This window comes from Xenorhabdus innexi, assembly GCF_002632485.1.
Lineage (GTDB): Bacteria > Pseudomonadota > Gammaproteobacteria > Enterobacterales > Enterobacteriaceae > Xenorhabdus > Xenorhabdus innexi.
The window spans coordinates 57,672-115,342 of the sequence record NZ_NIBU01000004.1; the positions used below are offsets into that span (position 1 = coordinate 57,672).

A 57,671-nucleotide genomic window follows, 5' to 3' on the forward strand; every position below is an offset into this window, starting at 1 on the left:
AATGAACTGAAATAGAAAATAATTCACAGGAATCGCCCTGAAGGAAGGCCAACAACAGGGAAGTTGACCAAAAAGAATGGTTTTTTACTATGGGCTACTCTTCACAAAATAAAAATGCTTTTAATTCAGGTAAATTACCGTTTTCTCGGAACTTAGCTGGCGTTGTATTAAAGTGCCTTTTAAAAATTCGGGTAAATGTAGCCTGAGAACTGAACCCATATTGCAGGGCAATATCGAGAATGGGTAAATCATCCTCACGTAAAGACTTGGCTGCTTCATGAAGGCGGCGTCGACGTACATACTGACCTAATGTGCAACCTTTCAGCTCCTTAAAAATACGCTGTAAATGCCATTTTGAATAACCACTTTTATGGGCAATGGCATCAATTTTAATGCCTTCAGTCAGTTGAAGCTGGTTTTCTAACCACTTAACAATATCGTTGATAACACTTTCTAACATATATACCTCCCACGACTGTGGGCTTGTGCTGAAAAAGAGTGATATACAAATGATAATCAATATTATTGGAATGGCTCATTTTAATAATATATTTTATGGCGTATACGCAAAATGTGCGATCTGAAATTAATAAATATTAACTATTTTTAATTTCTGGTTACATTTCTGTTAGTTATTTCTTCAATTTTATACAGCCCGATTTTTATGTAGTACTAAGTAGATGAACGTGTTTTATCAGACATGAATGAAAGTAAATTAAAGGCATGGAAAGTATAAAATATATTACCGAACCAGATAAAATCAGCTTCTGTGCCCATCACTGAGGGCTTTTTATTTTGGATTTGTTGTTTTTCTTGGTGGATATTTAGCATGTTTCTCTTTTTAGCCAGAAAATTGGTTTTTTTTATTTTATATGCATTGATGATAGCAGGAACAACCGGCTTGTTATTTTTAGATGTCAATTATCTGCATAACAGCGTACAGGAAGAGTCACTCACTGAAATTTTTCAGGAAATTTCACTATTTATAATCGCAATACTGTTATTTTATGAAGCAAAGCGAAACTTGAAATTACGGGCATCGCTTATTCTGATGGCTGGTTTTTTTAGCTGTCTGTTAATCAGAGAACTGGATGTATATTTTGATGTCATTTTCCACGGAGCGTGGTCATGGTTTGCAATTCCTTTGGCTCTGCTTTGTATCAGTTACGCTTGCATGCAGGGATCGAAAACGCTTGTTGGGCTGGTACATTTCACCCGTCACCAAAGTTATTCAATGATGGTTTGCGGGCTGCTATGTGTATTAGTATTTTCCCGCCTGTTTGGTATGGGGGTACTTTGGCAGGGATTGATGGATGAACATTTTAATCGCGCAGTCAAAAACATGGTAGAAGAGGGCTGTGAAATGTTTGGCTATGCTTTATGTCTGATTGCTACATTCTGGTATCTGCCGTCGGCACGGCGGCAACGATGAGATAGCTCTACGTTATTCTGATAACGCCGACTTAATTGGCTCAATTATAGAGGCAACTTTTGCGGATATTTGCAAAAGTTGCCTTTAATCTCTTGGGCTTAATCAGGAAACCGACTACTGCCGGAGATAAATTTGTGGCTGGTGAGTTTCAGGGTGTTGCATAACACCTAAGTCAGCCCGATACCATCGTTTGAGAATATCATCACGCAGAACGTCCTGTGGTGTACCAGAGGCGACTAATTCCCCTTTGTGTAACAGTAGGATCTTATCTGCGTAGAGTGCAGCCAGATTCAGGTCATGTAATACACAACAGACAGCCAGAGGACGCTGACGGGTGAGATTATGAACAAGCCGTAATGTGTGTTGCTGGTGGTAAAGATCCAGTGCTGATGTTGGTTCATCCAAAAACAGGCAAGAGCCTGTTGGCTCCGGGTGCCAGAGTTGAGCCAGTGTTCTGGCTAACTGAACCCGTTGCTGTTCTCCGCCGGATAGTTGCTGGTAATTACGATGTTTCAGCTCTTCACACTCTGTTAATGCAATCGCTTCCTCGATAGCCGTTTTCTTATGTGTGTTTTCATGGGGGACACGCCCCATCGCGATGATTTCCTCCACACTAAAAGGAAAGGAAAGCGAACTATATTGCCGCATGACAGCGCGAATACGAGCGAGTTTCTGCGGTTCCCAGTCAGAAAGGGAGGTGCCCTGTAACAGGCATTCACCGCTGGCAGGAGCAACATAACCGGTCAACAGTCGTAATAATGTGGATTTACCTGCACCATTAGGCCCGATAATTGCGATAACTTCTCCCTGATTGAGAGAAAGAGACACATCCTTGATAATCTGGCGTTGCCCGATGAAATAGTTCAGGTTTTTAGCTTCGAGCAAACTTTTTTGCATTATCGGCTCCATTACAAACGGCCTCCTGATGGTTTAAGAATCAACCATAAAAAGTAAGGAGCACCGATTAAGCCGGTGATAAGACCGACAGGCATTTCAGCGGGAGCAACCAGCGTTCGGGCTAATGTATCCGCAGTTAACAGCATGCAGGCTCCACCTAATGCAGATATTGGCAGTAGCCAGGTATGATCACCACCGAATCTTAATCTGACAAGATGAGGAATAATAAGGCCGATAAAGCCGATAACACCGCTCAATGCTACCGCACAGCCAATCAACAAGGCACTTAACAGTAATAACTGAAATTTGGTTCGTTCGACATTTATGCCCAGATAGTGTGCTTCTTCATCACCTAATTGCAGAAGGTTCAGTTTCCGTGACTGACTGAGAGTCAGCAGGCACACAGGAATAATAATAGAAGCTGTGATAATCAGCGTCGGCCATTCGATCTGGCTTAGTGAACCCATCATCCAAATGGAAAACTGACGCAATTGTTGATCATTACTGATATAGCTCAGTGCGCCGATAAATGAGGCACAAAGAGTATTAATAGCAATACCCGCAAGCAACAGTTTTGACATATTGCCGTGGCTATATTTATTTAACGAAAATATCAGGAATGAAACCAATAAACTGCCGACAAAAGCAGCAATAATATGACCGTATAACGCAATACTGTCAGGCAGAGAAAATGGAAGAATGAAGGGCACAACAATAGTCAGTGCCACTGCCAGCGCTGCTCCGCTGCTGATCCCCAATAGCCCTGAATCAGCGAGAGGGTTACGGAATAAACCCTGCATGACAGCACCTGAAATAGCCAGCGCGCTTCCAACCAGAATAGCTAATAAAATGCGTGGTAAGCGGATATTTAACCAGATTTGCCAATGTGGATCCTCCAAAGAGGAATCCCACAGAGTTTTAAAAGAAAGAGGCAATGCCCCCATATTGGCTGAACTGACTGCCAGAATAAATAGCAAGACGCCCAGTAATATCAGACCAAGGCTGGGGGATTGAGAACGACTCATCGTACTTTCTCCGCAGCCTCACGGACTTTTTTCATGACAGCAGGAGTCTGGATGCCAAATCCGAGCAGACCCATTTCATCGACAACGATAACCTGTTTTTTCTTGCCCGCGGGGGTAAAGTTCAGCCCCGGCAGTTGCCACAGTTTATCCATTCCACCCAGTGTTTCCAGCCCGTCGGTGCTGATCAGCAGCAAGTCTGGCTGGCTGGCGATAACGCCTTCCTGAGAGAGAGGACGGTATCCGTTGAACCCCTGCATGGCATTCTGGGCACCAACAGCGTGAATAATCTGATCCGCCGCAGTTTTCTGACCGGCAGCCATTGGCATAATCCCGCCGTGGCTCATGATAAACATAATTTTCGTCGGGATCTCTGACGTGGTGATTGCAGCCAACTGTTGCTGATATTGAGTGATTAGCTCTTCACCACGTTTTTCCTGTTTGACCGCCTTGGCGACGGTCTTAATTTTTTCAGGAACGGCTTCTAACGAGGCTTGACTGGTCACTTTAATGACTTTTACACCGGAATCTTCGATTTGCTTGAGTGCCAGAGAAGGTTGAGCCAGTTCGCTTGCGATCACCAGTGATGGTCGCATGGACAGAACCCCTTCTGAATTCAGCATTCGCATATATCCCACATCAGGAATTGCAAGTATTTCCTGAGGATTTTTACTGGTACTGTCTCTGGCAACGACATGCTGCCCTTCACCCAGTGCAAAAACAATTTCAGACACATCACCACCAATTGTGACAATACGTTCGGCAGAGAACGCACTGGCAGAGATGGTAAGCATAAATGTTAGAAGCCACTTTTTCATGCTACACGCGTTTCCTTTTCTGATTGCAGTTTAGGCAGAGCGGCAACCTGTTCACGCCACTGTGCCTGCTCAGCTGTACCTTCGGAACGCTGACCATACAGTTGGGCAATCTGGTTACCTTCAGCATCAAACAGCTCAAGGCTGGTAACAAAGCCATCGGTTGTTGGCTTACGGGTGATCCAGCTTTCAGCAATGGCACTTTCAATCAGATGCAATGTGAAATGACGATTAAAAATGTTTGCCCATTTCTGGGAAGAGTTTTCTTCCTGATAAGGCATCAGGCGCTCCAGTTTACCAGTAAAAATCTGGATACAGCCGCGGTTACCAACGAAGATCATAATTTCATTTTGATCTTTGTGCGCAACTTCAAGGATCTGACTCAGGGCAGAGTTATCTACACGGTAAGCCAAATCATCTTTTACTGCATTAAAGATTTGCTGACGGTTCAGGTTATGACGTTTCATCATAATGAAGAATTGATGAACATCAGTCATTGCACGCCATTCTTCATCCAACTGTACTTTAAGCTGTTCAGTCATTTCTGCATGTTGAGCAACTTCTGCTGATTGTATTTCCAGCGCAGGGTTTTCTTCTGTCTGGTATTTCTCAATCAGGGCTTCCCATGCTGCCATATCAGTATTTGCGGTTGTGTATACTTTGTGTAATGCATCACCCTGACGATCAAAGAACTGAATACTGTGGCGCATACCGTTTTTCGCAGGTTCTACCAGAGAGAAAACACTGCTCCAGTGTTCGAAAAATACACGCAAATCAAGTTCACGCGGATTGAGGATTAAGCCAACATGTTCACTGAACTGTGTATTCTCGTAACGACCAATATGCTCATGAACTGCGAAGTCATTACGGGTAATGGCTTTGGTCTCACCAACAATGGCCAGTTCTTTCAGTAGTGTTGGAGCATCAACGTTCAGACGTTTTGCGTCGATACCGACACGACTGTGCAGTAACTCTCCTTCGCTGACATTAAGATAAGCCGCCAGATCGCGTGCATATTTGGCTTTATTATCTGCTTTTGCCTGTTGGTAACGTTCATAAAGTGACTGATTCACAGTTGCTGACTCCTTAAAAAAATGCATTGTAGTTTAAAAATAGTACTTTTTTTGTTTACCATTGGTAGCTGACAAACAGCTTGGCATTACGGCCACTCTGCGGAGCACCCAATGACGAGTAATATTGCTTATCGAAAGCGTTGCCGAGTACGACAGATGTTGTGACACCTTTCAGCTGGTTTTCACCGTGATAGCTGATATAGAAATCATTGACGCCGTAACCTGCCTGTTGGGAAGCATTTTTCTTTCCATTTTCATCTTTAAAATTTGTCTGGCTGGAAAATTTACTTACCCAGCCAAGAGATAATCCGGTATCAGAGAGCGGAATGTCTAACGTACTGGTGAGGGTATCAGGGCTGAGAGCTACAATAGACTTGTCGGTTTGCTCATCTTTACCTGTAGTGCGGTTGTAAGCTAAATCCCACGCGAACCAGTCAGTGTTGTAATTCATGGAAACATCCCAACCCCAGATTTTGGCTCTTGGAATATTGATTGATTCGGTAAAACTTCCTTTCACAGCACGGGAAATATAATCTTTCGCGTTAGTATCAAAATAGCCGGCCTTAAATTTCAGTCCATCGCTACTGATCAATAGATCATCGAAGCGTAACCCAAAGCCATATTCTTGAGTTTCATTACTTTCTGGACGCAGGTTAGGGTTGGGTTTCCAATTATTTCCGGGAAAGTGTTGAGCATCATCATACATTTCTCCGATTGTCGGAGAACGGAATGCCTGAGAATAGGAAGCAAACAGCATTGACCAGTCTGTAGGGCTAATACTGATAGCGCCTTTTGATGACCATTTATTGGCATTGATATCTTTATATTTATCGTTTGAGGCTTTGTAGTTGTCGTAACGTGTACCAACGATAACTGAAACCGGCAAATCACGAATGGTTATTTCATCCTGTAGCCAGCCGGAAGCAAAACGAATATCGGCTTTTGGGAACCCATTAAGAGTATCACGGCTTGGCTTTTGTTTTTGTTTATATATTTCAGTTCCATAGGTAAATTGATGAGCCGCAAAAGGGATTGCACTCAAATGGGTGCGGTTTTCCAATTTTATGCCGTAAGTTTCCTGTTTACGGCCTTCAAAACCCTCTTGTTGCGTTTTGGTATTGATGGCAATATCGGAGTAATAAATATCATTTCTCAGATCCAGCCAGTTATATTCCGATGGATTAAGCTTATAAGTCAGCTGTGCATCACGCTGTGCTGTTGTACGATCCGCCCAGACGTTTCCGCTATGATCATTAATAGACTGTGGATTTTTGGGTTCCTGAGCTTTATTACGGTAATAGCGTAGTTCACCACCAATTGACTGGCTATCATCAATTTTCCATGTTCCTTTTGCCATCGTATTGCCGATGCTTTCATCGTTTCGGCCTTGTATACCACCGCCGTAGCGAATATTGCCAACATCGCGGGTACTGAAAGTAAACAGGCCATCAAGATTATCTGTTTTACCAAATGCAGTTCCACCAACAGCCAAGCTGTGATCTCCCGTTCCTGCCCGGCTGAAAACCCGAAAGCCGCTATTTTGCCCGGCCTGCAAGAGATCGGCGGCATCAACGGTCTGATAGGCAATGACACCACCTAATGCACCACTGCCATAGAGCAGAGCCGATGGGCCGCGAACAATTTCAACTTGTTTAATCAGTGCCGGATCGAGAAAAACACCATTGATATGCCCGGTATCAGTTCCCTGACGTACACCGTCAACCAGCATTAAAACACCTTTTTGAGTGTAACCACGCAGACTGATGTCTTGCCCGTTAGCGCGACCGTAATCAGCGGCATTAATTCCGGGAATATTACGCAGTAAATCATTAGCATTGCCTGCGACTTTGCTGCTGGCTGAATTCCCTTCAACAACCGTTACCATCATAGGTGCTTCAAAACTATCACGCTGATTTCCTGTGGCATAAACCGTTATTGTGTCTTTATGTTTACTTTTTTCTGCTGAAACTGTTTTTTCAGTTGAAGCAGTTGCTGCATGAGCGGAAGACAAGCCTGCTAAAATAACGATACTTAATGCAGACAATTTCAGGTTTGGTGGCTGAATCTGGGACATACAAGTCATCTCCATGATTTAACGGTGTTTTGAAACGTGCGAGTGGTTTTTATCTCATCATATGAACATGGTGTATTCTCAGGCTCACGATTAGGCAAAAGTAAGACTTTTGCTCAGGCGTGAATCACGATGTAACGCCAAAAGGATCTGCTGTTGCAAAGGGATAATATGGGGGTACGGGTAGTCAGTTAGTTTTTCCATAGATAATATGAACAATAATTATTCTAATATTGAGAATAATTATCGTTTCTATGGTAATTAACTTCAAGCTCTTTTTTTAATAGAGAGATGAATGAGTAAATTAAATGTTTTTAACAAAATATGGCTTCCATGATGCACAGAAGCCAAAAATAGAGACTAAAGAGAGAGGAAGGAGTCAGCAACGTTTTTCAATTGATTCAGCCAGAATATGGAGAAACTCTTCTGTATCCTGCCAGCTAAGGCATGGGTCAGTGATAGATTGTCCATAGGTCAGAGGCTCTCCCTGCATGATTTTCTGGGTGCCTTCCACTAAAAAACTTTCTGCCATAACGCCCGCAATAGCTTTCGAGCCTGACTGAATCTGCTGGCTGATATTTCTGGCTATATCCAGTTGTCGCCGATGAATTTTCTGGCAATTACCGTGGCTGCAATCAATGATCAATCTTTCCGGTAAATGGAATTCACGCAGTTTCTGACAGGTGGCTGTAATATCTTCGGCGCTGTAATTCGGTTTCTTTCCGCCGCGCATAATCATATGCCCATAGGGGTTGCCACTGGTTTGATAAATTGTCATCTGCCCATCTTTATCCGGCGACAGGAACATATGCCCGGCACTTGCTGCGCGTATCGCATCAATAGCAATATGAATATTACCGTCAGTGCCATTTTTAAACCCGACAGGACACGAAAGGGCGGAAGCCATTTCCCGGTGGATCTGGCTTTCGGTTGTTCTTGCTCCGATAGCGCCCCAGCTAATTAAATCAGCAATATACTGCCCGGTGACCATATCCAGAAATTCTGTTGCCGTAGGCATTCCCAGCTCATTAATATCAATTAATAATTTACGTGCCAGTGAGATCCCTTTATTAACCTGACAGGAGCCATCCAGCATGGGATCTGAAATCAATCCTTTCCAGCCGACCACAGTCCGAGGTTTCTCGAAATAGGTTCTCATGACAATTTCCAGACTGTGCTGGTATTTGTCACGCAATATTTGCAGGCGCGAGGCATAATCGAAGGCAGCATCGATATCGTGAATTGAACAAGGGCCGATAATGACCAGCAAACGCTGATCATCGCCAGTGAGAATTGCTTCAATCCTCTTGCGTGACATTGTCACATTTTGCCGTATTTTTTCTGATATCGGATACTGTTCAGAAAGGGTTTTAGGTGTTACCAGCTTATCAATAGGGCGGGTTCGTAGCTCATCTGTTTTGTACATATACTTTCTCGAATTCTACTTCATTTTGAGACGCAGTCTGGCGTGATTGAAGTTACAATAACTCAGCCTCCGATAAATTCAACAAAACAATAATGTCAATTTAAGCGAAATGCTTATGTGTGAAATTGTCATGATGCCTGAACTATGCCGATTTCTTTGCTCAGAACATCCGCCGTTTCAGTCCCATACTGTCAATAATTTTGGCTGAAATCTCTTCGACAGAATAATTGGTAGTATTTAAGTAATTAATTTTATTTTTACGAAATAGAGCTTCGACTTCAGCAAGTTCTATTCGGCATTGTCGTAATGAGGCATAACGGCTATTTTCTCTCCGTTCTGCACGGATAGCAGCCAGCCTTTCAGGGTTTATCGTCAGGCCGAATAATTTGTGCTGAAACGGTTTGAGGCCAGCGGGCAATTGAATGTTATCCATATCATCAGCAGTGAACGGATAGTTTGCCGCCTGAATACCGAACTGCATGGCAAGGTAAAGACTGGTTGGTGTTTTCCCACAGCGTGAAACGCCCAGAATAATCACTTGTGCCTGCTCAAGATTACGCAGTGAAATGCCATCATCGTGAGCAAGGGCATAATCAATGGCTGCAATGCGGGCATCGTACTGACTCAGATTTTTTTTAGATAAACCGTGTGTGCGGTGTAACTCCGGTTTTGGTTCCAGCCCGATTTCCTGCTGCAATGGTGCAACGAGAGTCTGGACAATATCCAGACAAAAACCGTCACTGCTGGTAATAATATTTTTAACTTCGCTGGAAATAATGGAATAAAAAACCAGTGGCCTGATATTTGTTGCCAGATAAAGGCTATTTATCTGGTTCCTGATTTCTTCGGCTCTTATTTTGCTGGTTACGAAAGGTAAAGTATAAGACGTCATAGTAATAGGAAATTGAGATAATACAGCATGGCCGAGAACTTCTGCTGTAATTGCTGTGCCATCGGAGATGAAAAAGACACAGCGTTCCAGTGGTTCATTTTGCTGATTTTGAAGGGATGGGAGTTCTATCATTGTATCTTCTTTTATTATTCGGTAGGTGGAATGGTATTTAAATATTAGCTGAATCGTTTTTATTACAAATCACAACTATTAGGTAGCATTCTGGATTATACTCGCAAAAAAATAATATTGTTGGGTTGATCGATTCACCTTTCTATATATGGTAATACATTGTGCTAGGCTATTTCCTGCTGTAAAGAACAGCATTAATTTTCCGATTTGTACCTCCGAATGTAAAAAGGATAGTTTCAATGTCCAATAATGACCTCACCCCATGTAATGTACTTTGGTATAACCAACTAGGCATGAATGATGTTAATCGGGTCGGTGGTAAAAACGCCTCGCTTGGTGAGATGATCACCAATCTGGCCGACCTTGGTGTATCTGTTCCTAATGGTTTTGCTACAACAGCACAGGCATTTAATGATTTTTTGGAACAAAGTGGCGTCAATCAGCGCATTTATCAATTATTGGATGAAATAGATGTTGATGATGTTAATCAATTAGCTAAGGCAGGAGCACAGATCCGTCAGTGGGTGATTGATACGCCATTTACGGTACAACTGGAAAAAGATATCCGCGAGGCTTATCTCCAATTATCTGAAGGTGAGCCTGATGCTTCTTTTGCCGTCCGTTCCTCCGCAACAGCCGAAGATATGCCCGATGCCTCCTTTGCAGGGCAACAGGAAACTTTCCTGAATGTACAGGGGATTGATGCGGTGATGGTTGCCATTAAACATGTCTTCGCATCTCTCTTTAATGATCGTGCTATTTCCTACCGTGTCCATCAGGGCTATGACCATCGTGGCGTTGCATTGTCAGCGGGTGTACAGCGGATGGTACGCTCTGATTTAGCCTCATCCGGTGTCATGTTCACAATTGATACGGAATCAGGGTTTGATCAGGTTGTGTTTATCACATCTGCCTATGGTTTAGGTGAGATGGTTGTGCAGGGAGCAGTAAACCCTGATGAATTTTATGTCCATAAACCTACATTAAAAAATAACCGCCCAGCCATAGTCCGGCGTAATCTGGGTTCCAAAAAAATACGTATGGTCTATGCGGACAGCAAAGAACACGGTCAGCAGGTTCGGACAGAAGATGTCTCTGAGGAATTATGTAACCGCTTTTCTCTTTCTGATCATGAAGTTGAGGAACTTGCAAAGCAGGCATTATTGATTGAAAAACATTATGGTCGCCCGATGGATATCGAATGGGCGAAAGACGGGTATAATGATAGGTTGTATATTGTACAGGCACGCCCTGAAACAGTTCGTTCTAATCAGCAGGTGATGGAACGTTATCAGCTGAATGAACAGGGTAATGTGCTGGTGGAAGGCCGTGCAATCGGGCACAAAATCGGTATTGGTACAGTTAAGATTATCCACAATCTCAGTGAAATGGATCGCATTCAGGTCGGCGATGTGCTGGTGACAGACATGACCGACCCGGATTGGGAGCCGATAATGAAAAAAGCCGCTGCGATTGTCACTAATCGTGGTGGTCGTACCTGCCATGCTGCCATTATTGCACGTGAGCTGGGCATTCCTGCTGTTGTAGGTTGCGGTGATGCGACAGATCGCCTGAAAGAAGGGGAGCTGGTTACGGTTTCCTGCGCTGAGGGGGACACTGGTTTTGTTTACCGGAACAAACTGGATTTCAGCATTCAAAGTTCACAGGTTGATGAACTGCCGGAATTGGATGTTAAGATCATGATGAATGTTGGTAATCCGGATCGGGCGTTTGATTTTGCCTGTCTGCCGAATGAAGGGGTCGGGCTGGCGCGTCTGGAATTCATCATAAACCGCATGATTGGCGTTCATCCCCGCGCATTGCTTGAGTTTTCTGAGCAATCTCCTGAGTTACAGGCCCAGATTAAATCATTAATGACAGGTTATGATGATCCGGTTGAGTTTTATGTCGGGCGCCTGACTGAAGGTATTGCAACACTGGCTGCTGCATTCTGGCCTAAACGCGTCATTGTACGTTTGTCTGATTTCAAATCGAATGAGTATGCAAATCTGGTTGGTGGAGATTTATACGAACCGCACGAAGAAAACCCGATGCTGGGTTTCCGTGGTGCAGGTCGTTATGTTTCTGACAGTTTCCGCCAGTGCTTTGCTCTGGAATGTGAAGCTGTCAAACGGGTACGTAATGTTATGGGATTAACAAATATAGAAGTGATGATCCCATTTGTACGCACAGTGGCACAGGCTGAAGCCGTTGTTTCCGAGCTGGCATCACAGGGGCTGAAACGTGGTGAAAATGGGCTGAAAGTTATTATGATGTGTGAAATTCCATCAAATGCGTTATTGGCAGAACAATTTCTGGCCTATTTTGATGGTTTCTCCATTGGCTCAAATGATATGACTCAATTGGCATTAGGGTTGGATCGTGATTCAGGGGTTGTCTCAGAATTATTCGATGAACGTAATGATGCAGTGAAACAATTACTTTCTATGGCAATTCAGGCAGCTAAGCGTCAGGGAAAATATGTTGGTATTTGCGGTCAGGGGCCGTCAGATCACGAGGATTTTGCTGCGTGGTTAATGAAAGAAGGCATTGACAGTTTATCATTAAACCCTGATACGGTGGTGAAAACCTGGGTTTCTTTAGCAGAAAATAATTAAGGGAATAATTAATAGCCATCTAATTCAGTCATGAATTAAAAAGCCTGTTAAAAATATTTTCAGGCTTTTTATTCTTTATAACGTGATATTTTTTGATGGGAGAAACACATTATAGACTTCCAACCAGAACCAGATTTTTTCCAAAAAAAAAGCCTATCATGGGCTGACAGGCAAAGACTACACACAGCAATATATATTACTTCACACATCTCAGTTTGTGGTATTTACAAACTAAGAGCGCTATTCATGGGAAACATAGTTTCGATGAAATGAATACTAATTTAATAAATAGGTTTATTCATTAAGAATTCTCTTAATAACTCAGAATTGGAAAAATAAATTAAGGAATCAACTTTTTATTAACAATTTTTTTGGGATTATTTACCAATGGAATTGATTTGTTCTTTTTATAGGCGGGAAATAATGAATTCATTTTAATTATAGTTGCGCGGAAAAATAATCTTCCGCGCTTTTGTTTTCTTATTGTACGTGAGCTGTTTTGAAATACAGCTTAGTACCATTATTTAATTTCAGGTTTAGCAACTTCATCCATCCATGCCAGTAATAGGCTGTAAGAAACAGCTAGTACAACCGGCCCGATAAATAAGCCAATCACGCCCAGAGAAAGTATGCCGCCAATTACGCCTGTGAGAATTAAAACCATAGGCAAATCGGCACCCAGACGAATAAGGAAAGGTCGCAGAACGCCGTCCATAGTGACCAGAATTAAACTCCAGACGACTAAAATTGTTCCCAGGGTTGTTTCGCCTGTCCAGTAAAGCCAGATAATCGACGGGATAAGAACCAGTAAAGGCCCTAATTGGGCAACGCAGAGTACAAACATCAGAACGGTCAGAACCATAGCGTAAGGAATACCAGCAATGGCTAACCCAATTCCGCCTGCGATAGCTTGTACAAGGGCAGTAACAACGACGCCAAGGGCAACAGCGCGAATAGAACGGGCAGCCAGCACAACAACCGCATCGCCCCGTTTACCTGCCAGTCGGATGGCGAAATGACGAATCCCCTGCATAACGTGTTCACCTTTCCAGTAAAGCAGAATACTGAACAGAACCATTAAGGTCAGATGGAATAAGAACCGCCCTGCGTTGGCAGCCTGAGCAAAAAACCATGTGGCAGCTTTTCCGATATAAGGCGGAATTTTGGCCATGAGCATATTACTGCCTTCAGAGATGATATTTTGCCATTTAATATATAAATCCTGACCGATGACCGGAATTTTATTTAGCCACTCCAATTGTGGCAGGTGCATATTGGCCGGAGATTTTGCCCATGCAATAAGTGGCGCGCTGTTTTCCAGCAGATTGCTGACCAATAATGCAATGGGAATAACAAATAATAAAACTAACAGTAATGTCATGATGGAAACAGCTATCCAGCGTTTTCCCCATAAGCGTTGCTGTATTTTCTCCATCAGCGGCCAAGTTGCGATAACCACCATCCCTGACCAGATGAACCCTAAAATAAATGGACTTAAAACCCAAAAGCTGGTCGCAATGAGCAGTAAAATGAAGAACAGTACAAATAGTAGCTTGGGTAGATCCTGATGTGGTTGCGATTTTTCCATGAAATGATTTCTCTCGGCGATTAAAAATACTGTCGGAATCCACGATGGTAAATAAATATAACGTTATTTACCATGTTGCTCAAAACTGGCAAATATTGTGATATTGTTAAAAGCCTGCCTGTTCAGACCCCTGTCTGAACTCGACAATGAAGGTAGTATATAACTTATATAACTATAGCAATGTGGACACTTATCAGAAAAAGGGGCAATGAGCCAATGATCCCACGTATACCACAAGCCCCCCGAGTCAGTGAACTGGTAAAGGAATATTTGGCTGTACTGAAGGCAGCCGGTTTTACTGGTGATACTGCCAGCAATTACGCTGATAGACTAACTATGGCAACAGATAATAGTATTTATCAGTTGCTACCACAAGCGGTTATCTTTCCCCGTTCAACGGCTGATGTTGCACTGTTGGCGAGGGTTGCGGGAGAGGTGCGTTTTCATTCTCTGACATTTACCCCCCGGGGAGGTGGAACGGGGACGAATGGGCAGGCACTCAACAATGGCATTGTTGTGGATATGTCCCGATACATGAAAAGAATTCTGGAAATTAACCCAGAACAAGGATGGGTTAAAGTTGAAGCCGGGGTTATCAAAGATCAACTCAATCAATATCTAAAACCTTTCGGCTATTTCTTTTCTCCTGAACTTTCAACCAGTAACCGTGCCACATTGGGAGGGATGATTAATACTGATGCATCCGGTCAGGGTTCGCTGGTCTATGGAAAAACGTCAGATCATGTACTTGGTGTCCGGGCGGTTTTACTCGGAGGGGAAATGTTTGATACCCGTCCAATGAATACAGCATTGGCGGAATCGATTGCGGCAGAAAATTCAACGGTTGGGCATATCTATAAAACCGTGCTCGAACGCTGTCGTGAGCAACGTGAATTAATCATTGAGAAATTTCCAAAGCTTAATCGTTTTTTGACGGGTTACGATTTACGCCATGTCTATAGCGATGATCTGCAATCCTTTGACCTGACCCGTATTTTAACGGGTTCAGAAGGGACTCTGGCTTTTATTACTGAAGCAACGCTGGATATTACACCATTGCCAAAAGTCCGGCGGCTTGTAAATGTAAAATATGAATCTTTTGATTCAGCCCTGCGTAACGCTCCATTTATGGTTGACGCTAAAGCACTTTCTGTTGAAACCGTAGACTCAAAAGTTCTCAATCTTGCGCGGGAAGATATTATCTGGCACTCAGTAAAAGAGCTGATTACCGACGTGCCTGACAAGGATATGCAAGGTCTGAATATCGTTGAATTCAGTGGTGATGATGAACAGCAAATCGATCAGCAGGTCAATACGCTCTGCCAGCGTCTGAATGAGCTAATGGAGAATAATCAGGCCGGAGTTATCGGTTATCAGGTTTGTCACCATTTGGACGATATTGAACGCATTTATGCTATGCGGAAAAAATCCGTTGGTTTGCTTGGTAACAGCAAAGGCGCCGCCAAACCGATTCCGTTTGTGGAAGATACTTGTGTTCCTCCTCAGCATCTTGCTGATTATATTGCTGAGTTTCGTGATCTTCTGGATAGTCACCAGCTTAATTACGGTATGTTCGGCCATGTGGATGCCGGAGTTTTACATGTGCGGCCTGCTTTGGATATGTGCGACCCTCAACAGGAAATGCTCATGAAGCAGATTTCTGATGAAATAGTTCACCTGACAGCCAAATATGGTGGGTTGTTATGGGGAGAGCACGGAAAGGGGTTCCGGGCAGAGTATAGCCCTGCGTTTTTTGGGGAAGTCTTATACGATGAATTGCGCCGAATTAAAGCCGCATTTGATCCACTCAACAGGCTGAATCCGGGGAAAATCTGCTCCCCAATGGGAATTGATGCCCCTATGATGAAGGTTGATGCAGCCAAACGTGGCACGTTTGACCGCACGATCCCCGTGAATGTCAGAAGTACATTCCGTGGTGCAATGGAGTGTAATGGCAATGGGCTGTGCTTCAATTTTGATGTTAAAAGTCCGATGTGCCCTTCAATGAAAATCAGTCAGCATCGGGTTCATTCACCTAAAGGCAGAGCGACTCTGGTCAGAGAATGGCTGCGGCTTTTGGCGGAGCAGGGTGTTAAACCTGAATTACTGGAGCGTGGGCTTGAGCAGTCTCGCCCCAGTCTGCGTGGCCTGATTGAAAAAACACGTTATAGCTGGAAAGCATGGCGGGGCGAATATGATTTTTCACATGAAGTGAAAGAAGCGATGTCAGGTTGTCTGGCCTGTAAGGCGTGTTCGACACAATGCCCGATTAAAATTGATGTGCCATCATTTCGTTCCCGGTTTCTGGCTTTGTACCATAGCCGTTATTTACGCCCGTTGCGTGACCACATCGTTGCTAATGTGGAAAGCAGTACTCCATTAATGGCAAAAGCTCCCCGCATATTTAATTTTTTCCTGAGGCAGCCGTGGGTGCAAAAATTCAGTCAGCATACTATCGGTATGGCTGACTTGCCTTTGCTTTCTTATCCGACATTACAGCAACAATTGGCAGGCCATTATGCGCTGGGAACAACACTGGAACAGTTAGAAAGTTTATCTCCATCTCAGCGCAAGCAGCATGTATTGATTGTTCAGGACCCTTTTACCAGTTATCACGATGCAAAAGTTGTTACTGATTTTGTGCGATTGGTTGAGAAGCTGGGATATCAGCCAGTATTATTACCATTTTCTCCTAATGGAAAAGCGCAGCACGTTAAAGGGTTTTTAAATCAGTTTGCCAAAACAGCCCGAAAAACGGCTGATTTTCTGAATCGGGCAGCACGGTTAGATATTCCGATGGTAGGTGTCGATCCAGCCTTAGTTTTGTGTTATCGCGATGAATACAGCGAGATTCTTGGTGAACATCGGGGTAATTTTAATGTCCAATTAGTTCATGAATGGCTGGTTAATATATTGCCAGAAATAGCTTCCACAGAAAAAAGTGACAATGTAACACTCAGCCATGACTGGTATTTGTTTGGGCACTGCACAGAAGTGACAGCCTTACCTAACAGCGGTAAACAATGGAAAGACATCTTCCACCATTTTGGCTGTAATTTAAACAGCGTTAATGTGGGGTGCTGTGGTATGGCGGGAACATACGGTCACGAAAACAAGAATCTCGAAAACTCGCTTGGGATTTATCAGCTTTCATGGGCACCTGCATTGAGCAATCTTGCTTTGGAGCACTGCCTTAGTACTGGTTATTCATGTCGTAGTCAGGTAAAGCGGATAGAAGGAAAAGTACTTAAACACCCATTACAAGCTTTATTGGAGATAGTGTAGTGATTCAAAAACAACATATTTGGAAACGTAGCACTGATGTCAGCATGTTGAGTCAATTGGGTAATAACAGCATGCTAGAATATATTGGAATAGAAATTACCCGGCTTGGTGATGATTTCCTTGAAGGAACAATGCCGGTAGATCAACGGACTAAACAGCCATTCGGAATTTTGCATGGCGGGGCGTCTGTGGTATTGGCAGAATCGTTAGGTTCAATTGCTGGCTATCTCTGTTCTGAAGGCGAACAGAAAGTTGTAGGTGTGGAAATTAATGCCAATCATATTAAAGCTGTGTGTGATGGTATCGTTAAAGGCGTCTGCAAAGCAATCCATCTTGGACGTTCTCATCAAGTCTGGCAGATTGATATTTATAACGCACAGGAGCAGTTATGCTGCACATCTCGTTTGACTACAGCGATATTGTCCTAATATTTGGTATATAAAATCAGTTTACTTAGCTTTTATTGTGGCGAAGGGGAGTAAAATAGCCTTATGTAAGGCTATTAATCAACCACTGGCATTCAAATATCATTGAGGAAGTGTGTATGAAGCGATTTTTGACTTTTATCAGTACTTTCTTGATCGGCATGTTGTCGTTCTGCGGGGTAGTTAATATGGCTTATGCGGTAGAATATCCGCTGCCACCTGCTAACAGGAGCCTGATTGGTGAGAATTCCATCTATGTGGTACCTGATGATGGACTTCCGCTGGAAGCCATAGCCGCTAAATACCAAATAGGCCTGCTGGCAATGCTGGAGGCTAATCCCGGTGTTGACCCATATTTACCTAAACCCGGAACTAAACTGGTCATTCCATCACAGATGTTGCTTCCTAATACTCCACGTCAGGGCATTGTCATTAATCTGGCTGAAATGAGGCTCTATTATTTCCCCAAAGGGAAAGACAGTGTCATTGTTTATCCAATCGGCATCGGGCAGCTTGGACGCAATACCCCAACAATGACAACGTCAGTCAGTCAGCTAATTAAGAATCCCACATGGACACCTACTGCGAATATTCGCAAAGATTATGCGAGCCGAGGGATTATTCTGCCTGCTGTAATACCTGCCGGGCCGGATAATCCAATGGGGGATTTTGCGTTGCGTCTGTCAGCCGGGCGCGGGGAATATCTGATACATGGCACCAATGCTAATTTTGGTATTGGTATGCGTGTCAGCTCAGGCTGTATACGTTTGCGTCCTGATGATATTGAGGCTCTTTTTCATACTGTTCCGAGAGGAACCCGTGTTCAGGTTATTAATGAACCGATCAAATATGCGGTAGAGCCTGATGGAAAACGTTACGTTGAAGTTCACCAGCCCTTGTCAAAAGCAGAATCTGATGATCCTCAGACAATGCCAATTAAACGCACGGAAGGGTTATTAAAGTTTATTGGAAACAAGGGCACAAATGCTGTTTTAGTTGATCAGGAAATTATCCGGCGTTCTGGAATCCCGGTAGCGGTAAATCAGAAAGGGGTATCATCTAATCAAAAGGAAACAGAGATCTTACAGTTAATGGAGGAGCGTGAAGACAACGTTCTGAATGTTCAGCCAGTTAAACTGCCTCCTTTGAATCAACCTACTCCGGTTTATCAGACTAAATTCTGACCTGAACTGTAGAATAATCGTGGTATACATAAAGAATGGCGTACTTAATCAGTACGCCACTCTTGAAGATGCTACAAACTTATTTTTTGTAGGAACGAACTTGGTTGTCAAGACGTTGGTTAGCACGAGCCGCTTCGTCTCTGGCTGTCTGTACATCTGAACGCATTGAGCCAACTTCATTGCTCAGTTGGTCAACTTTGGAACCCAGAGTCAGAACCTGAGAAGAAAGCTGTTCAACTTTTTTCGCCGTGCTGGTACAACCAGCTAACATCGTAGAAGCGAGAATTACAGCACCAAGTACAATTTTAGTACGATTCATCACAATACCCTCTAGATTAAGTTAATCTTCAAGTAGCTATCTAATTATTGCACAAACTTTTTTAGAAAGAGAATAAATTTTATCCGGACAAACAAATTCTACTGTTTTTCGATCTAAAATAAGTTAATAATTTTTAGATAACTACAATAAAACGGTAATGAGAGGAATAATTAAATCAGAAAAATCCCAAACATTACGTGATGTATCTTCCAGTTTTTACTGTTCTGATGCAATAAACCAACAATATCTCATTGCTTATTTTGTTATTTTGGCACATTTTTCTCTGTCAGAATCCATGGGTTAAGTGAGTAAAATGCGTTAATGATGCGTATTGGCGTCAATAATTTTAAAATAGATAGTATATTTATTGTTCGTGTTTTATTTCTGTTTTTTGCGTTTATTACAGGAGAATATTTTTTATTAGTGGGGTAATCAGAAAAGAAAAATGAAGGGAATTATTTATAGATGCAGATCGCTCAACTAGTGAGCGATCTGTTTTGTGTTCAAAAATAATTACAATACGTGAACCGAAGATGTATTTGTTGTGCCGCTTGGTACTAATGCACCGGATACCATCACAACGATATTTCCTTTACTTGCCATACCACTGGCCAATGCTGCTTCTTTACCAATACGATAAAAATCATCGGTAGAAGCAATTTCTTTGACAACCTGTGTGGAAACGCCTTTAACCAGCAATAACTGGCGGGCAGTGATTTCATTGGTGGTCAATGCAAGAATTGGAGCATTAGGGAAGTATTTACGTATAGATCTTGCAGATTTACCACCGTAAGTTGCAACAACGATCAGAGGTGCTTCCAATTTTTCCGCGATTTCTACTGCTCCACGACAAACGGCTTCAGTCACGCGCAATTTCTGCGTTTTGGTATTTTCAATCCGACTGCCCATAACGCGATCTGTACGTTCACAGATAGTTGCCATGATGGAGACGGCTTCAACCGGGTATTTTCCTTTGGCGCTTTCGCCTGAAAGCATGACTGCATCAGTTCCGTCTAAAATTGCGTTGGCAACATCACCTGCTTCGGCGCGGGTAGGGCGTGGATTTTTGATCATAGAATCCAGCATCTGCGTCGCAGTGATGACAACTTTACGTGCCGAGTTACATTTTTCTATCATCATTTTCTGCGCGAAAATGACTTCTTCTACCGGGATTTCAACACCCAGATCACCACGGGCAACCATGATGCCGTCTGAGGCTTCAAGGATCTCATCAAAATTGTTCAGACCTTCCTGATTTTCAATTTTGGAGATAATCTGAATATGTTCACCTCCGTGAGCTTTCAGATGTTCACGAATTTCCAGAACGTCAGAACGCTTACGGATGAAAGAAGCGGCGACAAAATCAACACCTTGTTCACAGCCAAAGATGAGATCCTGTTTATCTTTTTCTGCCAGTGCAGGTAGGTTGATAGAAACATTCGGCAGGTTAACGCCTTTGTTTTCGCCTAAATCACCGTTGTTCAGCACTTCACAGATAACTTCAGTTCCGGTGATCTCTTTTACTGTCATGGCAATCAGGCCATCATCAACCAAAACTGTATTGCCTACAGATAAATCAGCGGGTAAACCGGAATAGGTTACGGCAACACGTTCCTGATTGCCGATAATGGTTTGATCAGTTGTAAAGGTGAAAGTCTGACCGGCTGTCAGGGAGACATCGTTACCATCTTCCAGCTTCATCGTACGGATTTCAGGGCCTTTAGTATCCAGTAAGATAGCCGCTTTTTTACCGGTTTTTGCAGTGACTGCACGGATATTTTTAATACGCTGACCATGTTCTTCGTAGTCACCGTGAGAAAAATTCAGGCGCATAACGTTCATGCCTGAGTTAAGCAGTTCGGTCAATTTTTCTTCGGATTCAGTTTTTGGCCCGATAGTACAAACAATTTTGGTTTTTTTCATGGCAATCTATCTTACTACTGGTTTTAATGGATTAAAAAGAGTGAATCACCAACCATTGACATTATATGCCAGTGTCACGTGGCTCTGTTGATCTGACATTTTAAGTTGCGCAACATACATGGAAAACGGATGGCAGAAAAGTGTCAATTGGTTGTTTTTTCATAAATCCAGACATGGATAACCATGCGGATTTAGAGCGATTAATCATCTGCAATTTTTTCTGGATTCGGTAAATTAATTGGCTGAAACCATTCAACTAATGACAGGAGCGTATTATAGAGGCTAATTTCTGTGAAATGAATCAAAAAGTGGTTCTTAGAAAGATTTATCTGGAAAGAATGAAAAATAAACATATTCATATCAGTAAAATCAGCGAGTTGTTGCGCAACAGCGGAAAAGCTTTTTGAGAAGTAGAGCATTAGGAAATGAAAGATTAAGCGTTTTGATAACAAAACTACGTAACTATAAGAAAATTTAAGGCGTGTTCTAGATCTAGATAAGAAAATTGGATACATCAAGTGTATGGTGCGTCCGAGTGGACTCGAACCACCGACCCCCACCATGTCAAGGTGGTGCTCTAACCAACTGAGCTACGGACGCACATAAATTTGAATTGCTATGTCAACCAGATATTTGGTGCGTCCGAGTGGACTCGAACCACCGACCCCCACCATGTCAAGGTGGTGCTCTAACCAACTGAGCTACGGACGCAATCTAAATTTCTATGGCTGACAACGGGGACGAATATTAACGATAGCAGAGCTATCTGGCAAGGGGAAAATGCAAATTCGTGTCTGATTGCTCGCATTTACATCTTTTAGTGTGAATTTACAGCTTTTTCCCCTTGTGATATTAATTTAGTGTACTAAATTAACGGGTAGAACGTGCGAGGACAGCATGATCAGGCTGTTTTTGTATCCACCAAATCCGGCTGCCAATCATCATTGCAGCAACAGTTAATCCAATAATAAACCCAATCCAGAACCCTTGTGGCCCCATAGGTTCAGTAACGAGATTGGTTAATGCCAGAATATAACCACTCGGTAATCCGAAAATCCAATAGGCGATGAAAGTGATAACGAAAATAGAGCGGGTATCTTTATACCCACGTAGTATCCCTGAACCAATCACCTGAACAGAGTCGGAAAGCTGGTAAATAGCGGCAAATAGCATCAGATTAGAGGCCAATGTGACCACTGCAGGGTTATCGTTGTACATCAGCGCAATCGGTTCGCGGAATAGTGTTGTGAAAGCAGCGGTGATGCAAGCAGCGATTAACCCGACAACGAGGCTGGTATGAGCTGATACTTTGGCACCCTCAGTTGATTTTTTCCCAAGGTTATAGCCCACACGGATAGTGGCCGCAATACCAAATGACAGCGGGAACATAAACATCAGTGAACTGAAGTTGAGTGCGATTTGATGCCCTGCAACATCCACTACTCCAAGAGGGGAGAGCAGTAAGGAGACAACGGCAAATAATGTCACCTCAAAGAACATAGCCAGACCGATAGGCAAGCCAAGCAGAGTTATGCGTTTTTGTGTATGCCAGTTTGGACGGGCAAAATTGTCAAATGTATGAATATCTTTTTGGGATGGTGAGTGTTTGACATAAAAAAGCAGCAATAAACACATAACCCAGTAAACGCTTGCTGTTGCCACACCACAGCCGACACCACCCAGCTCTGGTGCACCAAACTTACCATAAATGAAAATGTAGTTTACAGGGATATTAACCAATAGTCCTATAACACCAATGACCATTGCCGGTTTGGTTTTCGACAGCCCCTCACACTGGCAGCGTAAAACCTGATAGAACAGGCAACCGGGTGCTCCCCACATAATCGCATGGATAAAATCGATGGATTTTTGTGCCAGAATGGGATCTACATTATGCTGTGCTTCTATAATAAATCGGCAGTTATACAAAATCGTTATCACTAAGATAGAGAGAAAAGTAGCCAGCCAAAAGCCTTGCTGGATCTGGCTTGCAACATTTTTTCTCTGTCCTGATCCATTCATATGGGCAACGATCGGCGTTAAAGCCATCAGCAACCCTTGAGCAAGCAGAATCGCCGGCAGCCAGATTGATGTCCCTATAGCTACAGAGGACATTTCTATTGCACCAGCTTTACCGGCCATGACTGTATCGACGACACCCATCGCAGTTTGTGAAGACTGAGCGATGATGACGGGGATCCCTAAAGCGAGCAAACTACGCGCTTCATTTAAATATTTCTGCACGTACTACACCTTTTAATTGAAAATTGACGATAGAAAAAACAAGGAATATTTCTGCGAGCAAACAGAATTGTTTGAAAAGCAACCTCTTGTTAACGCTGATATTGTATAGGACTCATTTTACTAATCCAATCATTGTTTGATATTTAGTCTAAATGAGGAATAACATAACAAGTGAAATAGTGTTTAAAAGAGATTAGTGGGTTACACTAACTCATTATGTAAAACGATGAAAGAGGTTCCCCATGTTTACAGGCATTGTTCAGGGAAAGGCGCCTATTGTTGCTATTGAAGAAAAAACGCATTTTCGGACTCATATAGTCAAATTTCCGGCTGAATTATTACCTGATATTGAAACGGGAGCTTCCGTTTCTCATAATGGCTGTTGCCTGACTGTCACGAAAATTGACGGTGATCTGATTAGCTTTGATTTGATGAAAGAGACGCTGCGTCTGACTAATCTTGGTGAGCTTAAGATTGGCGATTTAGTCAATTTGGAAAGGGCTGCAAAATTTGGTGATGAAATTGGCGGGCATTTAATGTCCGGTCATGTGATTACAACAGCTGAAATCGCTAAAATTTTCACATCAGAAAATAACCATGAAATATGGTTTCGTATCTATGACAAACAATTAATGAAATATATCCTGCATAAAGGGTTTATTGGTATTGATGGAATTAGTCTGACCATTGGAGATGTAGTAAATAATCGTTTTTGTGTTCATTTGATTCCCGAAACGTTAGAGCGTACAACACTGGGTAAAAAACGTATCGGTCATAAAGTAAATATTGAAATTGATCCACAGACTCAGGCTATCGTAGATACTGTTGAACGCTTTATGGCGCAGAAAGAACAGGAAAAAATATTATCGCAGTCGGAAGATAGTTAAAATAGCTGGACAATAGTTAAAATATACAAAAAAAGCTACAGTACCGAATTCTGTAGCTTTTTAGCAATATTGTAATTCTGTTATAAACAAAATATTAACGTGGAACTCTTAATCCATTTTCAATTCCACGCGGGCTGAACATAATTTGCCATAGCTGGATATCTCTGGCACGAAATGCTCCGGCACAGGCATTCAGATAATAACTGAACATCCGCTTGAAACGGGGGCTGTAGTTATGCGCTATTTCATCCCAGTGTGTAATAAAACGCTCATACCATGCCATTAAAGTACGATCATAGTCAGCCCCGAAGTTATGCCAGTCTTCCATCACAAATTTCCCGGTACTTGCTTTAGCAATCTTTGCAATTGATGGTAAATGCCCATTAGGGAAAATATATTTACCAATCCATGCATCGACATTGACTTTATCCCGGTTGGAACCAATTGTATGAAGTAAGAAAAGCCCATCAGGCTTCAGGTTCTTACGTACTATGTCGAAATAGTTAGCGTAATTTTTAGGGCCTACATGCTCAAACATGCCGACTGAAACGACTCGGTCAAATTGGAGGTTCAAATCCCGGTAATCTTCAAGGATGATTTTCACATCCAGATCTTTACAGCGTTCCTGAGCATATTTTTGTTGCTCTACAGAAATGGTGACGCCAGTGACGGAAACAGAATAATGCTTGGCGGCGTAAGCAGCCAATCCACCCCAGCCACAGCCGATATCCAACAGAGTCATCCCCGGAGATAACTGTAGCTTTTCACAAATCAGCCGAAGTTTATTGGACTGCGCTTCTTCCAGTGAGCTCGCGTCTTTCCAGTAACCGCATGAATATTGCATATTAGGGTCGAGCATGTGTGTAAATAGGTCATTGCCCAAATCATAGTGCTCTTCCCCTACAATCCACGCTCGTTTGGGAGACTGCAAATTAAACAGGCGGGCAGAAGTAACCTTAAGAATATCCTTAAAATTTTTTGGGATTTTGTGCTCCAGACCAGCCCGTAATATTTTATAAAAGAAAACATCTAATTGCTCACAATCCCACCAGCCATCCATATAGCTTTCGCCTAATCCTAAAGATCCCTGCCTTAATACCCTTTTATAAAAGTCAGGGTTTTTGATTTGTATATCAAAAGGACGCTTTCCATTAATTTGAATGTCAGCTTCCTGAAGTAGGTCATGGGCAATCCTGTGCCACTGGTCAGTAATTGTTTTGTTTCCTTCAACGAAAGATGAACTCATATACTCTCCAACATTTATGTGGTGGAATTTTGAGGTACCTCTTTGTTACCGGTTATTTATATGTTTCCCAGGATTTTTTTTCTTACCATTAAACCGCATTTTTAAATCCATAGAGGGCATTGAAACTAATCAGAAAATGGCTTAAAGCACTCATGCCGTTCGTCCGTGATATTAAAGAGAGCATCATTGCTCTTCTAAACCTCAAATTCCGAGTTTTTAGAATAAAAAAGCCATATGAGTATATGAGTGAAATAATATTTAAACAATAAACAAGAGGGAGGCCATATCATCATATGGCCTTTGGATAAGAATATTCTTAGGTATTATATTGAACAGTGACTAAATGTTATTCTTTTTCTTTTGTAAATAATAACCTATTACCATTGGAATAATCGTGGCAACCATCACAGCTGTCGTTGATAAGAGAGGGGTGTTCATAAACATGGCAACAAGCATACTGGCAATAAAACAAAGACCTAATTGTAAAGCATTTTGCAAGGCGGCGGCTTTACCACTGTCTTTCGGATAAACTGAAAGCGCATTTGCTACAGCAATAGGATAAGACGCACCATTCATTGCAGCCATAAAACAAAAAGGAACAAGAATAACGATGAAAGAAGGGTAGACCCAGGCAGCTAAATAGATAAGTATCATGCTTATGGCATAACCTACCAATAAGAGTGGGAATATGGTTTCACTTTTAATTTTTTCCAACAAAATACGGCAACCATACCCACCAACCATAAATGCCAACGTTTGTGGAATATAGCTTAAACCGATATCGGTCGCATCATACCCCATACTATTCAAAATAGTCGGTGAACCTGTCAGCCAGGCAAAAAAGCCTGCGCTACAGGAAGCATAAATCAAAACGTTTCCGCTAAAAACTGGCGACTTCAATAACGTAAAGAAAGAAGCGCTATTTTTATTCGTGCTGGTATCAACAGGGATACGTTTATTCTTCAGAAACAGCGTAGGAATAAGCAGCACCAGCGTTACTATCATCAAAACAAGAAAGATAACCCTCCAGCTTGTGTGTGACAGTAGCCATGCACCTAATAGTGGTGCAAGAGCTGGAGAAAGTGCAACCAATGGCATAATCATGGCGAAAACACGTTTTGTGCGCTCAGCATCATATCTGTCGACAACCAGAGCCTGCCAGGAAACAGCAGCTGAGCAAACTCCAACAGCCTGAATAAATCTCAAGACGAGTAATTGAGTTGCATTTGTTATCCAGAGTATGCCCAAACAGCTGAGGCAGAATAGGGATAGGCCGATAATCAGAACAGGTTTTCTTCCGAGACGATCAGAGAGCACTCCCCATAAAAGCTGAGCAACGGAAAATCCGGCGAGAAAAATGCTGAGGCTGGCACTGATGGCACCTTTTGATGTGTTTAAATCTTTGCTAATGGCATCAAAGGCAGGCAGATACATATCAATGGCTAAGTAGCCGAGCATACTCAGGCCAGCAAGATAAAACATAAATGAAATAGAATTTTTATTTGTTGTCATTTTGTTAATAAACCGCGTTAGTCAATCGGTGTAGTACTTGATAAAAAATTATGTGGCTTATTTTATATGGCGTGATTTTTGATTGTGAAACGGTATTATTTGTACCATGCTATGAAAAAAATTAAAAGGAAGAAACATGTGGTCTGAATACTCTTTGGAAGTTGTTGATGCGGTGGCAAGAACAGGAAGTTTCAGTGCGGCTGCATCAGAACTTCACCGTGTGCCTTCTGCCATCAGTTATACGATAAAACAACTTGAAGAATGGCTGGCAGTTTCGCTGTTTGAGCGTCGTCATCGTGATGTGGAGTTAACAGAAGCGGGTGCCATTTTTGTCAAGGAAGCCCGTTCTGTTATCAAAAAAATGAATCATACACGGCATCAATGTCAGCAGGTGGCAAACGGATGGCGGGGACAACTCAGCATTGCTGTTGATCAGGTTGTCAAACCGGAACGAACACGCCAGCTGATTCTGGATTTCTACCGCCATTTTCCCGATATTGAATTATTTATCTATCCTGAAGTTTTTAACGGAGTTTGGGATGCGCTGGTGGATGGACGAGTTGATGTTGCTATTGGTGCAACACGGGCTTCTCCGGTAGGTGAGCGATACAGTTTCAGGGATATGGGGTTTATGCCATGGCTGTGTGTTGCCAGCCCTGCACATGAGCTGACGTCTAAAACGGCAAAATTAAATGATGATCAATTGCGACCTTATCCCAGTTTGTGCCTTGAGGATACATCACGTAACTTGCCGAAGCGTGATACATGGGCTTTAGATAATCAGCGGCGGTTGGTTGTTCCTGACTGGGATGCCGGGCTTGCCTGTTTGATGGAGGGATTATGTGTGGGAATGGTGCCTAAGCACCGGGCTTTACCGCTTATTCGTCAGGGAAAATTGTGTGTACTTGAACTTGAACAACCGTTGCCTGATAGCCCGTGTTGTCTGACATGGTCACAGGAAAGCCATTCACCTGCATTAAGCTGGTTGCTTGAATATCTCGGCGATAATACAACGCTTAATGCTGAATGGCTGCAAGAAGATTAACGGTTAGCGGCGATAATCAATAAAAGGACCATCGGCAACAGAGCGACGCTCAACAAGGCGCGGATGCACTTCAATGGTTTGAGCATCCTCACGTTTATTGACGATCCTATCAAGAAGCATGGAGAAAGCCATTTGCCCCAGCCGTTCTTTAGGTTGGTGAATGGTTGTCAGTGCAGGTGTGAAATAACGGGCATTACGGATATTATCATAACCAATGACGGATATATCCTGAGGAACGCGTAAACCCATCTCATCGGCAGCACAAATTGCACCCATTGCCATTACATCTCCGCCACAGAACACAGCAGTAGGGCGATGTTTTTGGTTTAAGATCTTGCACATAGCCTGATACCCTGATTCAGGTTCAAAATCTCCCTGAACAATCCATTCATCCCGAATCGTGATATTCGCTTCTTTCAGTGCCTTGAGAAAACCCTGATGACGTCCGCCTCCGGTATTTCTGGCTAATGGGCCGGGAATGGAGGCAATATCACGATGCCCGCGTTCAATCAAATATCGGCCAGCCAAATAACCGCCATGGAAGGCATTATCAATAATTGCATCGGTAAAGTCGCCTCTGGATTCCCCCCAATCCATAACAACCATAGGAATATTGCGATAATCTTCCAGCATTCCCAACAATTGTTGAGGATATTCTGAACACATCACTAACAAACCATCTACGCGCTTTTGTGCCAGCATAGCGAGATAGGCTTTTTGTTTATCGAGATTGTTATGGGAGTTACATAAAATCAACGTATAGCCTTTGCTATAACAACTATTTTCGACAGACTCGATTATTTCAGCAAAATAAGGTGCTTCACTGGAGGTTGCCAATAACCCGATAGATTTTGTATGGTTAACTTTTAAGCTTCGGGCGACGGCACTGGGAGAATAACTCAGTTCCTTAATGGCGGCCCATACTGCGGCCTTCGTATCTTCGGCGACGAAACGGGTTTTATTAATAACATGGGATACGGTTGTGGTCGAAACACCAGCGCGTTTAGCCACATCTTTAATCGTTGCCATGATAAAAAGGACTCCTGACCTTTTGGTCTAAATTTGTATACCCTTCATCTGGATATAGATCTTTGTTAATCATTTGCCAGTATTATATTTGTATATAGGAAGATAAGTGGCAATAATTTAGTGATAAACCGTGAATTTTGTCTGATCTAGCTCAAAAGTGAAAGCAATAATCGATGCTATAAAGTATATGCATTAAATATTACAGTGTGATTTTTAATCTCTGAGGTAAATGACCACTTAAAATTTATGGTATTGCTGAGTCTTAATTTTCACGATGAGGATGGTTTATGGATACAGATCTGAAATTGGGATTATTGACGGCCTGTAGTGCGTTAGTCATGATTGTTTTTCTGGCGAGTCTCTGTTTAATCGCTTGAGCCTGAAAATAACACTGTGGTGAAACGCCATTTATTTTTCAAGGGAAAGTTTTTCACGATTCAGAAAGCATTCATGAACGGACCATATGCGTAGAACCGGAAAAACTTACCCTTGCATTTTACTGATAGGCTAATTAAGCCAGATTTTCTTCCACAAACTGCCAGTTAACCAGAGCCCAAAAATGCTCCAGATATTGAGGGCGGGCATTGCGGTAATCGATATAATAAGCATGTTCCCAAACATCAACGGTCAGAACAGGTTTATCTTCACCAGTCAGTGGCGTGGCTGCATTGGAAGTACTAACGATAGCCAGGCTGCCATCATTTTTCTTGACCAACCATGTCCAGCCGGAGCCGAAGTTTTTCAGGGCTGCATCAGTAAACTGCTGTTTGAACTCAGCGAAAGAGCCGAAAGCATTATTGATTGCTTCTGCAACTTTGCCTGTTGGTTCACCGCCACCGTTTGGAGACAGGCTATGCCAGTAGAAAGTGTGATTCCATACTTGCGCAGCATTATTGAAGATACCACCATCAGAAATTTTAATGATTTCTTCCAGTGTTTTTCCGGCAAATTCTGTACCTTGAATCAGGTTATTCAGGTTCACAACATAAGCATTGTGATGTTTGCCGTAATGATATTCCAGAGTTTCTGCTGAGATATGAGGTTCTAAGGCATCTTTAGCATAAGGTAATGCTGGTAATTCAAAAGACATTGCATACTCCTTTTAATATCGGGTTTTTGGCTTTATAAACCATGATTTGCAAATTATTAATCATGGATAGAGCAAATTTAAGCTTATTATCATGTTGCTATTTTGGTGATTATCTTAACAACTTTTCTGCTAAATAACAGGAAAAAAGATGCTATTTAATGGTGAGCTGGTTTAGAACTGTTCAGTTTTAATGAATTAAATATTTACCGGACATGAAAATCTTAGTAGCTACAAGTTGTTGTTCAGAATAAAAATTTGTATCAGCGTGTTCGCTGTAGCAAATATGCATTAGAAAGTGGTATTCTGAATCAATCTTTTCTGATGCTGATAAACAGCACCTGCGGTCTAAGGAAGTAAAAATGACGACAATTGAGAAAATCGAACGCCAGATTAAAGAAAACCCAATTCTGCTGTACATGAAAGGCTCGCCAAAGCTGCCAAGCTGTGGTTTCTCTGCTCAGGCTGTTCAGGCTTTATCTGCTTGTGGTGAGCGCTTTGCCTATGTGGATATTTTGCAAAACCCGGATATCCGCGCTGAGTTACCTAAATACGCAAACTGGCCGACATTCCCTCAGCTTTGGGTTGATGGTGAACTGGTCGGTGGGTGTGACATCCTGATGGAAATGTATCAACGTGGTGAACTGCAAACACTGATTAAAGAAACTGCGGATAAATACCGTGAGCAAGAAGATAGCCAGTAATCTTTGATAATAATGACTGGAGCTAAGAGCCTAATAATAAGGCTCTTAGTTTATCAGGCTTCGTCGTCTGGAGTGGCCAGAGGCCAGCCACCAAGCCGCTTCCAGCGGTTAACCAACTCGCAGAAAAGCAGGCTTGTCCTATCTGTATCATAAAGAGCACTGTGTGCCTGATTACTGTCAAAGGGGATTTCTGCTGTAATACAGGCTTTTGCCAGAATAGTCTGGCCGAGTACTAAACCACTCAGCGCAGCCGTATCAAAAGTGGCAAAAGGATGAAATGGATTACGCTTCAAACCAGAGCGTTCTGCTGCTGTCATGACAAAATTGTGATCAAAATTAGCATTATGAGCAACTATAATAGCGCGGTTGCAGTTACTTGCTTTCATACCTTTGCGAACCATCTTAAAAATAGCATGCAGCGCTGTATACTCGCTGACGGCTCCCCGTAATGGATTCGTCGGGTCAATACCTGTAAATGCCAGTGCTGCGGGATCAAGGTTAGCCCCTTCAAAGGGTTCAATATGGAAATGCAGCGTATCAGCCGGTGCCAACCAACCTTCTTCATCCATTTTCACAGTAGTTGCAGCTATCTCAAGTAAAGCATCTGTCCGTGCATTAAACCCTGCGGTTTCTACATCAATAACAACAGGATAATAACCACGAAAGCGCCCACTTAGCATGTTTTGATCTTTTATATTAGACATCTGATTTTATTCTTAACTTCAGGATAGCGGACATTATGACAAAATTTATTGGGTATTGCAGAAGTAATCTCTACCTAATACCGAAAGAAGGGCATGTAAAAATGCCCTTGTATATGGAGGGTGATTAATGACCTAATGCACTACTGGCACTTTTATTTTCAATGAGTTCGATTTTATAGCCATCAGGATCTTCAACAAAAGCGATAACCGTTGTGCCACCTTTCACTGGCCCGGCTTCACGAATGACATTGCCTCCGGCAAGTTTGATACGTTCACAAGTTGCCGCTACATCATCAACACCTAAAGCAATATGCCCGAATGCCGTTCCCATTTCGTAGCTTTCAACATCCCAGTTATAAGTTAATTCGATTACTGCGCCTTGGCTTTCATCAGTATAACCGACAAAGGCGAGGGAATATTTATACTCTGGATTTTCACTCGTACGAAGTAGACGCATGCCCATTACTTTAGTGTAAAAATCAATCGACCTTTGCATGTTGCCAACACGGATCATTGTATGAAGTAGACGCATGATTACCTCTTATGCTGATGGTTTTATCTCAAAAATAGTAATGGCACGAAATGACGCAATGGTGACATTTCACGCTCTGACCCCATTGTGTGTTTAACTATATATGGTAAACATAAGGTAATTCAATTCGTCCTTTCACTTTTGTTTTATTCGTTACTATTTTGTAGTCCATTATGTGATGTGAGCTTAATCTAGATAATGTTGCAATTCTTTCAGCGATAATCAGTTAGATAATTTTGTGTACAGGAGGGTGGCATGGCTGAGCAACTGGAGTTTTTTGGTGTTCCGAATCCTTGTAAAGGGGTATGTGAATCTGGCCCCCGTGGTTTTTGCCGAGGTTGCTATCGTAATAGAGAGGAACGCTTTATGTGGATGCAATTATCTGATGGACAAAAAAGAGAAATATTGCGGTTATGCCATGATAGATATCTGCGGACGCTGAAAAATAAAGCGCATGATGAAGTTGTTCCATCAAAACAGCTTGGATTATTTTAATTCACATTCATAACTGTTAATGGAGTTTTCTTATATGAATAATATTTCATATTTTCAGTGTGGTTGAGAATTTTTACCATGATAAAATGATATTTTATTCATATTACATGTTTTTTATTTGATATAGGTCATTAAAAAATATTACAACGATTGACTAATTAAAGCCTTTATATAAAGATTTCTTATCAAATAATTAATCGACGAACAATAATCGGTCTAATTATTTATCTATTTGTTTTTAATGGGTTTTGTTGTCACCTTAACGGTAACTGTAAGATAAAAATGATATTAATGTAAAAATATATAGATTAGTATTTGGATGACGGTTATTCTTATAGAACTTTAACCGAGTGGTACCGTGTCTATTTTTTGGAGTTTGTATTTGTTTCGTTGATATTTAAAATCTTAATAGTTTAGTTGGAGGATTATTTTATACAGTTTATATCGTTGGTGGATTAATGCGCGATTTTATTCGGTGCGCCGTAAAACCTCGCTCTTTAGGGCGACGAAGATGTCAACTTTAAGTAACAAACCAACGCGATACTAATTAAGTAATTAGCGGAATATCTGACTCTACTAATGTGAGCAAGATATAGGATGCGTATCCATTATTCATATGAATAAACTGATTGGATAATTCATTGATGTTATATGAGTCTCTAATTATAAGGAGGGGTAATTGGAATTGACATTGGGATCGGACCTGGCACGGTTAGTTCGTGTTTGGCGCGCTTTAATTGATCATCGTTTGAAGCCGTTGAAATTAACTCAGACACATTGGGTTACTCTGTACAATATTAGTCTGTTACCACCGGAGCAGTCACAGATACAACTTGCGAAAGCAATTGGTATTGAACAACCATCTCTGGTAAGAACTTTAGATCAATTAGAAGAAAAGAAACTCATTACAAGGCACACATGTGCCAATGACAGACGCGCAAAAAGAATCAAATTAACAGAAGAGTCAGAAAGTTTTATCAGAGAAGTGGATAGTGTTATTGGTTCGACGAGGAAAGAAATTCTGGAGGGAATTACTCATGATGAGTTAATTCTACTTGCTTCTGTAATAAAGAAAATCGAAAAAAATATTAGTCAATTACATAAACAGGTAATATAAAAATTAATCGATAAAAAAAAGAAAATCGCGGGCCATATTTCTGGTGATCCGCGATTTTTCGTTTAAATATGCTTTAACAAAGTTAGATAGGAGATACTGTTGTCGAATCGCCGCTATCGGCAATTTTGACACGTTGTCCTTTACTGAATACAACCTGATCCTGTTTTTGTACCACAACAATATTTCTTCCACCGTCAGTACGGATTTCCAATTCAACACCTTTTGTTTGATCGAGAGCACCTTCAATTCCTTGACCTGCCATTCCACCGGCAATAGCACCTGCGGCAGTTGCAAGCCTCTGGCCTCTGCCGCCGCCAATAGTATCACCCAACAATCCACCCAATACTGCTCCGCCAATCGCTCCCAGCATGTTTTGGTTACCCGCCTCAGAACCTTTGATAGTGACCGGGCGCGCGGACAAAATAGTACCGTAGGTTACATTTTGAATTTGCTTGGCCTGATCAATCGAGTAAGTATCACTAGAAAGTGCTCCCATGTCAGCACATCCAGATAATGTTGTTACTACAACTGCACCAACCAGGAAACGTTTGAACATAGTTACTCCTAATTTTAATGCCTCGAGAGAAATTTGATAATAACTCTACAGTCAAGCATTCGGCTACAATGACCAGTAACAAGTATAATAGTTTTACTGGTTACTTATTCTATACATTAATGGCCTCTCTCTAAATATATAATAAATTTCTACGTTGAACGCCAATAGGAATAATTCCTGACAAAAGTTTAGCATGTTTTGTGAAGAGCTTTCCAAAACTCAGATTTTCTCTCTTATATTCCCAGTGAAACATATATAGTCCAAATCAATGTGTTTTATAGTTACACGGGTTTTATTTACAGATGCAATTCATTCTTTAAATAGGGGAATATTTATGAAGTCAGGACGTTATATTGGTGTGATGTCAGGCACCAGTATGGATGGAGTCGATGTTGTTTTAGCAGAGATCAGTGATAACGCTGTTATACAGAAGGAAAATTACAGTCATCCATTTCCTCAGGAGCTTAAGCAAAAATTACTTTCCATTTGTCAGGGCCAGCAGACTACCTTATCAACTGTTGGGCAACTTGATTATGAATTGGGAACGCTTTTTGCTGAATCAGTGAAAGGTTTATTAGAGAAAACGGGGTTAACTGCGAATGATATCACCGCAATTGGATGTCATGGTCAGACTGTATGGCATGAACCTGATGGTGAAAAGCCATTTACGATGCAAATTGGCGATAACAATCGTGTAACTGCACTAACCGATATTACAACGGTAGGAGATTTCCGCCGTCGGGATATGGCGTATGGTGGCCAAGGGGCACCTTTAGTGCCTGCTTTCCATATGGCTGTTCTGGGTGATCCAACGGAAAGGCGTGTGATCCTGAATATTGGCGGAATAGCAAATATCTCCGCTCTTCTGCCAAACTCTGCGGTTAAGGGCTATGACACTGGGCCAGGTAATATGTTGATGGATGCCTGGACATGGCGTTATAAACAGTTGCCTTATGATAAAGACGCACAATGGGCTGATGAGGGTAATGTAAATGAAGCTCTGCTTCAGAAGATGCTCTCAGATCCTTATTTTGCACGTACGGCACCAAAAAGTACCGGTCGAGAATATTTCAATATGGCATGGTTAGAAAAACAGTTGGCTGATTTCCCTGATATCAGCCCGGTTGATGTGCAGGCAACGCTTGCTGAACTAACTGCTGTCAGTATTGCCGAACAGGTGCTGTTGAATAATGGCTGTGAACGCTTGCTGGTTTGTGGCGGCGGAGCCAGAAACCCACTTATAATGCGCCGGTTATCTGCTTTGTTACCTGATACAGAAGTTGCAACAACAGATAAATATGGATTGAGTGGTGATGATATGGAAGCATTGGCATTTGCTTGGCTGGCATTCCGTACAATGTCCGGGCTGCCGGGTAACTTGCCATCGGTGACTGGAGCTGACAGGGAAACAATTTTAGGCGCAATTTATCCTGTTGCTGACAGATAACAATGTTATGCTGAAATTCACTTATAAATAGAGAATTAGACATGTCAGAACATAATGATACTCATATAGCAGAGCTGCGTCGCGAATATATGCGTGGTGGGTTACGGCGAAAGGATCTTACTGAAGAACCGATGGCGCTTTTTGAGCTTTGGCTCAAACAGGCCTGTAATGCCGGGCTTAGTGATCCGACGGCAATGTGCGTAGCAACAGTTGATGAGCATGGTCAACCTTATCAGCGTATTGTTCTATTGAAACATTTTGATAGCCGCAGTCTGGTTTTTTATACCAACCTTGGTAGCCGTAAAGCGAAACAATTAGCTCAGAATAACCGCATCAGCCTCCATTTTCCATGGTATCCGCTGGAGCGTCAGGTCAGTTTTCTGGGGAAAGCCGAACGTTTATCACCTCTCGAAGTGGTGAAATATTTCCATAGCCGCCCGAGAGATAGCCAGATTGCAGCCTGGGCTTCAGAACAATCTTCCCGTATTTCTGCCAGAAGTATGTTAGAAGGTAAATTTTTAGAGATGAAGCAAAAATTCCAGAATGGTGAAGTACCATTACCCAGTTTTTGGGGTGGGTTCCGGGTTGAGTTTGATTCGGTAGAGTTCTGGCAGGGAGGGGCTAACCGTCTTCATGATCGTTTTCTGTACCTGCGTGAAGGAGATGAATGGCGTATTGATCGTCTGGCGCCTTAACATACTTAATTAGTGGATTTCAATATACGTCGCGGCGGCAAGGGAATGAACCCCCGGGAGCATAGATAACTATGTGACCGGGGTGAATGAGCACAGCCAACAAAGAGGCAACTTGAAAGACGACGGGTATAGTATCAATTACTGTTTTTAATACTGGCACTTATATTACTGGCGTTTTATGCTATAGCCCGCGATTTACCGCGACAATTATATATGCCCGATAGATTGCAAGTTGCAGTTTGGCAGTATCAATAACAAATGAATACATCCGTAATGCTGCAACTTGGAAGATAAAGGATATAAGTAAAGAATACAAACCAATGGAGTCATTGATGTCTAGCAATAACCTGATTAAACAACTGCAAGAGCGGGGCCTTATTGCCCAGGTAACGGATGAAGAGGCGTTAGCGGAAAGACTGGCGCAAGGTCCGGTTTCTCTCTATTGCGGCTTCGATCCTACCGCTGACAGCTTGCATTTGGGCCATCTGGTTCCCTTGCTGTGTTTAAAAAGATTCCAGCTGAACGGACATAAGCCGATAGCTTTGGTCGGTGGTGCGACAGGTTTGATTGGTGATCCGAGTTTTAAAGCGACGGAACGCAAATTAAACACAGAAGGTACTGTTAAAGAGTGGGTTGAGAAAATTCGTAATCAGGTTTCTCCGTTTCTTAGCTTCGATGGTGAAAATGGTGCGGAATTAGCCAATAACTATGACTGGTTTGGCCAAATGGATGTCCTTTCTTTCCTGCGTGATATAGGTAAGCACTTTTCCGTTAACCAGATGATCAATAAAGAGGCGGTTAAGCAACGACTGAACCGTGATGATGTTGGTATTTCGTACACTGAATTTTCTTATAACCTGTTGCAGTCTTATGATTTTGCCAACCTGAACGGAAAATATGGTGTTGAATTGCAGATTGGTGGTTCCGATCAGTGGGGCAACATTACCTCAGGTATCGATTTGACACGCCGTTTACACCAGAAACAGGTATTTGGTCTGACAGTACCTTTGATTACTAAATCCGATGGGACTAAATTTGGTAAAACAGAAGGTGGGGCAGTCTGGTTGGATCCGAAGAAAACCAGTCCATACAAATTTTATCAGTTCTGGATTAACACAGCCGATGCAGATGTGTATCGTTTCCTGAAATTCTTCACTTTCATGAGCCTTGACGAAATCAATGCATTGGAAGAAGAAGATAAAAACAGTGGTAAAGCTCCGCGTGCGCAGTATGTTCTGGCTGAAGAAGTCACCAGACTGGTGCATGGAGAAGCGGGTTTAACAGCAGCGAAGCGTATCACGGCAAGTCTGTTCTCCGGTGCTGTAGCTGATTTAACCGAAGATGATTTTGCTCAGTTAGCGCAGGATGGTATGCCAGCAATTGAGCTTGAAAGTGGTGCTGATTTACAACAGGCTCTGCTCACTGCTGAATTTGTTCCTTCTCGTGGGCAGGCTCGTACCATGATTAGCTCTAATGCTGTTTCCATCAATGGTGAAAAACAGTCTGAAGCGATGTATGTATTTGCAGACGAAGATCGTTTGTTTGGGCGTTATACTCTATTACGTCGTGGTAAAAAACATTATTGCCTAATCGATTGGAAATAATTCATAAAAGTATTATTAAGGGCAACATAATTGTTGCCCTTAAAGTATCAGACTGTTTTATAACTTATTTATGGTTCTTAAAATAAAAATCAGGCCTAATCATGAAAAACATTCTTTCAATTCAGTCTCATGTTGTTTTCGGTCATGCAGGAAATAGTGCATCTGTTTTTCCGATGTGCCGTATGGGAGTGAATGTATGGCCACTAAATACGGTTCAGTTTTCTAACCATACTCAATACCCACAATGGCGTGGTTGCGTGATGCCGCCAGAACATCTGGCTGAAATTGTGCAGGGAATTGGTGAAATTGATAAGTTGGCATCCTGTGACGCGGTACTCAGTGGCTATATTGGTTCAGCGGAGCAGGGAAGCTACATCCTTGATATCGTAAAACAGGTTAAACAGGCTAATCCTGAAGCATGGTATTTTTGTGATCCAGTGATGGGTCATCCAGAGAAAGGGTGTATTGTGGCTCCGGGAGTGTCTGAATTCCTCTGTGAAAAGGCATTACCTGTCAGTGATATCATTGCTCCCAACTTATTGGAGCTTGAAACTCTGGCGGCAACGGAAATAAAAAATGTAGAACAGGCAGTATCTGCTGCCCGTCAGCTATGTCAAAAAGGCCCTAAAATTGTCTTGGTTAAACATCTTAGTCGCGCAGGCTACCAAAAAGATAATTTCGAAATGTTGCTGGTGACTAAAGAGAATAGCTGGCATATCAGCCGTCCATTAATTGATACTGGTGAACGCCAGCCCGTTGGAATTGGCGATTTAACCAGCGGCTTATTCCTTGCTAATCTGTTGAATAGTTCATCATTAACAAGCTCAGTATTACAAGCTGCGTTGGAACATACGACAGCCGGTGTTTATGAAGTTATGCTGGAAACGCAAAAAAGCGGAGAGTTTGAGTTACAGCTGGTTGCTGCTCAGGATAAGATGGTGACTCCGGCCCATAAATTCAGCGCCGTACAGATTGACTAACAGTAAGATATTGCTTCCGGTAGCTTGTGAACCGGAAGCAATTATATCATCTTAATCCTTCCGCGTTTAAAGCATCCTGTACATGCGGACGCTGTTCGATTTTTTGTTGATAAGCATTTAAATGAATTAACTTGGAAAAATCTAAATTTAATTTGTATCTCCAGAAGTACGTTGTAAACAAATAAGCGTCCGCAACTGTAAAATGATCCCCGGCGATATATGCACGTTTTGCCAATATGCCATCAATATAAGTAAATTTAGCCAACAGCTTAGTAAAAACTGCGGAACGGTAATTTTCTGAGGCCGCCATTGTGGGTGATAATACCCAGAAGCTCTGATGAATTTCGCTAGCAATATAATTCAGCCACTCAATTTGCTGATAACGCTCTAAAGTACCTGCTGGAGCAGTTAGTTTCCTATCTGGTTTTTGATCGGCAATGTATTGCACAACCGCAGGCCCTTCAGTAAGGACAATATCATTGTCGAGTATGAGCGTTGGAACCTGCCCTTTGGGATTGATCTTGAAAAAATCCTGACCACGTTCAGTGGTTTTATTTTGCAGGTCTACTTTTTCAAGACTGAAATCCAGACCGGTTTCACGGAGAATGATATGTGGGGAGAGAGAACAAGCTCCGGGAGTATAATAGAGTTTCATATATAAACCCTTATTTATCAGTTTATTATATATCTCTTATCTTGAAGTCTATCAGGGATATGTGGATGCAACAAAAACAGACACAATATCAACACATTTTTATACCAGTAATTCGGATTATATCAATCTCCTTACCGAAGGTTAATGTAACATCGGGAAAACCAGATATCGTTCAGGTTTTCCCGGAGGGCATGCTGTTAGAACATTATGGTTTCCGCCAATGAATTTTTAGTCTTTTTTGTCGGAATAAGGGCGTACATATTTCATAATGCACTCCAGTTTTTCGCAGGTTTCCTGCCATTCTCTTTCGGGTTTTGAATCTCGGACCAGACCAGCACCAGCCTGTAGCCAACAGTCTTCTTTATGTTGATAAAGAGAACGCAATACCAGTGCTGCGTCTAATTTACCTGAACTATCCAATAGCATGACAGAACCACTATAAAGACGACGAGGCTCATTTTCATAATATGAAATAGCCTGTAAAGAGGTTTTTTTCGGGATACCTGAAGCAGTGACTGCCGGAAACAGAGCAATGAAAGCATCCCAACGATTTTTTTCTGGCCGTAGTAATCCTTTTACGCGTGATGCTAAATGTTGTACTGAACCACGTTCACGAATTGCCATAAATTCTGATACACAAAGTGTGTCTGCCTGACAAATCGGGGCCAATTCCTCTAATGCGAGTTTGGCTGATACTGCGTGCTCGGCAATTTCTTTCGGATCGGAAAGTAAATCTGCCCGCAGTTTTTGATCCTGTTCCTTATCATGTGTTAATGCTCTGGTTCCCGCCAATGGCTGGCTATTGACCCAACCCGTACCATCTGCCTCAACCACGGTTTCTGGACTGAAACCGTAAGCAGAAAACTCTTCATCCCGTAAGAAGAAAGAGCGGGCTGGAGTATTAGCCTGACGCCCCAACCAGTAACTGTGTGTTATATCCACATTTGAACCAAGCTGAACTTTGCGTGAGAGGATCACTTTTTGATAGTGGCCTGTGACAATATCTTTAACCGCACTTGTTACGTTGTCTTGATAATGCTTTGCCGCAATTGAGTTGCTGATACCTTTCAGCTCTTTTGTATATGGGAAGGTTGGAGCACCAGTTTGATCGGCCTGTCTGATTTTTTCACTCAATACAGTGAGCTGATTTTCTTCGAGTGTTCGTATCAGGACTTGCCCTTGAGTGATGCGTAATTCATGCTGTGGAACAGTGATTTTTATTAGTGCTTCATTTTTTTGTTTTAACGATGACGCTAATGGTATCCCGTATGCCATATGGGAAAACTCAAATAGTGCTCTGCCATAAGCACGCCAGTCTTTGATAGAAAGTTCACTGAGAACCTGCTCAAGTTTCTGGCTTAACGTACTGATATCGTACGGATGCTGACGACCTTTTGAGTCAATTAGTTGTCCGGATGCATGTGCACTTATCGTGGCTGCACAGCCAATTCCCAATGACCATTCGCCTTTGCTCTCATAGAGTGTGTAAGGGTGTGTATTATTATTTGTAAGATCTGAAAGCAAGTGGGCGACCAGATCTAATGGAGTGCTGGTAATGGCAATAGTGTGTTCATGATATTGTTGCATTGGGCTGTTATTCTCTTCGGCTTGTTTCATTTGTTCTGCGTGTTCTGTTTGCGCCATCTGTACTAACTGACGTTTGTCTATTTTTCCTACTGTGGTTAATGGCCAATACGCCACAAACAACCATTGGTCAGGGACTTTGTGGCGCTGAACACCTTTCTGCTGTAAAAATGCCTGCATCTGTATAGGTTCCGGCTGGTTAATACTTTTTGGTATGCAGGCACAAATTCGCTCACCCAAGAGTTCATCAGGAACAGCAATGACAACTGCATCATCGATACTTGGATATTGCAGCAGTAACGTTTCCACTTCTTGCGTTGAAATCTTCTCGCCACTGCGATTGATCTGCTCTTTAATACGTCCCTCAACGATCAGATTGCCGTCTGACCTCATCCGTACCAAATCGCCGGTACGATAGAATCCGTCAGAGGTGAAAGCGATAGTATTATGTTGCTCAGCGCGGTAATACCCCGTAATGGTATAAGGGCCTCGAGTAATCAGTTCACCGACTTCACCGGAAGGAACAGGTTGCAGATTAGCATCGACAATTTTGAGTTCATCTTCTGCCGATAGTGGGCGACCTTGAGTATTAATAATGACTTCATAGGGGTCATCCAGCCGGGTATAGCAAAGTAACCCTTCTGCGGTGCCAAATACCTGCTGCAAAGGGCCAAGGCGTGTCATCACCTGTTTTGCCAGTTCTGGAGTAAGTCTGCCTCCGCCAACCTGTAAACAACGTAAGGAGGAAAGATCACTTTGCTCCCAGTCACGAGCTTGTTCCCAGAGTCTGGCAAGCGCCGGAACTAACGCAACATGTGTTACTTTGTGTTGCTCAATCAATGGCATGGCTTCATCACAACTGGCGGTGTCACTTAAGAGAACACACCCTCCCTGAGAGAGTGTGCCCAGAATACCGGGGCTGCCTAAGGTGAAGTTATGTGCAATAGGAAGCACGGCTAAATAAACACTTTCGGTATTGACTGAACACAAACGGGCTGACAGGACAAAATCATAGGTATAGGCATCGTGAGTACGTGGAATTAATTTCGGTGTACCTGTTGTTCCTCCAGAAAGCAGAAGTATGGCAATATCACCGTAACAGGGGCCAGAGACAGAGGTATCGAGTGGTTCACCATCAATAGAGGACAAAGGAGTAAACTCTTCAGCTTGCCCATCAACAATAATATGTTTCATTTCAGGGCAGGATGCAGCCACTTCCCGCGCCATTTCTCGGTAATCAAAACCGTGGATACAATCAGGAATGATGTAAGCCACCGGCTGGGCAATCTGGCACAGTTCATGAACATCATGAGTCCGTTGCGTCGGCATTAATAATACTGGATGAGCACCTAATCTAAACAGAGCAAAACAGGTGACAACAAAAGAGATACAGTTAGGTAATTGCACCATGACATTATCACCATGACCGATTCCCCGCTGAGATAACCCACTTGCCAGCCTTTCCACAAGTTGATGCAGTTCATGGTAAGTCAGATGTTGCTCTTGATAGATCAGCGCTGTTTTATCCCCCCAGATTTTCGACCATCCGGTAAGCTGTTGGTCTATGGTTTTGCCATTCCAAAGATAGTCTGGCGTCATAGTAAAATTTTTTTCTGGGATTGAAGAAGATGCCATTATGCGAACTCCTGTGGATAAATATATTGCATAAATTGGGTAATGTGACGAATAAAACGTTGAGGTTCTTGAGTGACATAAAAATGATTGCCGATAATCTCCTGACAACAGTGCGAAAGATTTTGTTTGTCACCGGTAAGCCAGTGATGCCACTGCTGAACCTCCAGCGCGGAAGCTTCTTTGTCTTCGTTGCCATAAAGTAACAAGGTCGGTGTTTGCAGTTTTACCGAGTCAGACTGAATAACCCGGTGATAATGTTCCGTCGCCCAGAAATCAGCGCGCAGCATGGGTAAGAACATTTCCAGCAATCCGGGATCTTCGCGTAATACCGGGCTGCAACCGCCAATATCGATGAGTTGCTCAATGAATTCATGGTCAGGTAATCCGCTTAACTGACGGCGGGATTGAAGATGAGGAGCATGACACCCCGAAAGTACCAGTGCTTTAGGAGAACAGCTATGTTGTTCAAGGTGTTGGCAGGTTTCAAAAGCGATCTGGGCGCCCATACTATGACCGATCAGTATCAGGTTTTCTCTCTGGGCAGGAGTGAGTGACACGAGAAGCTCAAAAAGAGATTGTGCTAATGGAGCAATGCTGGTAGCTGCACGCTCATTCATGCGGCTGTCACGGCCGGGATAAATCACCAGCGAAACGGCAATATCAGGATTTTCCAGAGTAGCCCATTGGCGGAATGCACTGCTGCTGCCCCCAGCAAAGGGGCAGATTAATAGCGTGTACTTGGGTTCGCCACGAGGTGTCAGGCACGGACGAATCATTGGATGTACAGGGAGTCCCCATTTCATCAGTGTTCCTCCTTAATTAACATCAGTATTAGTAGTCAGCATTAATTGAGCCGGATCAATCCAGACCGGAGGCGGTAAATCCTGAGCAACAGGTTCTCCCATCATGCACAAAATCTGTTGCCATACACCTGCCAGCCGTCGTTGATAGTCATTATTGAAAGCCGGAGGGCAGAGTGCGCCATTCAATACAGAACTTAATGTATTAAGCAGGAATGCCACCCCTTCAGCACCATCACATTCAAATGCCGTCATCCAGTCTTTGGTTGCCGGGCAAAGAATTTGCGATGTTGTCTGGTGCTGATAAGCACCATCCGGTTGACTGGCTGTCAGATAGAGACTCTGATTACTATTCAGATGATTTGGAGCATGAAGAACGGGCGTCCAGATTACCGGCCCGTAACTGGCTTCTTGCGTCAGATAACCGGCAGGCCATATCAGTGTCATCTTGTGCATAACAAGGTTATGCATATCGGGATCTTTTGGGTCGAGATAAGATTGAACATCTAACGCTATGGTCGTCCCAGCCAAACACAATTCAAAACAATGAAATGCATGATTCCGTTGGCCCACATAGGTTATTTCGATCTGTTCCGGCCAATGGCAGGCTTGTAGCAACAAATCGAGGGCAGAAAACAGTAACTGGCGGCTGGTTGTCAGGTAGCCCTTTATCGGAGATTGCTGTGATAAGCGGCTAATCTGATGTGCAGCATGTAACCAACTTCTGCCAGCATGGCATTGGCTGTAGAAGCTGTTTACCCAAAATACAGCGCCTTGTTTTTCAGCGACTGATTGATGTCGCTTGATGGCTTCTGCATCAAGGGGATGCTCCTGAATAACAGAAATCCCCCTTGCTAATAGTGCCTGAGTTAATTGATCACCTTTACCACCAATTATTTCTGCGCGTATGACGACGCAGGCAATATCAATGTTGTCCGGCAATTCATCCAATGAACGATACAGTTGCACATTAAAATCACGGGCCAGTTGCTGTGTACGAGGGCTTCCCTGAGCCAGAATACCGGCCAGCTCCAGATTTGGTTGAGGTTGCAGGAATGCATTAAGGTACAGTTCACCAAATTTGGCACCGACAATGAGAACCCGCCTTGGCTTTATCATATGTTCTCCTTAACAGGCTCAATGGTCAGGGCTGAATCCAGAATGTTTTTCAGACAAATAACCAGAGAGCTGACATGGTTGTGTTGGAATAAGCTGTAGTGATTACCATCAAGTTGTGTCACGCTGACAGGCCCGAAAACCTGCCAGCCGAGATCCATTGAGGTCATTGTTGTCGGATCGAGGTAATCCATAAATTCAGGTAATACCTGATCAGCCCGGATAAGAGTGAAAGGCTGTGAAGTCTGTGGTGGGCAGTAATCAAGTAATGCACGCAGATTATGACGCCATACGGTATAAAGCTCAGTCAGAGAACCGTCAATCTGTGCCGATTTTGGCAGTGCATCATGCAGCGTTTGCAGGAATGCCTCGGTATCGGTTGTTATCGTTCGGTTATCCAGCAACAGATCTGGGAATTGCCCCTGTAAATCGCGCAGAAAATGACGATGACAGAACGTATCATCCAAAATCAGGTCAGGGCGTACGTTTGGCGCGAAACTATCAATCAGGATACAGTGAGAAACGTTTTCACCCGCAATTCGTAATTGATGTGCCATTTCATAGGCCACCAATCCGCCAAAAGACCATCCAGCCAGCGCATAAGGTCCTTCAGGCTGGAATGTACGGATTCGGTTAATATAATCAGCCGCCAATGCTGCAATAGTCGGTCTGCCAGTATTCAGATTATCCGGTGAAAATGCTAACCCAATCAGGCGTTGATCGCCGAAATTGGCTGCCAGATGACGATATCCCAGCAGATGCCCGCCAATAGGGTGGACGATAAATAAAGCCGGTTTTTCAGTACGTCCCTCGTTTAAGATTACCCCCTGGCAGATATCTTCCGGTTGATGTTCAATAAATTCAGCCAATGAATGCACGGTATCGTAGGTTTGCAGCAGGCTGAGCGGATATTGGCGATTGAACGTCCGGTTGATTTTCACCATTAACCGTACCGCTGCCAGAGAATCGCCTCCAAGCGTAAAGAAACTCTCATGGATGTTGATACCCTGTTGCTCTAATACAGATTCCCAAAGGTTTAATACTGTTTGGCCTGTAGCGTTTAGAGTTACCGCCGATGGTGTTGAAGTCATGTCTTGTGTTTCTTCAACCAGAGTAACTAATGTGCGTTTGTCGATTTTACCGTTATCGGATACAGGTATCGCATCGAGAAGAATAAATCGCTGCGGGCACATCCAAATGGGTAAAGTTTGCTGCAACCAGTGAGGCAGTGTTGGTAAAAGCTCGGCAGATTGCGGCGCGTTATCAGTTAAACGTAATCCCGCAACCAGTTGTAATGCGCTGGTTGATGTTGTATGAGCAAATACACTCGCTTGTTGTATCGCAGGATGTTCACATAAACGGTGCTCAATTTCTCCTAACTCAATCCGGTAACCTCGGATTTTAATTTGATGATCATTGCGCCCCAGAAATTCGATATTCCCGTCCGGCAGCCAGCGGCCTAAATCACCGGTACGGTAAAGCCGTTCACCTGTTTGAGGGTGTGTGATAAAAGCCTGTTTCGTTTTTTCAGGATCGGCCCAATAACCCTGTGCCAGACCTTGTCCACCAATATACAGTTCACCTGTTACCCAGACAGGGCAGGGCGAAAGGACTGAATTAAGTACATAGAAAGTCTGATTAGCCAGAGGCTTACCATACGGGATACTGCGCCAGTCTGGATTGACTTGTACGATAGGATAAGCAATAGACCAGATTGATGCTTCGGTTGCACCTCCTAAACTAAGAAGGTTTAACTCAGGGTGAAGCGCATATAATTTGGCTGGTAAATGGGTTGGTATCCAGTCACCGCTCATTAATATCCAACGCAGGTTATGTAATGAACGGGGGCTGTGTAATAAACGGGAATAGCTACGGGCATATTCCTCAAGCAGTTGCACAAAGGCGGGAACAGAGTTCCAGACTGTCACCGATTCTTGTTGTAACCATGCTAATAACTTGTCCGGCTGCTGATTGTCACCCACAGCAGGAATAACCAGTTTTGCCCCACAGCTCAGCGTGCCGAACAGGTCATAAACGGAGAGATCGAAGGTTAATTCTGAGATTGCCAGCACACTATCGTGTTCGTTAAGGGCAATACGCTGATTAATATCGAGAATAGTATTGACCACACTCTGATGATCAATCATGACACCTTTTGGTATTCCGGTAGAACCGGAGGTAAAAATAACATAAGCCAGATCTTCAGGGTGTACAGATAAATCAGGTTTGCTGGTGGCTGGCAACTGGTTGAGTAATGTTTCATTCAGAGGGATAACCTGAACACTGTCAGGCCAGTTCAATTGCTGGGCAAACTTGGGTTGAGTCAGTACGGTATCAACTTCCCCTGATGCTAATAGCTGATGAATCCGCTGTTGCGGATAGCTGGCATCAATAGGCAGATAAGCCCGTCCTGCTAATAAAATGGCAATAACGGCAATAACCTGCTCCCGGCCTTTTTCCATCACCACACCAATCAGAGGTGAAGTCTGATTTTCTTGTGCTTGCAGATGAGCTGCCAGTGTCAGGCTTTGTGACCACAACGTGCGATAGTCTAACTGACAATAGGCATCGACAACGGCGATATGTTGCGGATAACGATTTACTGCCTGTTCAATCAACGAGCAAAGAGTATGTGGCGGAAAATCACGGGTTGTTAAATTGCTATTCCGGCACAAAGCGCGATCATACGTCGGGAGCCAGTCAGGAAGCGGCGTATCCCACAGGTAGTCCGGTTCAAGCAGGGTAGCAATAGCGGCCTGATAGTGAGCAAACATGTTTTCTGCTACCTGAGGCTGGAACAGTTGCGGCAGGATCGCCCACTGTATGGTGACACCACCTTCTGCACCGGAAATCAGCATACAGTCAAGATAAACATGGGGTGTTTGCGCCCCAAAGAGATTGAGTGTTCCTAATCCTGATGGTCCTTTACCCGCAGTTCCGGTTGTATCATTGAATACGATTGGCATACCGGCATTCAGGTTATGGTGATGCTGATTTTTCTCCCTGAGTACCCATTGCCCGTCAAACAGTGCGTGTTGAAGATCCGCTATCCACTGTTTTTGAATCCGGTTTGCAGCATCGCTGAATCCAGAGATATTGCGTAAATCGACTTCCAGCAATGAGGTGGTGGATAAATTACCGACCAGCATATCGCAATGTTGTGGCATTAACAGGCGGTTGCCATGCAGGACATTGATAGTGAAATGTTCGCTGTTACTCCATACCGATAAAGTATGGGCGAATAGTGTAAGCATCATTTGGAACGGTGATATGCGGTGCTCTGCTGCACGTTGTTGCAAACATTGCCATTGTTGTGGGCTGATATAGGCCGTCAGGCACTGCTGATCAAGCTGCTGAGACTGGTGATCTTTCAGGGGTAACATCGGGGCATCTGGCAATGAAGGTAAACGATCAAGCCAGTATTGCCGGCTTTGTTGCCAGAGTATTTCGTTTTTTTCATTCTCCAGAGCCTGAATATAGTCAGCAATCGTCACTGCCGGTTGTTCTGGTTGCCAGTCAGGTCTCTGATACCAGTGATGTAAATCACGCAGGATTAAGGTCAGACTTTTGCCATCTGCTACCAGTAAGTCAATAGTCAGATGCAGTAAGTGTGTCCGGTCATCAGTATGGTACAGGGTTAAATCAAATAATGGCCAATTATCGCTGGGAACACCCTGAGTACGCAGAGTATTACGGGCGTTGTTCAGTTGTGTCTCGCACTCCTCTTGTGGCATATCACGACAATCAATAACTGTCGGCGTATAGCAGGGTACTGTCGGCAGAATATGATACTGGCCTTCGTTTACGTAACCGCGTAATTGACTATGATGGTTTATCACACGGTTCCACGCGGCAGTGAAACGAGGTAGATCAAGGTCATCAATAGCCAGTTCGGCATAGAAGTGGGCAATACCATTGCCAAACTGAAACAGTTGGCTTTCTCCCAACCAATAAGCATATTGCAGAGCGGTGAGTGGCAGAATCTGCTCTGATGCTGGCTCTGTTTGATGTGGAGTAACCACAGTTGTTGAATGTGTCTCAATACTCCGCAAAGTATGACAAAATTCCCTCAATTTAGGGTATTCAAACAGTTGTTGCAGATTGGCCTGTTCATAACCCTGACGACGAAGCTGCACTATCATACGGGTAGCAATCAGGCTATCACCACCACTTTGGAAAAAGTCACTGTGGCGCTGAATTGTCTGAGGAAGCAGTGAGTTCCAGAGCTGAATGACTTGCTGTTCAATATGGTGAAGCTGGTCATCTGCTGCTTCTGGTTGTCCGGCTTCCATAGTGACCGATTGTTCCATGTTATCTTTCACGGTCATGGTTGGTAATGCTGTCAACGGTAACTGCTCTTGCTGCTGAATATGCAATGAGTAAGGCAGGGCAGAAAATTGTACCGCGATTTCATCAACATTCAGTCGTGTCTGCTGTTCGGATCGCGCCAGAATCAATTGTTGGTAAAGCTCCGGCCCATCTTGCCCCGGCCATTCCAGTGAAACCTGATAACCGGATTTCTCCAGACATTGACGCCAGTCAGCAAGTTCCAGCAATGCACTGCTATCTTGTTCATCATTGCGATCATCAGCCCAGACATTAATACCTTCAATAAATCCGACACTGGCGAGTTGCATAGCACTGTCGCGTTTGGTGGATTCAATAATAAGCAGCCAGCCCCCGGCTTTGAGTAACCGGGACAGACGTTTCAGGGTATTTTTGAGATGGATGGCATCATGTAAGACGTTAACCGCTATGATCAGGTCATAACCAGCATCAGGATGTTGGCTAAAATCAATACGTTGATTAATGTCGAACAGGCTAAATTTTACGGTTTCGCCATAGTGATTAAGGGACTGACGGGCATCATCCAAAAATAACGGTGAAACATCAGTAAAGTGATAACTTTCAATGAATTGATGGTTCTGTTTAAGCACTTTTTTTGATGTGGAAGCTGTGCCTGCGCCGATCTCCAGCACAGTGAAATGTTCGGATGTCTGGCTCAATTGTCGGACAATTTCAGCGGCTGACTGATTCAGGCAATGTAACGCCGGGTTTTCACTGTAAAGGCTGGCTGTAGTCTGTTTGTCGGTAAACAGCAGTTCCAATGCATTGCCACATCCGGTAAGCAGGATGTCATGTTGGTCAATGCAGGCTGCAACATAACGGCTGATGGTTTGGCACCATACCGCATCATCCAGTTTTGCTGTAGGAACAGGGATCTGAGTGAGCGGTTGCAGGCAGCGGTATCCCCCCGCCGTTTTTTCCATGAACCCTTGTTTGCTTAATAATCCCAGCCATTGGCTCAGCAGGCGTTGATATTGTGGTGCCAGTTGTAAACGTTGTTCAATTTCTTCACGGGAATGACATTGTTGTGAAGAGGTAAACAGATCATGGCGTAATAAGGTCTGGCCCAGACCCAATAACGCTTGTTGTTCAATATGTTGCCAGGATCGTTCAAATGCCTGTTGTTCCGTTAATGTCGGCAGTGGTAAGGCTTTAGTGTTTATTACCAGCGGCTCTGAAAACGACGGCTTTGGCAGCGATAATGACAAATTATCTTCTGCTACCAGCCATAAATTGTAAGCCTGAGTATCATCCTGACGTGGCTGGATTTCTGCTAACCGTATTTCAGGCTGAGAGCGCAGATATTGTTCGGCCTGATGCAATGCAGGGTGTTGTGGCCAGAAGTCATAACGCGCATGACCGACAGGCGGCGTACTAAGATCGTAATGTTCCAGACGTTCAGGCTGGCGGCTGATTTGTACAACGTGTACTAACAACGCGTTATAGGCAGCAAATAGTGCTTCAATGACGCCTGCTTCCAGTACATCATCCATGCAATACCAGTTAAACAGCAACGCATCATCCACTTCCATAACCTGATGATCCAGCCAGACTTGTGGCGTTTGACTCAGCACAAAGACCGGATCACCCAATAATTGAGTGATGGATTGTTTTATTGCCACACCTTCTTGTGCCATTCCCAACATACTGGTGAAAACAACCGGAGTCAGGGGTTGCCTGTTTTGTGCTTCACCCGATTGCTGGCGAGCCAGTTCCCTCAGTACTTCAACCCCATTGACATGACTATGACTCAACCGTTGCCAGAGCAAGGCCTGAGTTTTTTCCATGCTGGCACGCAGGGAGGTGGTTTTGCGTAAATCAAAATCCATCAGCATGACTGAGGTAAAATCGCCAATCAGCTCCTGAACCTCTGGATGAAAAGGCTGACGGTTAAAAAACGTCAGATTGAGGGTAAATAGCGGATGGCGGCTGTACCATTCAAGCGTATGGGCAAACAGAGTCAGCAGACCGGCGGAAGGTGTGACTCCCCATTTTTTCCAGCTTTGTTTAAGTACCTGCCAGTCAGATTGTGCCAACCGGCCTTCATAAGTCGTGAATTTCGGCTGGCTACGTTGAGGTAACTGTGGGTTCAACGGTAATCTTGGTGCCGGAGGCAGTAAAAGCAATTGTTCCTGCCAGTATGCCCATGATGTGCGCCACTCTTTACTTTCACGCTGTGCCTGTTCTGCCATCACATAGTCGCGGAAAGTAAATGCTTGCGGAGCCAGTGGTTGTTGCTGGTGATAAGCGCGTTGTAAATCGTCCATCATGACCCGGAAACTCTGTACGTCAAACTGCAACAGATCCAGATTCATATGTAAGCGGCAACGCGCATTTGGTAGCAGGGAAACCGAGACTTCAAACAATGGCCACTGTTCCGCCGGAGGCACCTGATAAGAGAGAGTATGACGACGCTGAGCCAGAGCCTTTTCACAGGCTGTATCGTTCAGTGCTCGCAAATCATCCTGTGATAAAACATACCAGGGCGTTTCAGGCAGAATTCTCTGTTGCCCCTCTTCATCAACGATCATGCGTAACATACCATGACGCTGAATTAAGGCATTCCACGCCTTTTCAAAACGTAGGATATCAAAGCTGTTTAGTGCCAAATCCCATTCAAACAGGACATGACATGCCACACCACCAAAATCAATAGCCTGAGTACGACCAACCCAGTAAGCATGCTGAATTGGTGTCAGAGGAAATGGCTCATGCTGTTGGGCACTGTCAATAATGATCTCAGGCTGAGGAGATACAGAGGCCTGTTCAGGCAATGTGTCGCCAATAAGCGTATTAAGCCCCTCCGGTGTCATATTCTGATAGGCCAGTTCAGCGGTTAATCTGAAACCAAATTGCTGGTGGATCACGGTATTTAATTCAAGAAACAGTAAGGAATCCAAACCAATTTGCAGTAGATCCTGTTGTGGCTCCAGATGTTCAGGCTGTTCTAAGCGCAATAATGTCGCGATATGCTGACGTAGCCAATGAAGCCGCTGTTCACTGTCCTGACAGAGTAGGTTATCAGTCGGAAGTGCTGATATTGGTGTTGTAGCGGTATGAGCCGTCTCAGCCTGTAAACGTCGCAAAATTTCAGGATGATGCTCATCTAACCGCATTGCCAGATAGCAAGGAGAAGCGGTACGCAGAGATTGATTGAGATGCCAGATACCCTCATTGATACTGAATGGTAACATGCCATCTTGCGCTAGTTTTTCCACTAATCGCCGATCGCTGGCCATGCCAATGCCGCCCCAGACGCCCCAGACTAACGTTTTTACCATCAATGTATTTGCCATAAGCGGATCGGTTGCGGTCAGTGCTAAAGACTCCAGGCAGGCATTGGTGATGGCATAAGCACTTTGTCCCTGAGCACCCAGCATTGAAGCGGCGGAGGCATGAAGCAGCAGGTATTGAGCTTTATGTTGCTGAAGTATGGCCTGCAACGTTGATGCGCTCTGTGCTTTTACGCGTAACATGTGCGACAGATGCTGCAGCTCAAGTCTAGCCAGAGGAGTGTGATCAGCAATACCGGCGGCATGAATTGCGCCAGCAATGCCGCCTTCTTGTGCCAGTGATTGCATGGCATGTAACAATGTTGGTGTGTCAGTGACATCAACATTAATCCAGCGTATTTCGCATTCTTTACTCAGTGACAGCTCTTGGACAAAAGTATCCCAATCCTCATGTTTGCGGCGGGCAAACACCGCAATTTTGCGTGCGCCGTGAGTCAGCAGCCAACGGATAGAAATTTGTCCGATCCCGCCCATACCGCCGGTAACGATGTGCCAACCCTGATGGGGAATCGACATGGGTTGCTGGGATATGACAAGTGGTTGGCGCTGTAAAACAGGTATGGCGATTTGATTTCCGCGCACTTTCAGCCAACGATGCTGCTCATTAAGATAACTGAGTGCCAATAACAACGCATCGGTGTCATTGATATCGCCGATATCAATTGCCTGAATATGGCGGTGGGGATACTCTTCAACCGCGACCCGCAACAACGCCCAGATAGCGTATTGAGCGGGATTGATATCCTCTTTTGATAAGGTGCTTTCAGGTTGAGCACAGCAAGTTATAACAGTTAAGGATGTCGTTTCATCACGTTGTAATTCACTAATCACCTGATCACACAATTCAACAACATCATCACTCTGAAGCAGTAATAATGTATTCCTGCTTTCCGGCTGTAAATTTAGGCCAGCCTGACACCAATGTTGAGCAACTTTCTCACTCGCTGTTGATGAACGAAGAGTATAGGGTGTTGAAGATCTTGGTTTATCTACCGTAGTGATGGTGCGCCAATGCAGGACATAGTGAGTATCAGGACATGGCTGTGGTGCAGGAAGCCATGCTTTTCTCATCGTTGGTATTGTCACCAATTGGCGGGGTAGGTCAGCTCTGTCACTCATCAAGGCGAATAAACGTTCTCCAGCATAGATCAGAGCAGGAAAATCGGTGAGTAAGTTTGCTTCCAATAAGCGGCGCTTAGCATATGGCAGAGTACGGTGAGGGCGATACATTTTACTGACTGTTGGCCCGACAACTTCTCGGTAATAGCCTTGCTGAACACAATGGTTCAATAGTTGTTCCAGCAAAGGGCACCAGCAAGGTTGTAGTCGCCCGGCCCGAATTGTGTCAATGGCACTGAAACCTTGTTCAGTCTTTTGCCCATTGCATTGATAAACCAGTGCATCGGTATACAACGCCCGAAGTAGTGCTGCATCGGCGTTTTGCTCAATGGCAGGATTGAGCAGGGAGTTAATATCAAGCCCGACATCAGCATTGCCTGAATATTGTACAGGGTGGTATTGTGCTGCGTTGGTGTTCTGGAAGCTATAATATTGTTTATCAAATGGATAGAGCGGAGCATGGCATTTTGATCCGGTAAACGGAAAAATACGCGGCCAGTCAAGATGTGCACCGGCACAGTAGAGTTGCATTAGTGCTGTTTGCTGAGCTGTTTCTGGAGTGCTCTGACGAGAGGCTCCGGCAACCCAGATTTCATGCGGCAAACTGATACGTCGCCCGATCCCGGTCAGTGGTGCGTCAGCACCAAATTCAACGAATAATGACACGCCTTGTTGACGGGCAAACTCAATCGATTGATGGTAACGCACCGTCTGACGCATATGCTGACACCAGTAGTCTGGTGAACCTAATTGCGCGGTAGTTGCAATATCTGCTGTCAGGGTAGAAATTAACGGGATGCCCCCCGATACAGGCTGTAGCTGATTGCTATGCAGGGGAAAATGCTGAGAAAATTCTTCCAGAATGGGTTCAAGCATGGCTGAATGGGCGGCGCAGGCAACATTAAGGCGCTGGTAACGGATCTGCTGCTGTTCCAGACGTTGTGTCAGTGTGTCAATTTCTGTTTCTGTACCTGCCCAAACCCAGTGTTGCGGGCTATTGCAAACCGCCAGATCTAATGCCAGTGAATGCGTAAGAGGAAGAATATCTTCTTCGTTGGCAAAAACTGCCAACATTGCGCCCCCTTGTGCACATTTCTGCATTAACTTGCCCCGTACTGCGACCAGTGGCATCATTTGCTCCGGCGTGAAAATCCCGGCAACAACGGCTGCGGCAAATTCGCCAACCGAGTGTCCCAAAACGTAATCCGGTTTTAATCCCAGTTCCTGCCAATGTGCCGCCAGCGCAATCTGATGCGCCACAATAGCGGGTTGTGCATATTCCGTGGTCGCTAATGCGGCATCATGTTCTCCGAACATCACTGCTTTTAATGGCAGAGCTAATTCAGAAACGCAGGCAGCACAGCAACGATCCAACATGGCGGAGAAAACGGGAGAGCTGGCATACATTGCTTTTCCCATGCCTGACCACTGGCAACCCTGACCGCTGAATTGCCACAGTTGCTTGTTTTCACTCCTGACTTGCCCGCTGAAAATATCCGGTGTCGGGTGCTGGTTCGCAAAAGCGGATAAGCTCGCGGCATTTTTTGCGGTATTTTGTGGTGTGAGTGTCAACGCTAAACGACAGGGGAATGAAAGATCACGCCCCTGTAAAGCCGTCCAAGCCAGATCGGCAACATTTTCTGAGGTAAGTGCAGTTGCGTAGTGTTGTGCTAATTGACGTAGTGAAGATTCAGAAGCAGCAGAAAGCAACAAAGGTGTGTTATGCCTATGAGCCTGCGTATTGCTGACTCGGTGACGCTGTAACTTTTCTGGCAATGACTGAACGATGATATGGCAGTTAGTGCCGCCAATACCGAATGAAGAAACGCCCGCAGTACGTAATTCTTGTGTCCAACGCTGTCCTTGTGTTGCCAGCCTGAATGGGCTTTCTTCCAGCCGTAACGCCGGATTGGGTTGCTGCACATTAATAGTCGGAGGAATGTAACCATGCCAGACTGACAGCACCGTTTTAATCAGACTGGCAATGCCCGCAGCAGTATCAAGATGGCCGATGTTGCTTTTCACTGAACCGAGGTAACAACGCGGTTCAGCCGCACTACGCCCGGAGAATATGCTGCGTAATGCCTCAACTTCTATCGGATCGCCCAGTGATGTCCCTGTGCCATGTGCTTCAATCATCCCGACATCATCAATGCTGACATCTGCCAGTTGTAATGCTTCGTTAATCACACTGCGCTGACCACTAACCGAAGGGGCAGTAAAACCAACTTTGTCACTGCCGTCGTTATTAATGGCACTGCCACGCAATACCGCCATAATAGGATCGCCATCGCGTAGCGCATCGCTCAGACGCTTCAGCGTAACAACACCAACGCCATTACTAGCATAAGTGCCGTTAGCCTGACTATCAAAGGGACGGCAATGTCCATCCGGTGAGAAGATCATTCCCGGCTGATACAAGTAACCGCTTTCTTGTGGAAAAGAAACCGCCACACCACCGGCCAGCGCCATATCACATTCACCGGAACGCAAATTTTCGCAGGCCATATGTACAGCAACCAGTGAACTTGAACAGGCTGTCTGTACTGTCAGTGCGGGACCTTTCAGATTTAGCTTATAGGCGGTACGTGTTGCAAGATAATCTTTATCATTGCTCATGAGCGCCTGTAGCCCTTTCACTTTAGCAATATCGGTCATAGTGAATTGTGCCCATGAAGGCCAGGTGCTGACCCGGCTACTGGCGAAAACGCCTGTTTTCAGGCGTACATTGCGTGGTGAATAACCGGCATGTTCAAGGGCATGCCAGGCTGTTTGCAGAAACAGGCGTTGTTGAGGATCGAGCATTTCTGCTTCCTGACGCGAATAGCCAAACAGTGTGGCATCAAATTGTTCCGCATCTTCTAATATCGCTGCCTGATTGACAAAATTCTCATTTGTAATGATTTCAGGTGGAATACCTGTATCCAATAATGTCTGGCGGGAGAGTGTGGTAGTACACTCAATCCCCTGTTGCAGGTTATGCCAGAAAGCAGCGCTATCCGGTGCCTGTGGAAAGCGACAGGCGAGGCCAATCACTGCGATGGGATCACAATTATCGTAGTGAGGCGTTAAATCAGTCATTATGCAGCTCCTTGATGACGTTTTTCCCGTTGTTGCAGACGCTTTTGTTGTTGACGCTGACGAAGAGCAATCGACGATTGATTTCTGCTTTGCGTCTCTTTTCGACAATGCAGACTGAGTGCTTCTGGTGTTGGATAAGCAAATAAATCGGTAACAGCAAGATGGTGAAAACCAGCATGTTGTAATTTTTGGTGTAATTGAATGAGCTGTAGTGAATTGGCTCCGGCATCAAAAAAGTTCTGCTGGATATTGATGGAGTGGTTAGTTACCGATAAAAACAGGCGTTGAATTTCACCGCACATCTGTGGGTCGCATCCTTCCTGACCTGATAATGCAACAACGGATGCGTTATCTTTGGCTGCGTTATCTTTGACTGTATTGCATGCAACCATATATTGCTGGCGTGGTATCAGTTGTTCCAGCGCCGAACTCCAGCTTTCTGGCTGCGCCGCGAGAGTGCGTAATAGCGCTATATAGCTGTTAAACATGGTTTGCAACTGATGCGGTACAAATAACTCTTCCACTGCATCCCAGTTCAGGCAAAGCTCATCATCAGATTCGTAAACCTGATGATCCAGCCAGATTTGCGGCGTTTGCGAGATACCCCAAACTGGTTTCATCCATGATGAGCGTGAGAGAAATTGCCCTTCATGAGTGCCTAATGCACTGGTGAAAACAACGGGCATAATGGCTGCATCCGGGCCACGATGTTGTGCCAGTTCACGCATGACTCTGATTGCCGAAATATGGCGGTGATCCAGATCCTGCCATAGTTGTTGCTGTAACCGCCGTGCGCTGGATAACCAGTTTTTCTCCGGATGCCATGCGAGAAGTGACAGTGAAGTAAAATCACCCAGAATATGGTTAATGTCCTCATGCCAATGCGGGCGATCGAACAGGGTAAGATTCAGAGTTAACTCCGCACTGGTGCTGAACGCAGAGAGCACAGCAGCATAAGCTGCAATTAAGAGGGCAGAAGGTGTTATCTGGTGTGGGGCAGCATGTTGTTTCAATTGCTTCCATTCATGTGCCGATAACCGATCGCTGTAGCGCAC

General features: G+C 43.8%; 40 protein-coding genes and 2 tRNA genes (2 of these 42 cut by a window edge). 15 read left to right on the forward strand and 27 right to left on the reverse strand.

Features of this window, described 5'->3' with window-relative positions; translation table 11 throughout:
* On the forward strand, nt 1–15 hold the 3' portion of the coding sequence (lplA, locus tag Xinn_RS02750; RefSeq protein ID WP_086953392.1) for a lipoate--protein ligase. 1,002 nt of this gene lie to the left of the window's left edge; the window shows 15 of its 1,017 coding nt (coding positions 1,003–1,017); its start codon lies off the left edge, out of view; it ends in the stop codon at nt 13–15.
* A 79-nt stretch (nt 16–94) separates the two neighbouring features.
* On the opposite strand, the gene Xinn_RS02755 is transcribed toward lplA, so the two are convergent.
* Nucleotides 95–460 (reverse strand): helix-turn-helix domain-containing protein, encoded by a 366-nt coding sequence (locus tag Xinn_RS02755; protein ID WP_086953391.1) that lies wholly within the window; start codon nt 458–460, stop codon nt 95–97.
* Nucleotides 461–829: 369 nt separating this feature from the next.
* Between Xinn_RS02755 and Xinn_RS02760 the strand changes: the two genes are divergently transcribed.
* Nucleotides 830–1,432 (forward strand): hypothetical protein, encoded by a 603-nt coding sequence (locus tag Xinn_RS02760; protein WP_099137598.1) that lies wholly within the window; start codon nt 830–832, stop codon nt 1,430–1,432.
* Between the two features lie 114 nt (nt 1,433–1,546).
* On the opposite strand, the gene Xinn_RS02765 is transcribed toward Xinn_RS02760, so the two are convergent.
* The 7 genes from Xinn_RS02765 to ppsR all read right to left on the reverse strand — a co-directional run bounded on the left by Xinn_RS02765 (nt 1,547) and on the right by ppsR (nt 9,760).
* Complete coding sequence (locus Xinn_RS02765; protein WP_422645995.1) at nt 1,547–2,332, reverse strand: heme ABC transporter ATP-binding protein; 786 nt, start codon at nt 2,330–2,332, stop codon at nt 1,547–1,549.
* Between the two features lie 8 nt (nt 2,333–2,340).
* Nucleotides 2,341–3,354: a FecCD family ABC transporter permease gene (locus Xinn_RS02770; protein ID WP_086953388.1), complete on the reverse strand. Its 1,014-nt coding sequence runs from the start codon at nt 3,352–3,354 to the stop codon at nt 2,341–2,343.
* Nucleotides 3,351–4,169 carry a heme/hemin ABC transporter substrate-binding protein gene (locus tag Xinn_RS02775; protein ID WP_086953387.1) on the reverse strand — a complete coding sequence of 273 codons (819 nt, stop codon included), beginning with the start codon at nt 4,167–4,169 and terminating at the stop codon, nt 3,351–3,353. The genes Xinn_RS02770 and Xinn_RS02775 overlap by 4 nt, the downstream gene beginning before the upstream one ends.
* Nucleotides 4,166–5,239, reverse strand: coding sequence for a hemin-degrading factor (locus Xinn_RS02780; RefSeq protein ID WP_086953386.1), 1,074 nt, complete (start codon nt 5,237–5,239; stop codon nt 4,166–4,168). The genes Xinn_RS02775 and Xinn_RS02780 overlap by 4 nt, the downstream gene beginning before the upstream one ends.
* Before the next feature lie 55 nt (nt 5,240–5,294).
* On the reverse strand, nt 5,295–7,313 hold the full coding sequence (locus tag Xinn_RS02785) for a TonB-dependent hemoglobin/transferrin/lactoferrin family receptor (RefSeq protein ID WP_086953385.1): 2,019 nt from the start codon (nt 7,311–7,313) through the stop codon (nt 5,295–5,297).
* 376 nt (nt 7,314–7,689) lie between these two features.
* Complete coding sequence (locus tag Xinn_RS02790; protein WP_086953384.1) at nt 7,690–8,736, reverse strand: 3-deoxy-7-phosphoheptulonate synthase; 1,047 nt, start codon at nt 8,734–8,736, stop codon at nt 7,690–7,692.
* A gap of 160 nt (nt 8,737–8,896) precedes the next feature.
* Nucleotides 8,897–9,760 (reverse strand): posphoenolpyruvate synthetase regulatory kinase/phosphorylase PpsR, encoded by an 864-nt coding sequence (ppsR, locus tag Xinn_RS02795; RefSeq protein ID WP_169923518.1) that lies wholly within the window; start codon nt 9,758–9,760, stop codon nt 8,897–8,899.
* A gap of 239 nt (nt 9,761–9,999) precedes the next feature.
* Here ppsR and ppsA point away from each other — a divergent pair, with 239 nt between their 5' ends.
* Nucleotides 10,000–12,378 carry a phosphoenolpyruvate synthase gene (gene ppsA, locus Xinn_RS02800; RefSeq protein WP_086953383.1) on the forward strand — a complete coding sequence of 793 codons (2,379 nt, stop codon included), beginning with the start codon at nt 10,000–10,002 and terminating at the stop codon, nt 12,376–12,378.
* 520 nt (nt 12,379–12,898) lie between these two features.
* Here ppsA and ydiK read toward each other — a convergent pair.
* Nucleotides 12,899–13,966: an AI-2E family transporter YdiK gene (ydiK, locus tag Xinn_RS02805; protein ID WP_086953382.1), complete on the reverse strand. Its 1,068-nt coding sequence runs from the start codon at nt 13,964–13,966 to the stop codon at nt 12,899–12,901.
* A 216-nt stretch (nt 13,967–14,182) separates the two neighbouring features.
* On the opposite strand from ydiK, the gene ydiJ reads away from it, so the two are divergent.
* The 3 genes from ydiJ to Xinn_RS02820 all read left to right on the forward strand — a co-directional run bounded on the left by ydiJ (nt 14,183) and on the right by Xinn_RS02820 (nt 18,860).
* Entirely contained in the window at nt 14,183–17,251 is a 3,069-nt protein-coding gene (ydiJ, locus tag Xinn_RS02810) for a D-2-hydroxyglutarate dehydrogenase YdiJ (RefSeq protein WP_086953381.1), read from the forward strand.
* 71 nt (nt 17,252–17,322) lie between these two features.
* On the forward strand, nt 17,323–17,679 hold the full coding sequence (locus tag Xinn_RS02815) for a hotdog fold thioesterase (RefSeq protein ID WP_186435632.1): 357 nt from the start codon (nt 17,323–17,325) through the stop codon (nt 17,677–17,679).
* A gap of 116 nt (nt 17,680–17,795) precedes the next feature.
* Nucleotides 17,796–18,860: a L,D-transpeptidase family protein gene (locus tag Xinn_RS02820; RefSeq protein ID WP_086953380.1), complete on the forward strand. Its 1,065-nt coding sequence runs from the start codon at nt 17,796–17,798 to the stop codon at nt 18,858–18,860.
* 79 nt (nt 18,861–18,939) lie between these two features.
* Here Xinn_RS02820 and Xinn_RS02825 read toward each other — a convergent pair whose 3' ends face one another.
* The 5 genes from Xinn_RS02825 to Xinn_RS02850 form a co-directional block, all read right to left on the reverse strand.
* Nucleotides 18,940–19,179, reverse strand: a complete 240-nt coding sequence (locus tag Xinn_RS02825) for a major outer membrane lipoprotein (RefSeq protein WP_086953379.1) — start codon at nt 19,177–19,179, stop codon at nt 18,940–18,942.
* A 513-nt stretch (nt 19,180–19,692) separates the two neighbouring features.
* Nucleotides 19,693–21,102, reverse strand: a complete 1,410-nt coding sequence (gene pykF, locus Xinn_RS02830) for a pyruvate kinase PykF (protein ID WP_086953378.1) — start codon at nt 21,100–21,102, stop codon at nt 19,693–19,695.
* 523 nt (nt 21,103–21,625) lie between these two features.
* A tRNA-Val gene (locus Xinn_RS02840) sits at nt 21,626–21,702 on the reverse strand.
* A 34-nt stretch (nt 21,703–21,736) separates the two neighbouring features.
* Nucleotides 21,737–21,813, reverse strand: a tRNA-Val gene (locus Xinn_RS02845).
* A 159-nt stretch (nt 21,814–21,972) separates the two neighbouring features.
* Nucleotides 21,973–23,346 carry an MATE family efflux transporter gene (locus Xinn_RS02850; protein ID WP_086953377.1) on the reverse strand — a complete coding sequence of 458 codons (1,374 nt, stop codon included), beginning with the start codon at nt 23,344–23,346 and terminating at the stop codon, nt 21,973–21,975.
* A gap of 242 nt (nt 23,347–23,588) precedes the next feature.
* Here Xinn_RS02850 and Xinn_RS02855 point away from each other — a divergent pair, with 242 nt between their 5' ends.
* Entirely contained in the window at nt 23,589–24,233 is a 645-nt protein-coding gene (locus Xinn_RS02855; protein WP_086953376.1) for a riboflavin synthase subunit alpha, read from the forward strand.
* Nucleotides 24,234–24,327: 94 nt separating this feature from the next.
* On the opposite strand, the gene cfa is transcribed toward Xinn_RS02855, so the two are convergent.
* Together cfa and punC are read right to left on the reverse strand one after the other, a co-directional pair.
* Complete coding sequence (gene cfa / locus Xinn_RS02860) at nt 24,328–25,479, reverse strand: cyclopropane fatty acyl phospholipid synthase (protein ID WP_086953375.1); 1,152 nt, start codon at nt 25,477–25,479, stop codon at nt 24,328–24,330.
* A gap of 339 nt (nt 25,480–25,818) precedes the next feature.
* A complete protein-coding gene (gene punC, locus Xinn_RS02865; RefSeq protein WP_086953374.1) occupies nt 25,819–26,991 on the reverse strand; it encodes a purine nucleoside transporter PunC in 1,173 nt (390 codons plus the stop codon).
* Between the two features lie 136 nt (nt 26,992–27,127).
* Here punC and punR point away from each other — a divergent pair, with 136 nt between their 5' ends.
* A complete protein-coding gene (gene punR, locus Xinn_RS02870; RefSeq protein ID WP_086953373.1) occupies nt 27,128–28,036 on the forward strand; it encodes a DNA-binding transcriptional activator PunR in 909 nt (302 codons plus the stop codon).
* Between the two features lie 3 nt (nt 28,037–28,039).
* On the opposite strand, the gene purR is transcribed toward punR, so the two are convergent.
* The gene (gene purR / locus Xinn_RS02875; protein ID WP_086953372.1) at nt 28,040–29,065 is read right to left on the reverse strand and encodes an HTH-type transcriptional repressor PurR; all 1,026 of its coding nucleotides are present in this window, start codon (nt 29,063–29,065) and stop codon (nt 28,040–28,042) included.
* 511 nt (nt 29,066–29,576) lie between these two features.
* Nucleotides 29,577–30,155 carry a superoxide dismutase [Fe] gene (gene sodB / locus Xinn_RS02880; protein WP_086953371.1) on the reverse strand — a complete coding sequence of 193 codons (579 nt, stop codon included), beginning with the start codon at nt 30,153–30,155 and terminating at the stop codon, nt 29,577–29,579.
* Between the two features lie 359 nt (nt 30,156–30,514).
* On the opposite strand from sodB, the gene Xinn_RS02885 reads away from it, so the two are divergent.
* Nucleotides 30,515–30,856, forward strand: a complete 342-nt coding sequence (locus Xinn_RS02885) for a Grx4 family monothiol glutaredoxin (RefSeq protein ID WP_086953370.1) — start codon at nt 30,515–30,517, stop codon at nt 30,854–30,856.
* A gap of 53 nt (nt 30,857–30,909) precedes the next feature.
* Here Xinn_RS02885 and rnt read toward each other — a convergent pair whose 3' ends face one another.
* Both rnt and gloA read right to left on the reverse strand, forming a co-directional pair.
* Nucleotides 30,910–31,560, reverse strand: a complete 651-nt coding sequence (gene rnt, locus Xinn_RS02890; protein ID WP_086953369.1) for a ribonuclease T — start codon at nt 31,558–31,560, stop codon at nt 30,910–30,912.
* A gap of 124 nt (nt 31,561–31,684) precedes the next feature.
* Nucleotides 31,685–32,092 carry a lactoylglutathione lyase gene (gene gloA, locus Xinn_RS02895; RefSeq protein WP_086953368.1) on the reverse strand — a complete coding sequence of 136 codons (408 nt, stop codon included), beginning with the start codon at nt 32,090–32,092 and terminating at the stop codon, nt 31,685–31,687.
* A gap of 255 nt (nt 32,093–32,347) precedes the next feature.
* Between gloA and Xinn_RS02900 the strand changes: the two genes are divergently transcribed.
* Nucleotides 32,348–32,587 (forward strand): DUF1289 domain-containing protein, encoded by a 240-nt coding sequence (locus Xinn_RS02900; RefSeq protein ID WP_086953367.1) that lies wholly within the window; start codon nt 32,348–32,350, stop codon nt 32,585–32,587.
* Between the two features lie 679 nt (nt 32,588–33,266).
* Nucleotides 33,267–33,704, forward strand: coding sequence for a transcriptional regulator SlyA (gene slyA, locus Xinn_RS02905; RefSeq protein WP_086953366.1), 438 nt, complete (start codon nt 33,267–33,269; stop codon nt 33,702–33,704).
* 82 nt (nt 33,705–33,786) lie between these two features.
* On the opposite strand, the gene Xinn_RS02910 is transcribed toward slyA, so the two are convergent.
* Nucleotides 33,787–34,260: an outer membrane lipoprotein gene (locus Xinn_RS02910; protein ID WP_086953365.1), complete on the reverse strand. Its 474-nt coding sequence runs from the start codon at nt 34,258–34,260 to the stop codon at nt 33,787–33,789.
* A 334-nt stretch (nt 34,261–34,594) separates the two neighbouring features.
* Between Xinn_RS02910 and anmK the strand changes: the two genes are divergently transcribed.
* From anmK to pdxY, 4 genes are all read left to right on the forward strand, one after another.
* Nucleotides 34,595–35,707: an anhydro-N-acetylmuramic acid kinase gene (gene anmK, locus Xinn_RS02915; protein WP_086953364.1), complete on the forward strand. Its 1,113-nt coding sequence runs from the start codon at nt 34,595–34,597 to the stop codon at nt 35,705–35,707.
* 41 nt (nt 35,708–35,748) lie between these two features.
* Nucleotides 35,749–36,402: a pyridoxamine 5'-phosphate oxidase gene (gene pdxH / locus Xinn_RS02920; protein WP_086953363.1), complete on the forward strand. Its 654-nt coding sequence runs from the start codon at nt 35,749–35,751 to the stop codon at nt 36,400–36,402.
* Between the two features lie 332 nt (nt 36,403–36,734).
* Complete coding sequence (tyrS, locus tag Xinn_RS02925) at nt 36,735–38,006, forward strand: tyrosine--tRNA ligase (RefSeq protein WP_086953362.1); 1,272 nt, start codon at nt 36,735–36,737, stop codon at nt 38,004–38,006.
* A 101-nt stretch (nt 38,007–38,107) separates the two neighbouring features.
* Entirely contained in the window at nt 38,108–38,986 is an 879-nt protein-coding gene (gene pdxY, locus Xinn_RS02930; RefSeq protein WP_086953361.1) for a pyridoxal kinase PdxY, read from the forward strand.
* Between the two features lie 46 nt (nt 38,987–39,032).
* Here pdxY and gstA read toward each other — a convergent pair whose 3' ends face one another.
* The 6 genes from gstA to Xinn_RS02960 all read right to left on the reverse strand — a co-directional run.
* Complete coding sequence (gene gstA / locus Xinn_RS02935; RefSeq protein ID WP_086953360.1) at nt 39,033–39,641, reverse strand: glutathione transferase GstA; 609 nt, start codon at nt 39,639–39,641, stop codon at nt 39,033–39,035.
* Between the two features lie 228 nt (nt 39,642–39,869).
* Nucleotides 39,870–42,824, reverse strand: coding sequence for a salicylate synthase (locus tag Xinn_RS02940; RefSeq protein ID WP_422645996.1), 2,955 nt, complete (start codon nt 42,822–42,824; stop codon nt 39,870–39,872).
* A gap of 35 nt (nt 42,825–42,859) precedes the next feature.
* Nucleotides 42,860–43,636 (reverse strand): thioesterase II family protein, encoded by a 777-nt coding sequence (locus Xinn_RS02945; protein WP_086956428.1) that lies wholly within the window; start codon nt 43,634–43,636, stop codon nt 42,860–42,862.
* 39 nt (nt 43,637–43,675) lie between these two features.
* Nucleotides 43,676–44,779, reverse strand: a complete 1,104-nt coding sequence (locus Xinn_RS02950; protein WP_086953358.1) for a Gfo/Idh/MocA family oxidoreductase — start codon at nt 44,777–44,779, stop codon at nt 43,676–43,678.
* On the reverse strand, nt 44,776–56,616 hold the full coding sequence (locus Xinn_RS02955; protein WP_086953357.1) for a hybrid non-ribosomal peptide synthetase/type I polyketide synthase: 11,841 nt from the start codon (nt 56,614–56,616) through the stop codon (nt 44,776–44,778). Before Xinn_RS02955 ends, Xinn_RS02950 begins: the two co-directional genes overlap by 4 nt.
* Nucleotides 56,616–57,671: the final stretch of a non-ribosomal peptide synthetase gene (locus Xinn_RS02960; protein ID WP_086953356.1), read on the reverse strand. Its footprint extends 5,151 nt past the window's final position; 1,056 of the gene's 6,207 nt are visible here — the last part of the coding sequence; the start codon falls outside the window, past its right edge; its stop codon occupies nt 56,616–56,618. The genes Xinn_RS02955 and Xinn_RS02960 overlap by 1 nt, the downstream gene beginning before the upstream one ends.

What these genes read in the sequence shown, in the direction of transcription:
- Xinn_RS02755 (WP_086953391.1), bottom strand. Translation starts at nt 460, where the DNA reads ATGTTAGAAAGTGTTATCAACGATATTGTTAAGTGGTTAGAAAACCAG.
- Xinn_RS02760 (WP_099137598.1), top strand. Translation starts at nt 830, where the DNA reads ATGTTTCTCTTTTTAGCCAGAAAATTGGTTTTTTTTATTTTATATGCA.
- Xinn_RS02770 (WP_086953388.1), bottom strand. Translation starts at nt 3,354, where the DNA reads ATGAGTCGTTCTCAATCCCCCAGCCTTGGTCTGATATTACTGGGCGTC.
- Xinn_RS02775 (WP_086953387.1), bottom strand. Translation starts at nt 4,169, where the DNA reads ATGAAAAAGTGGCTTCTAACATTTATGCTTACCATCTCTGCCAGTGCG.
- Xinn_RS02785 (WP_086953385.1), bottom strand. Translation starts at nt 7,313, where the DNA reads ATGTCCCAGATTCAGCCACCAAACCTGAAATTGTCTGCATTAAGTATC.
- Xinn_RS02790 (WP_086953384.1), bottom strand. Translation starts at nt 8,736, where the DNA reads ATGTACAAAACAGATGAGCTACGAACCCGCCCTATTGATAAGCTGGTA.
- ppsR (WP_169923518.1), bottom strand. Translation starts at nt 9,760, where the DNA reads ATGATAGAACTCCCATCCCTTCAAAATCAGCAAAATGAACCACTGGAA.
- ppsA (WP_086953383.1), top strand. Translation starts at nt 10,000, where the DNA reads ATGTCCAATAATGACCTCACCCCATGTAATGTACTTTGGTATAACCAA.
- ydiK (WP_086953382.1), bottom strand. Translation starts at nt 13,966, where the DNA reads ATGGAAAAATCGCAACCACATCAGGATCTACCCAAGCTACTATTTGTA.
- ydiJ (WP_086953381.1), top strand. Translation starts at nt 14,183, where the DNA reads ATGATCCCACGTATACCACAAGCCCCCCGAGTCAGTGAACTGGTAAAG.
- Xinn_RS02815 (WP_186435632.1), top strand. Translation starts at nt 17,323, where the DNA reads ATGCTAGAATATATTGGAATAGAAATTACCCGGCTTGGTGATGATTTC.
- Xinn_RS02820 (WP_086953380.1), top strand. Translation starts at nt 17,796, where the DNA reads ATGAAGCGATTTTTGACTTTTATCAGTACTTTCTTGATCGGCATGTTG.
- Xinn_RS02825 (WP_086953379.1), bottom strand. Translation starts at nt 19,179, where the DNA reads ATGAATCGTACTAAAATTGTACTTGGTGCTGTAATTCTCGCTTCTACG.
- pykF (WP_086953378.1), bottom strand. Translation starts at nt 21,102, where the DNA reads ATGAAAAAAACCAAAATTGTTTGTACTATCGGGCCAAAAACTGAATCC.
- Xinn_RS02855 (WP_086953376.1), top strand. Translation starts at nt 23,589, where the DNA reads ATGTTTACAGGCATTGTTCAGGGAAAGGCGCCTATTGTTGCTATTGAA.
- cfa (WP_086953375.1), bottom strand. Translation starts at nt 25,479, where the DNA reads ATGAGTTCATCTTTCGTTGAAGGAAACAAAACAATTACTGACCAGTGG.
- punC (WP_086953374.1), bottom strand. Translation starts at nt 26,991, where the DNA reads ATGACAACAAATAAAAATTCTATTTCATTTATGTTTTATCTTGCTGGC.
- punR (WP_086953373.1), top strand. Translation starts at nt 27,128, where the DNA reads ATGTGGTCTGAATACTCTTTGGAAGTTGTTGATGCGGTGGCAAGAACA.
- purR (WP_086953372.1), bottom strand. Translation starts at nt 29,065, where the DNA reads ATGGCAACGATTAAAGATGTGGCTAAACGCGCTGGTGTTTCGACCACA.
- sodB (WP_086953371.1), bottom strand. Translation starts at nt 30,155, where the DNA reads ATGTCTTTTGAATTACCAGCATTACCTTATGCTAAAGATGCCTTAGAA.
- Xinn_RS02885 (WP_086953370.1), top strand. Translation starts at nt 30,515, where the DNA reads ATGACGACAATTGAGAAAATCGAACGCCAGATTAAAGAAAACCCAATT.
- rnt (WP_086953369.1), bottom strand. Translation starts at nt 31,560, where the DNA reads ATGTCTAATATAAAAGATCAAAACATGCTAAGTGGGCGCTTTCGTGGT.
- gloA (WP_086953368.1), bottom strand. Translation starts at nt 32,092, where the DNA reads ATGCGTCTACTTCATACAATGATCCGTGTTGGCAACATGCAAAGGTCG.
- Xinn_RS02900 (WP_086953367.1), top strand. Translation starts at nt 32,348, where the DNA reads ATGGCTGAGCAACTGGAGTTTTTTGGTGTTCCGAATCCTTGTAAAGGG.
- Xinn_RS02910 (WP_086953365.1), bottom strand. Translation starts at nt 34,260, where the DNA reads ATGTTCAAACGTTTCCTGGTTGGTGCAGTTGTAGTAACAACATTATCT.
- anmK (WP_086953364.1), top strand. Translation starts at nt 34,595, where the DNA reads ATGAAGTCAGGACGTTATATTGGTGTGATGTCAGGCACCAGTATGGAT.
- pdxH (WP_086953363.1), top strand. Translation starts at nt 35,749, where the DNA reads ATGTCAGAACATAATGATACTCATATAGCAGAGCTGCGTCGCGAATAT.
- tyrS (WP_086953362.1), top strand. Translation starts at nt 36,735, where the DNA reads ATGTCTAGCAATAACCTGATTAAACAACTGCAAGAGCGGGGCCTTATT.
- pdxY (WP_086953361.1), top strand. Translation starts at nt 38,108, where the DNA reads ATGAAAAACATTCTTTCAATTCAGTCTCATGTTGTTTTCGGTCATGCA.
- gstA (WP_086953360.1), bottom strand. Translation starts at nt 39,641, where the DNA reads ATGAAACTCTATTATACTCCCGGAGCTTGTTCTCTCTCCCCACATATC.
- Xinn_RS02940 (WP_422645996.1), bottom strand. Translation starts at nt 42,824, where the DNA reads ATGACGCCAGACTATCTTTGGAATGGCAAAACCATAGACCAACAGCTT.
- Xinn_RS02945 (WP_086956428.1), bottom strand. Translation starts at nt 43,636, where the DNA reads ATGATTCGTCCGTGCCTGACACCTCGTGGCGAACCCAAGTACACGCTA.
- Xinn_RS02950 (WP_086953358.1), bottom strand. Translation starts at nt 44,779, where the DNA reads ATGATAAAGCCAAGGCGGGTTCTCATTGTCGGTGCCAAATTTGGTGAA.
- Xinn_RS02955 (WP_086953357.1), bottom strand. Translation starts at nt 56,616, where the DNA reads ATGACTGATTTAACGCCTCACTACGATAATTGTGATCCCATCGCAGTG.